We start from the raw sequence: 57,671 nt of genomic DNA, 5'->3' as shown, positions 1-57,671 counted from the left end.
GGATATAACGAATGAAATTGAGAAAAATACAGATTCAGAAGGTAACATCATAGAGAAAGCATTATCGAAAATCAAAGATGGAATTTCAGGATTGTTGGAAAAAGGGGAAGAACTTTTAAATCAATTTATTGAGTTGATCGCGGTGATGTTGGTTACATCTTGTCTTATTCCAATTTTTATATTCTTGTTTATGATCTGGTTTATTCGGATGTTATTTGGAGTACAGATCAATGTGCCGAAAGGGGTATCAAAGCAGATTGCTGCAAAAATGCCAGGGCGTAAAAAAGTAAGAAACGATTTAAATTGAGTGAATAAAGGAAAAGTCGGGAGAGATTCCGACTTTTTATGATGTAGACCCAAGTGATAGAGATGAATATATTGCGTTAGACGACTATTTTTAGTTATTTAAAAATAGCGCGAATAAGAGAATTACAAAAGATTGTGCAGGATCTTGGGGCAAAACATTTTAGAGTAACATACAAAGAAGAAAATGTACCGGAAATACAACGATAGTAAGTGAAGTACACAATGAATTTGCTGTTTTGAGTACTGGAGAAACATGAAAACCATTAAAAATCTTCGAATAGTTTTAAAAATTTGGGTATCATTCTGGGTGTCTGGTGTTATCTTTTATTTATAGCATGAGCCTACGGTTTTTAATTGTTTTTGAGTAACTCAATTCTACCAAACCGGATGGCATCCATACTATTTTTTACGCCCTCAATTATTGGATTTTCAAGGTGTATACGAACTTATTGAAATGCAAAGTTTGAGTAATTAAAAGGGATTCTTTGGAAATTTAATAAATAGTTTATTGCTTTTCATATACTGTCATATTATACTTGAATCATCTAAACTTTCTGATAAATTTCTAAATGATTTCTAGAAGGTCAAGACCGTTCGGTCAGATATTTCAGAAAAAATTTAACTGAACAAAGAGGCAAGTAAATATGATGGAAAAGCAGTTGTACAATAGACAATATTTCTTTATAATGAAAATATCAAAAAAGAACATCATGTATGATTGTGTTTTCCACACCGTGGAAAGGAGCAGTTATATGTGTAAGAAAACGAAAGAACAGAAGTTTATTATGTTACCTAGCGTGGATTTTTGTTTTCAGGAGCTGATGGAAGATGAAGAAGTGCGCCGAGGATTTATAGGTGCGTTTCTTCGGATTCCACCGGAAGAGATTCTGGATATGGAATTACTTCCGAAGAAGCTTCGTAAGAAATATAAGGAAGAGAAGTACGGAATCCTGGATGTGCGAGTTCGTCTAAGAGAGGGAGAGCAGCTAAACATTGAAATGCAGTCTATTGCCTATGATTACTGGCAGGAGCGGTCTTTGTTTTATCTTGGGAAAATGTATGTAGACCAGATCCACGAAGGGGAAGATTATGATAAGTTGAAGAAATGTATCCATGTAGGGATTCTGGATTTTACACTGTTTGAACATGAGAGATATTATTCTTGTTTTCATATCTGGGAGGATACGATACGGGACATGTATTCCGACAAATTCGAGATTCATGTACTTGAGCTGCCAAAGCTTGCGAAGTATGAATATCCACAGACAGAACTCCTTCGATGGGCACAATTTTTCGGTGCAAGGAGCAGGGAGGAAATTGAAGTGTTGGCAGAAAAAGATGAATATATCCATAAAGCATATGATAAATTGGAAGAAATCAGTGCAGACGAGGAAAAACGATTAGAATATGAGGAACGACAAAAGGCAATCCGGGATCATCGCCATATGTTAGCTAGTGGAAGGCGCGAAGGATTACGTGAAGGATTACGTGAAGGAAAACATGAGCACGCAGTGGAAATGGCGCGTAAGATGTTGGAGGATAAGTTGCCGATAGAAAAGATCGCGGAGTATTCCGGATTATCACCGGAAGATGTGCACAGGTTGGAAGAACAATGAATACAAAGCAGAATTTGATTCTTGCACAGTACAGGTATTCATTCACCATCTTGGTAATTAAGTAGACAAGCAAAAATGAGGCTGGTGTAAAGCAAAATAATCTGCGTTCCCGGCCTCATTTTTACATGAAATATTGAAAATGAGTCTGTTATTTTTATTTCAAATTGGAGATGGTGAACGTAACCTCTAACATATTTTCATCTTTATAGTCTGCATTCTGGAAAGAAAAAGATTCTTTTTTCTGCAGACCTTCGATCATCGGCTCTGCTTCGCTCCACTGATTGATCAGATCCATCTGAAGGCTGCCTTTTTCAGAGAAAACCTCATCATTTTTATTTTCTTTTACCGTGTAATCCGTTCCATTAAAAAGAACCTTGTCAATTACAATCTGAGCATTGGTAAAGTCGGATTTTGTCTGATTTCCAAGTTCAACGTCACAGTCTTTTAAAGCAATGGTTGTAATGTTTAAAAGCATATCTTTATCACCTTTCAGTTTCAGAGTATAGGTGCCGCCTTTTTTGGTAATTCTTGCAGTGTTATCACTTTGAATGGTCGTCCAGTATTTACTGTCTGACACATACAGGCGGACGGACATCAGAGTGCTGTTTTGAGATGCTTTCTGACCAAAACCTTCCATAATGGCATCAATAATGACAGGCTGTGTGACTTCACATGTTGTACGATCAAATAAGCCGAATCCGTGGACACCATTGTATCCATTGTCCCAGTACATTGGAATACATCCGTTTTTACGACTCAGCTGGCACAATTTTCGGGCAAAATATGCACGGTAATATTCGTTTTCACTGTCATAGGATGTTTTGTCGATAGAGCCGTATTCACCGATGAAAACAGGGTATCCCTTGTCTGCAAATGTTGTTTTCATCAGATTTAACTGATTTTTCATGTAAGTTTCATCACAGGTTGTACTTGTTTTGGAAGGATCATCCGCTTCGTTGCCTCATTGAGTGATCACACCGTTTTCTCCGCCACAGAAGTCCCAAGGAGAATAATAGTGAACAGAAATCATAATTCGTTGTTCTTCTTTATCGATTGGTTTGTCGCGGTATTGATCCGTAGGAAGTTTAAAACCGTAATCTCCGGCGGTATAGTCAATATTTGTGTTCCAGCCGGGAATAATCAGCCAACGCTTTGTATTGTTATCTCCTGTTTTCCGAACAGTATCAACGAATATCTGGTTGTAGTCATTAATATTTTGATAGTACTCTTTATTCGGTTCAGAATAACTGCCGTCAAATTCTTCATTCATGGACTCGAACAGTAAGTGCTCATCGTAATTTTTAAATCTTTCTGCAATTTGCTTCCATACCTTTTTATATTTTTTCTTAATCTCTGTTTGATTTTTTCCATTGCACAAAAGCCAGCTGCCATCGATGGTATTATAGCCATCTCCGTGAATGTTGATCACTGCATATAAGTCATTTTTAATGCAGTAGTCTACAACTTCCTGTACACGATCCAGCCATTTGCTGTCAATCGTATAATCTTTGTCATCGTCGATTTTGGCAAAATAGGATACAGGGATACGGATCGATTTAAAGCCTGCAGCCTTTACACTTTGAATGAGTTTTTCTGTGATTACAGGATTTCCCCAGTTTGTTTCCTCCGGAACGTTGTCAGTGACACTTTCCAGCTGATTTCCTAAATTCCAGCCAGGTCCCATTGCTTCTACTATTTGAGACTGGTTTAAATCTTCAAAAGATGTGGTGTCCTTTTTCGCTGCCTGAACAGAAAATGGAGCTATGAAGCTTCCTGCGACAACTGTGCCAACCAGTACGGCGGCTATAAACATGGATCGTAAACGATTTTTCATAGTGCCCTCCTACATAAAAAATTTACTCTTCTTGTTATCCTTCAGATCGCGCGTGTTTGAAAAACTGGAAGAATTGTTTTTATAATATCATGGTTTTTTGGCGTGTAATACTATAAAAATTGGTAAAATATTACAATAAAATTTTGAGGTTTTGAAGTGTGGAGAATGGGGAAAAAGTAATGACTGCAGGGGAATTCCGGTCTTTTTGTCACTCATTTTCTTGAGTTACAGATGAAAAGCAGTTAAAATGAAGGATAGGAAGGAGATATAATAGTATGGGAAATTGCAGAAATGTAACAAATACTTTTTCGGAAGAAAGAAGACATTATTCGAATACGTATTTAGAAATATGCGAGGTATATGATGAAGCTGTAGAAGTGAGCGTATTTTCAGCAGTTGCTACAAAAGGATTATGAAGAAAATAAAGAACTATCAGGTGAATTTATAAGAATGTTTGTAGATACATATGGGCTATGCTTATCAAATGATGTACTTTTTGATGAGTCATCGTTGTTTGGTTTGTTTTAAAGATACGAGTAAAGGGAGGATAATAGAATGGCGAAGCAGGAAAAAGATTATCTTGCCATTGCTAAATAATAGGAGGTTTTGGATGAATGAAAAGAAAAAGAAAATTATGAAGTTGAGCATACCTTAGATTTTGGAACAATAATAGAAGACTTAGGGATATTGTGCCGAAAAAAACGGAGGCATGTTATGAGATTATATCATGGAAGTATATTGTAATTGATAGTATAAATCATGTGGTGGAACTTGCCTGAATTATTTACAATCGAATAGATACAGAAAAATGAAACAGGTTCAGATTAGTTGTTGTAGATATCAAAAGAAATATAGACGAATCGGAGTGTACATTCCGCATACTGTCTCTTAGCCCTGCATAGATTGTATAAACAAATTATACAGGGGTTTCCATGAAAGATTATATCGAGGAGAGGGCCGTTGAGATCGCAACTTATATAATAGAAAATAATGCGACAGTGAGGCAGACAGCGAAGCAGTTTGGGATTAGTAAGAGTACGGTGCACAAGGATGTGACAGAAAGATTACTTCAGGTTCGGCCGATACTGGCGGCAAAGGCGCGAAAAGTGTTGGATATGAACAAATCAGAGCGTCACATACGCGGTGGACTGGCTACAAAGGAAAAATATTTACACCAGCATGAGAAGAACAAGAGCTGACATAGGAATGTGTGCTATAATAAGGAAGAAAGTCAGCAGGTATGCTGAGAATAAAAAGTAAGATACAGGAGAAGCTAATTGAGACAAGGAAAAAACGGGCAAATACGAGGCACCCTGAAACGCAGATTAATGACAAATTTTCTTTTGACAGCATTGATTCCGGTTTTGATCTTTGCAATTATCTCGCAGATCAATATACAGCAGCGATTAAAAGAAAATCTATCAGACCGAATAAAGAGTAATCTGGATACGGCAGAGAAAAATCTGGAGATGGTTCTGGATAAGTACGAGACAATCTTATATGATTTCAGCACGGATGAAGATGTTCTGGAAATTGTAAGAGCATTGAACGAGAGCCGGGGGGATCGTGAGAGTAACAGCACCAGTCTCAGGAAAAAACTGAGTCATATTTGCAATCAGTTTACCGGAGTGGAAGGGATCACGATACAGTTAAAGACGGGAGAGATCATATATTATGAGAGTCTTTCGTCATTTTCTGGAAGTGAGACGTGGGCAGATAAGGTTGAGATTCCGAAAATAGAACGGGGGGCTGTTTATTTCGGAGATGGAAAGCCAGTGAAGATTGCTGACAAGAATCATTATATGTTTTATATTGCAAGAAATATTACAGACTATCGTATTATCGAGAATTTTCAGGGAACGGTCGTATTAAGTGTCAATGAGGAGAGAATTCGCAGAGCAATTGCATCGGATATTGGTTCCAGAGAATATCTGCTGAGCGACGATGTGATTGTGAGTGCGCCTGATCCAAAGAAGATCGGGAAGAAGCTCAGTGAGATACAGGATTCCGAAAATTACCAGTATACGACAGCAGATCATGAAATCAGCGGATTTGCAATCTGCAATGAGCAGCCACTTGCGTATTACTGGAAAATGTCCGTCAGTCAATGGATTTATCTGTTTATCATTATCAGCATGACGATCGTGATCATGTTCATATTGCTTCATTTTTTCAGCAGACCATACATTCAGGCGGTAGAATCAATTACCGGCGTAATGAGTTGTGTAGAACAGGGTGAGTTTGATCATCAGGTGAGAGTGAACCCGCATCTGCCTATGGAGATACAACAGATCAGTTCAGGATTTAATGAGATGGTTGCACATCTGGAGATGTTGATTGCAAAAGTAAAACAGGCGGTTCTGGATCAGAAAAATGCAGAATTGTCAGCCCTGGAGGCACAGATCGATCCTCATTTTCTCTATAATACGCTGGATACGATCAACTGGAAGGCGATTGAAAATGAGCAGTATGAGATTAGTGGAATGGTTGGTGCACTTGCGGACATTCTGCGTTATACAGTGAAAAATGCAGGAGGAACAGCGAGTATCAGCGAAGAAATTGCCTGGCTGAAGCAATATATTATGCTGCAGAGTGCAAAATTCGGAAAGCGTCTGGATGTAAAGATTTATATGCCGGAAGATGTGAAGGAATGCAGAATCCACAAATTGCTTTTACAGCCGTTTGTGGAGAATACGATCAAATATGCGTTTGCAGATCAGGAAGAGTGTGCTTTGAATATCCGCATGAAGAAAAGCGGAGAACAGCTGCATATTCTGATCCAGGACAATGGACAGGGAATGGATCCGGACATGGTAGCCAAACTTAATCAGGACGAGTGCGAGATGGAAGGACATCTTGGAATTGCAAATGTAAGAAAGCGCCTGAAATTGTATTATGGGGGACAGGCAGCATTATATTTTGAAAGTGAAGTTGGAAACTATACAAAAGTACACTTATTTATACCGATAGAGGAGGAAACTACATGCGTATTGTAGTGGTTGAGGATGAAGCGCCGATTCGTGAAGGAATGGCAAAGCTTCTAAGCAAGATCAATCCGGAATATGAGCTGGTAGGAAAAGCGGCGGATGGGGAAGCCGGCTATCAGCTGATTCGTGAACTGAATCCGGATCTGGTCATTATGGATATTCGGATGCCCAAAATGGATGGGATTGCCATGATGAAGAAATTGCGGGAGGAAAATATAAAATGTAAAGCCATTATCCTTTCGGCATATTCGGAATTTCAGTATGCCCAAAAGGCGATTGAACTCAAAGCAGACAGCTATCTGCTGAAGCCGATTAAGATTCCGGAATTGAAAAGTGCCTTAAAACAGGCAGAGAGAGAAATCTCAGAGGATCAGGGGACAGAGCAGATTTTTTCCGTGGAAAATATTATGTTGGCCTGTATGCATGGTCAGGTGCGCCAGAATTCACAATTAAATAAAACAATGCAGCAAAAATACGGTGTTTCTCTGGAAGAACCGGCAGAACTTTTTGGTGTGTGGCTAGGGGACAGTTACAGAAAACAGAAGTCGTTGACCAGGCAGATTTTGGAAACGGTGGGGGATCACGCTATACATTATAAGTCCTGCATTTTGGAATCCGACAGCTGGCAGCTGTTGACGATGGTGATTTATCAGGTGAAAGACGGAGCGTCCCAGAAAGAGCGATTTGAAAAGTCCGTTGTCCCAATGGTTTGCAGTCAGCTGGAAACTCCGGTGGTCTGCTTCTGGAAAACGGTAGAACGGCTGTTGGATATGCCGTCTGCATTGCAGGAAATCCGTGTACAGAGAGAATGGAATCTGATGTTTCCGAAAGGAACACTGATCAGCAACGAGTTGATTGAGCAGCAGCATCCGGTACCGTTAAAATATCCTGTGGAATTGGAAGAAAAGGCAAAACAGGCGGTTTTACAGGAGAACAAAAAGGAATTAAAAAAATGTTTCTGGGAACTGGCGAACTGCTATCAAGAAGAGTTTCATACACCGACAGATATCAAACAGGCGATCATTCATTTGAGCCTGGCTGTATTCGGAATCTATAAGGCAAAAGTTTCGGTTGAACTGGATCTGGAAGTGCAGAATATCCTGCAGGAAATTACAGTAGCAGTGAGCTGGAATCAGCTGGAAGCTGCATTGAAAGCCTTTTTCGGTTTGTTTGAGTTTGAGACGGAAGAGGAAGGCGAGGAGACAAGTGTTCTGGTAAAACAGGCGAAAAAGCTGATCCGCAAATATTATGATCAGGGGATTACACTGGAGGAGATTGCGAATAAGCTTTATGTATCGGAAGAATATTTAAGCGCACAGTTTAAAAAAGAAACCGGAAGTACTTTTACCGAGACAATCCGCAAATACAGGATAGAGAAGGTAAAGGAGCTGCTTTTAAATACACATTTGAAACTGAATCAGATTGCGGAGCTTGCCGGATATTCAGATCCGAAATATATGAGTAAGGTATTTAAAGAGGAAGTTGGGATGCTTCCAAATGACTTCAGAAAATCGGTTCATTAAAAAAATCTCCCTTTTTAAGATATTTCACCCTGTTTCTTTTGACAGAATGTGATAACCTCGTAAGAGTGAAACATGGAAGGCATCATAGGAAGACATCAGTATAGATAGAAGAGGAGTATTTATGATGAGCGAAATGTTAGTTAGCTTTAAAAACCCCGAGGAAATTCTAAATTTTGTAAATACAGTGGCAAAGTATCCATATGATATGGATATGAAGAGAGGAAGATTTGTGGTAGATGCAAAATCTATTTTAGGAATCATGAATCTCGGGCTGAACAACGTGATATCACTGCAGGTTTACGGTGATCATTGCGAAGAACTGAAAAAGGAAATCTCCCGTTACGCTGCCTAGCGGCAGCCCTCCTAAATATGATGTTAGATGAAAATCTGACTCCAAATTCCCCAAACTAAGCAAACCTAAGGGAGAGAATTCCAAAGGCCGATGTACGAAAGTGCATTGGCCTTTTCAGTATACAAAGAAATAGAAAATAGAAGAAATGAGGATAGAGAAATATTTTTCAACACTTTTGTCCGGTTATCCGTCTTATAAGTGAAAGGCAAAAGAAAGGATCGCAAGGTATGATAGAGGAACTGTATAAGAAATATTATGAGGAATTGATCAATTGGTGCCATAGTATGACAGGAAACCTGTATACCGCGGAGGAACTGGTGCATGAAGCTTTCTTGCGCGCAATGCTTCATGAGGATACCTTATCCACGCTGAAAGAACAGCAAAGTCGCTCATGGTTATATCGAACTGTTAAAAATTTATATGTAGATCGTCTCAGACATGGCAAGAAGGAAATCATCTTGGATGAGTTTTCGCAGCCACAAATAGATTCTGAAGAACTGGTTCGATTAGAATGGGAGAAGCTGCTGGAAACTTTACCGGATCTGGAAGGAGTAATTTTTTCGTTACGTTACTTGGAAGGGTATAATTCCAAACAAATTGGAGATATCCTTTTGCTTTCACCAGGAACGGTCCGATCCAAACTTTCTTCTGCACGTCAACATTTAAAAAGAATTTTAGGAGGGAACAAATATGTTTGATAAGAAAAACTATGTATTAAATTGTGATATCTGTGATGCCAGAAAAATGAAAGAAGAAGATTACAACAACTATAAAAACATGATAATCAATGCAGATATTGTTATCGTCAGTACTTCCAGTAAAAGTATTTTAAATCGTCTTCCTGTCACGATAAATCAAGATTATACAATAGAAATTGCAGATGATGTTGAGACAGAGTTAAAAGTAATCAATGGATCGTATGAAATAACAGATTCTATGGTTGTTCAGGAACATACATTGTTAATCGTAAATGGAGCCCTCAATATACATTCAGGTACAAAAGAAATTTTAGAGAAATATGAGAAAATTCATGTGAACGGTTCTGTTCGATGTGCGGAAAGTATTTCGGGTTATCTGACAAAATTATCCGCAAGTAATTCCGTTTCGATCTATCCGGATGACTGTATGATATTAAATGACACATTCATTGTAGATAAATATTTCCCTTTGAGAGCAAAAGAAGACAACAAATATTATGTAAAAGACAAAGTAATTATTCAGGATAAATCGGTAGATATGCAAAAGCTAGTCGAAAAAAATGTCCGGTTTGTTACAGAACAGTTGATCATTCCGGAAGAAATGGTGGAATCGTGTATCGAGCTATTTGATGAAAAAGTGAATTTTGTAGTCATCCCTGCAGGAATGGCACTTCATTATGGAGATGCAGTTTTAAATGAAGAATTACTGAAGAAAGAGGGAGACAGCATTTATGTGTACGGAAATCTAAAAGTACCGGAAGATGTCAAATTAGATACATTAGATGAGTGGATTTCAAAACTCATGGTAAAGGAAACGGTAGTTTTGATGAAAAATCAAGAAGCGTCATTTAAAAAGTTAAATGTGGACTATCAGAGACTTGAATTTGAATGGGAGGGCAGAATCATTGAAAATAAGCCTAATATTAGCATAGATAAAATATTGCTTGAAAATTCTTCAGATCAAGTTCTTGTAAGAAATATAGCCACTGTAAAGATTGCACAAGATGTAACGCCGGAATTGATATTAAATTACCTCAGGATTCAAAACTGCGCACAGGTATTGTGTAATGAAGAACAGAAAAGTGTGATTGTAGCCATTTCGCAAAATGTAGCGCAACTTGGAGAAGCTGATGGAGAAGAGCTGCCTGGTAAGAATATCGGAATTCAGGATCTGCTCTTTGCGAAAGTGATCAATGCAGACAGCTATATCCTTTGATCAGACAGATTAGAATTAGAGTATTTGAAAGTAAAACTGGTGAAACTACAAGAAAAGAAACTTGTAAATTCAGAAGTGCTACATTATAATAAAAATACTAGGATAAACATTAGGAGGAAACATTTGTGAAAAACGAATTAGTAATCGTACTCGATTTTGGCGGGCAGTACAATCAGCTGGTTGCAAGACGCGTTCGAGAATGCAATGTATATTGTGAGATTTATTCTTACAAAACAGACCTTCAGAAGATCAAGGATATGAATCCAAAAGGAATCATTCTGACAGGTGGTCCGAACAGTTGCTATGAGGCAGACTCCCCGACCTATACAAAAGAATTGTTTGAACTTGGAATCCCTGTATTGGGACTGTGTTATGGAGCCCAGCTGATGATGCATGTACTTGGTGGTGAAGTAAAACGTGCAGATGTCAGAGAATATGGAAAAACTGAGGTGTTGATCGATAAAGCCTCTTCAAAAGTATTTGAAGGCGTGTCAGCATCTACAATCTGCTGGATGAGTCATTTTGATTATATTGCGCAGATCGCACCGGGATTTGAGATTACAGCACATACGGCAGACTGTCCGGTAGCAGCCGCAGAGAATGCAGAAAAACAGCTGTATGCGATCCAGTTCCATCCGGAAGTACTTCATACAGTACAGGGAAAAGAGATGCTCAGCAATTTCGTGAGAAATGTGTGCGGATGTGCCGGCGACTGGAAGATGGATGAGTTTGTAGAAAACTCAATCAAAGAGATTCGTGCAAAAGTAGGCGACGGAAAAGTATTGTGTGCACTTTCCGGCGGTGTGGATTCTTCCGTGGCAGCAGTTATGCTTTCCAAGGCAATCGGAAACCAGCTTACCTGTGTATTCGTAGACCATGGACTTCTTCGTAAAAACGAGGGAGATGAGGTAGAAGCAATCTTCGGACCGGAAGGTGACTATGACCTGAACTTTATCCGGGTGAACGCACAGCAGAGATTTTATGAGAAACTTGCAGGAGTGACAGAGCCGGAGCAGAAGAGAAAAATCATCGGAGAAGAATTCATCCGTGTATTCGAGGAAGAAGCGAAAAAGATTGGAACGGTTGATTTCCTGGTACAGGGAACCATTTATCCGGACGTAGTAGAAAGTGGTCTCGGCGGTGAATCCGCAGTGATTAAGTCTCACCATAACGTAGGAGGACTCCCGGATTACGTAGATTTCAAAGAAATTATTGAGCCGCTTCGTGATTTGTTCAAGGATGAAGTAAGAAAAGCAGGTCTGGAGCTCGGACTTCCGGAGCGTCTGGTGTTCAGACAGCCGTTCCCGGGACCGGGACTTGGAATTCGTATTATCGGAGAAGTAACAGAAGAAAAAGTAAAAATCGTTCAGGATGCAGATGCTATTTACCGTGAAGAGATGGACGCAGCAGGCATGAACAAGACAGTCGGACAGTATTTTGCTGCATTGACAAACATGAGAAGCGTTGGAGTTATGGGGGATGAAAGAACCTATGATTACGCAGTTGCACTTCGCGCAGTCAATACGATTGACTTTATGACAGCAGAGTCAGCAGAGATTCCATGGGAAGTACTGCATAAAGTGACAAGCAGAATTGTCAATGAAGTAAATCATGTGAATCGCGTAGTGTATGATCTGACGGGAAAACCACCTGGAACGATTGAGTTTGAGTAGTACGCGGTAGGCTAAAAAGCCTTTATTTACGGGCTTTGTCGGCATCGATGACTCTGGATTGCATTATTATTGCATTTTTATATTTTCCTGTGATACGACGCAGTAAACTGGTTATGTGTATAATCAGCGATGCTTTCGGTAGCAGGAGTGAAGTTAATAACTCCGCCTAACAGTTTGGCAACCTCAAAGTTGCTGTTAGGATATAGATGTCCATAGGTCCCTAAAGTTGTCTGGATTTTTTCGTGTCCCAGACGGTCTTTGACGATCAATGGATTCACCCCCATGCTGATTAAAAGTGCTACATGTGAATGTCTTAATGCATGGATTTTAATGCGGTGAACACCGGCAAGCCCTGCCAGCTTTTCCAGGGCTCTTGGCAGGGTATGCTTGCTGGTGGGAATCCCACTATAGCTCAGTACAAAATTACAGTCTTTCAGAACTTTCTTCTGCACTTCCCTCCAATCTTTCAGTTCCCTTATGGTATCTTCATCAAGCACAACGGTCCTGATGCTGGCAGATGTTTTGGGATCTACAAATTTGTATTCATTCATAGATTTGTAATATAACGTTTTTGTCACGCTGAGTAATCCGCTTTCAAAATCGATGTCATCCCACTGTAATGCAGCAGCCTCTCCAATTCGTAATCCTGTTGTGAACAGGAGCCAGAAACAGATAAACAAATAATGTTCGTAGTAATCTCCTTTGTATAAAAGAGAAATTACTTTCTGGAATTCTTCCAATGTCCAAAAATCCACTTTTACTTTCTTATATTTAATATTGCCGACCATACGTGCGGGATTTTTCTTGGCAAGGCCGAGGATGATTGCACGGTCAAATGCCAGAGAAAGCATACCTTGTATAATTCGTACATAATTAGGACTGTAGTCTTTTGCCAGTTTTAGCTGCCAGGTTTGTACATGAATCGGTTCTATTTCGTTTACCTTTTTCCGATAAAAAAATTTAAAGTGTTTTTCGATGGTATTTAAACGGTTTCTATAGGTACTCTCTTTGACTTGTGTTTTATACCATGGAAGATAAATTTCTTCAATAAATTGTTTAAATGAGGGTTGCTTCTTTTCCATTGCCAGTTCATCTTCAGCAGCGATGATGAGTTTGGAATATTCTGCACGGGCCTCTTTTTTTGTAGAGAAACCACTTCGATATTTCTGAATCTGCTTTCCAGTTACAGAATCATAGCCCAGATTTGCTCTGAAATAGTAAGTTCCATTGTTTGCCCTTTTAATTGGATCCTTTGCCATAAAAATTCCTCCTTTGCATAAACACACAAGAAGTACTATTGGTTTTGTTCGTCTGGCAATTTAATCCCCAGAATTTCTTCAACGGCTTCTTTGGGTACCCTGTCTAATTTTCTTGACTGGTAATAAGTATGTCCACGTTCAATCATAAGAATTTTGGCCTGTCTTATAATGTCTGAAGAGAAAGATGGACCATACCCCAGTGCAATCAGATCTTTTTTTGTAACAGTAATCATATACCTCCCTTCTATGAACAGGGTAATCATAATACCTGTTCATTATTATAACAAATTTTGAGTAATTGTGTAGGCAGAATGACTTCTTGCTGAAAAATAAAAGTATCTTATCAGGAAACCGTTTCCTATGCCTTGTTTCAGGCACGTAGAAGGCGTTACTATGTAAACATCAAGCAGCAGGTGTGCAATTATGCGACACTATCTACAACACCTATATACATTTCCAGATAAGGTATGAAGTTATCAAGGTACAAAGGCGTAAGACTTAGTTTTGTCTTAGCAATTTCATTAAGTAATTAACTGAGATTTTTTCAGATTGAACAGATTATGTACTTTTTATTAAAAATTTTTCTATAAACTTGAAAAAAGAGAGGTGGGATACGTGATATTTCAATATTTTAATTGAAGTCATATATGCAAAGCATAGTATTTAAGAACATACAATATATTGTGCATGAAGATTGACATATACTATATCATGTGCTACTATACTGCTATAGTTAATTTTATGCGTACCCATAGGGGGAGTTTTGGATTTGTATAAATCCGAAGACTCAAGGAGAGCAGTAAGGCTGCTTATTCCGCATAAGTTGTTTATGATTGTATAAAGTGTCACTATCTGTCCTTATGGGGCAATAGCGGCACTTTTGTTTTTTCGGTAATATTATCAGGGATATGAGAATGGATAGCGGAGGAATACTTCTCTTTTCATTCTTTTTTTATGCCCAAATGAAAGGCAGGATTGCCACAATCAGCTTTGGCTGTTTATGGATAAATAAATTTAAGAAAGGTGGTACACACATGAAAGAAACAAAGATTTATGCAGATGAGTTTTGCACTACATTTGCAAGCACAACGGAGATGCTGGAATTTCTGGCTGAGAGGGCAAAGCAGTCCAAGTGGATTCGAAAGCCTACCAGGATGCTAAAACTGGTTCCATTGGAAAAGGAGGCAGAAACCATTGAAGAAGCCTGTGAAAAAGAACTGGAAGGAATAGTAGAGGATACAGAAAAGAATACCCAGTTGGTATTAAAAGTGAACAAGGATTTTTATCCGGTTCGTGACTGTGCTATTCATACAATTCTGAAAAGAGCCGGCATTAATGGAACAGGATTAAAGAAACTGGAGAAAGCTACTTATGCAAAGGTAGTAAACTACTGTCTTCAGGTAGCGAAAGGAGATGCCTTAATCAAGGTGGCAGATGGAAAAGTATCTGCAGTACATGGCGGTGATGATCATGATTACTGTGTACTGGATATGCAGACAATCTTCAATATGACAAGTGATTATCTGAAAGCACATTTTAAGGGAAGTACTTATCTGGAGGGATCTGGAAGTTTTGACCATTCCATTGTGTCCGCTATGTGGACTTTAGGAGGAAATCAGGAACTTTTGGATACTTATCACCAGGCTTTGGAGGATCATGGAATTGAGGATAAGAGCCTTGCTCCTGCACTGCGCCTGACTACTTCTGATGTAGCAGTAAGTGGTGTGAATCTGTATCCCATGATGCTCTCACAAACCAGTAACCGTGTCATTAACCTGGGCAGTCCTATCAAACTGTCACATGATAGAGGGGCGACCTTACAGGATTTCCGGAATAATCTGGACAAAATTTTTTCCCGTTATCAGGAAGCAGTTAAAGGAATTGTTGGTTTGATGGATATAGATATCCAAAACCCTGTAAACTGTCTGCATCTGATTATGAAGGAACTCAAAATCAATCAGAAAATTCGAAATGAAGTAGTAGATCTTTTTGTGGGACAATATGGGGAAGAACCATGCACAGCTCATGATCTTTATTTTGCCATGCACGAAGCTGCTTTCTTTGCTGCTTGTGAAGGATTTTCTGCACCACGGATTTTAAAATTGGAAGAAGATATTGCAAAAACACTGGCCTTTGACTGGAAAGGGTTTGATGTATATGGAACGATTAAATTATAAGGAGGAAATGAGATGAATACAGCATTAAATTATCAGCCGGAAGTTCTTGTTGATACAGCAGATTTGAGCCGAGAAGATTGGTTGGATTACCGGCGTCTTGGTATTGGTGGAAGCGATGCAGCGGCAATCATGGGCTTATCCCCATTTGCGACAATCAGGGATTTGTATTTCGATAAAATTGGTGTTACGCCAGTAATCGAAGAAGAGGAAGAAAACTGGGTAGCGAAAGAAGTGGGACACCGCCTGGAAGATTTGGTTGCCATGATTTTTGCCAAGAAGACTGGACTTGAAGTTTTCCCTGTACGAAAAATGTTCCGGCATCCGCTATATCCGTTTATGTTAGCGGATGTGGATTACTTTATCCGTTTTCCAGATGGCAGCATTGGGATTTTGGAATGTAAAACCTGTAATTACAATGCAAAAGACAAATGGGCAGATGATGGGATTCCTGAAAACTATGTTTTGCAGGTTCGTCATTATCTTGCAGTCATGAATATGAATAAGGCATATATTGCTTGCCTTTATGGAAACAATGAAAATGAATTTGTTTACCGGTGTCTGGAACGAGATAGAATGGAGGAAGAAGAACTCATTGACCAGGAGAAATACTTCTGGGAGGAATATGTGGAGAAGAAAATAGAACCACCGTATTCCGGAAAGCCAGATCTCATTTTGGCTAGTATCCGGAAATATAATGGTTACGCAGACAAATCAATTCCTGAAATCAGCATATCTAGCTTGGAATCACGCAGTCTTGAAAAATATCTCAAATTATCTGAAGAAAAATCCCAATTGGAAAAGAGAAAAAAGGAGATTGAAGCGGAACAACGTGCATTGAGTGTACCGTTTGTCGAGCTTCTTGGACAAGGGTGTAAGGCAGTGATCGAGGATGGGAGTTTCCGTTACCGGATTACTTATAATCCTACGATACGCACCCAGATTGGAAAAGAAAATATGGAGAAGCTGAAAAATCAGCATCCGGATATCTACGAAGAATACACAAGCACTACAGAAAGCAGGATTTTCCGGATTAAAAAGGAGGTTGCATAATGTTACAAGGAAAAAAGGCATATATCTGTTCTCCGCTGTCTGCCCGGAATCCAGAGGGAGTGCAGCATAATATGGAATTGGCAAAATACTATCTCATGCAGATGAAACGGCTGTATCATTGCCGTACTTTTGCTTCACATGCTCATCTTCCGTTAATGTTGGATGACCGTATCCCAGAAGAGCGTGAGACTGCAATGCAGATTGGAGCTTTGATGCTGGATTTATGTGAAGTATTAATTATTTGTGGCTCCTGCATTAGCGAAGGAATGAGAAGAGAGATTCAGACAGCATTCGAGAAAGGAAAGGACGTTTATTGGTATGATTCCAAGATGAAACCAGGCGAATTGATGAAAGTAGAGAACTGGAGGAGTATAGACGATGAGGTGCAAATATATACGTAAGATTTTTCAAAATGAGGAAAACGGATATACGGTTGCATTATTTTCCACGCTGGATCATGAGGTTCCTCTTTCTGCCAGAGATAAATTTTGGGCAGACAAAAAAATCATTGCGTTTACTGCAAAAGGATATGACCTGCCTCTTACGGATGAAATCGAAATAGAAATGGAAGGCGAGTGGGAGACAAATTCCCATGGAACACAATACAAGGTAGAAACTTTTTTGGAAGTTGTACCTAGAACAAGGGAAGGTATCTTAGGATACCTTTCTTGTGGTTCTTTAAAGGGAATTGGTCCCAAAACGGCAGAACGGATTGTCGATCGTTTTGGTCTGGATACCTTGGAGGTAATGGAAAAGTATCCACAGGAATTATTAAAGATTCAGGGGATATCTCAGAAAAAACTGGACCGTATTGTGGATTCTTTTGGAAAAAACAAAGTATTCCGGGAATTGATGACTTTTTTATCACCGTTTCATGTTACGCCTAAAAAAGCAAATATGATTCTTCAGAAGTTTCGGGATCAATCCGTAGAAATCATTCGGAAGCAGCCTTATATACTCTGCTCAGTCAAAGGGTTTGGTTTTCTCACTGTGGATGCCATTGCAAGGCAGTGCTGTGCTGCAACAAATGATCCTATGCGTATTTCCGGATGCGTCAGCTATGTGTTGCGGGAAGCCATGAAGCAGAACGGACATTTATATCTGGAGCAGGAAATTCTGGTGAAAGATGCATTGAAGGTTCTGAATAAAGAACCGGATCTTCAGCCGGTGACGGAAACAGAGATTTTAAAAGTGTTATATCGTCTGGTCATGCAGGACAGTATCGTAGTAGAAGAGAATAGGGTTTACATTACCAAACAGCATCAGGAAGAAGAGGATACAGCCTCTATGATTGCAAGAAAATTGCACGAGCAAATTCCAGCTCTTACGATTGAAAAGGAACTGGAGGAAGCACAGGAGGATTTAAACATAACATTATCCGAACAGCAGAAAGAAGCAGTGCGTATGGTTTTTGCAAACCCGATCTGCATTATTACTGGAGGACCTGGAACCGGCAAAACAACGGTTTTGAAGGTCATTTTGTATATCTATCAGAAAAAATGTGGGAATGAAGTCAAACTGATGGCACCGACTGGACGTGCTGCAAGGAGAATGGCAGAGAGTACTGGAAATGGAGATGCAACTACTATGCACATGGCACTGGGGCTTTTTGGTGACGGTGATTATGAAGCACTTACGGATAAACTATCCGCAGATTTTATTAATGCGGATGAGGTATCTATGGTAGATATGCACCTTGCCTATGAATTTTTTTACAAGATAAAGGCAGGGGCAAGGGTGCTTTTGGTCGGGGATGTCCATCAGCTTCCTTCAGTAGGAGCTGGGGATGTGTTCCGGCAGCTTATCTTGTGCGGGAAAATACCGGTTACTGTTTTAAATCTGGTATATCGCCAGGGGAAGGACAGCAACATCCCCATAAATGCTCAACTTATCAATGAAGGAAAGACAAACCTGCAATGGGGGGATGATTTCCAGATGGTCGAATGTTCAGGAGCAGATGCGGCGGCACAAATTGTTAAAAATATCTATCTCAAGGAAATTCAGATGTATGGTATGGAGCAAGTACAGATACTCTCTCCATATAAAGTGAGAAGTGCAGCCGGTGTCTTGGAACTGAACCGCAGTCTGCAGGACGAGGTAAATCCCCCTGTATCCGGAAAAAGGGAGCTTCATCTTGGCGGTGAGATATTTCGGGAAGGTGACAGAATCCTTCAAAACAAGAATACAGAATTTGCCAGTAACGGAGATTTGGGTACATTGGTACAGATTGCTGAAGATGAGGACAATAACCCTCTGGTTCAAATCGTATTTACAGATGGCCGCAGGGTGAAGTATGAGGCAGAGCAGGTGGAAATGATTGAACATGCAAACGCCGTAACCATACACAAAAGCCAAGGAAGCGAGTGCCAGGTGGTCATCATTCCGTGGTTAAAAGCTTTTTATCCCATGCTGAAGCGGAACATCTTTTATACGGGAATCACCAGGGCAAAACAGCGTGTTTATATTGTTGGGGAATGGAAAGCCGTTTGTCAGGCAATCCACACAGATGATACGGGAACCAGAAAGACGATGCTGGCAGTAAAAATACAACAGTATTGTGAAAGGTATCAGAGACAGGAAAACAGACGGATTCCTGCAACAATTTACAACAGGGCTGTGTAAAAAAATAGCAAAATAGTTCAATGTTGGGAATTGGCAGGTTATTACTTTATGAAGGGATGTCCTGCCGGTTCCAAAGAAAGGAGCAGGCAATGAGCGAATTATTATATAACAAGTCAAAAGCAGTAGAAGAACTGAATAAAGTGGAAGGATTTTATCCTCTGGAACTTGCCAGAGTTATTTCTAATGAAGGGCAGGAGGAACAACGGTATCTGGATGTGAAATATCGGAAGCTGTGGTTCCGTCTGGTAAATCCTACAGGCAAGATTATCAGCCGGATTGTTCACTTTACCGAAAATATGGCAGTCGTAGAAGCCAGAATTTATCTGGATAAGTGTGATCAGGAAGATAATTATATTGCCAATTCCTTTTCACAGAAGTTTCGTACAGCAGATACACAGTTTGGGGATAAATTTCTTGAAATGGCAGAAACAGCGGCAATTGGGCGAGCTTTGGCAGATGCGGGGTATGGTCTGCAATTTGCTGATGTAGGGGAAGGAAATGATCCAATGCAGGTAGATGCAGGAATTCCTGTAAATCAGGGAACACAGATGCAGACTGCGATGCCAGCACAAACCCCTGCACCAGGAATGCAGCAGACTCCCAATCAGTCAGCAGGAACCATGCCATCATTTCCGCTTCAAGCAACTCCGGGGCAGCAGATGATGGAACAGTTTTATCAAGAAGCACAAGCCAATGGAAATACGATTGGCGGGGGAACGGGTACAGGACAGATGACAAATCCGGTAATGATTCCGGCAACTGGATCTGTACCAGTTATGCAGCAGATGCCTTCTAAGCCGCAATTTCTGGATCCCAATATGCCAGTGGAAGAACTGGTGAAAAGGATGAGTTATGAGCAGGCAATACAAGTAGCCGTAACAGGACAGGGAAAATTTAGTGGAAAAACCATGGGACAGGTTGCAATAGAAAGTCCTTCCAGCTTGCAATGGTTCGCAGAACAGTATCATGGACAGAACCATTTCATACCGGCGGCAGCCAGAGTAATTCTTGCAAAGGCATAGCAAATAGCCGGCTTAACATTCTTTCCACAGCCAAAAAAGGCTGTGGAAGAAAGGAGGAACCATAGAGTGTATGATATGTCAGGCTTTAGCTACGATATCACAGATGTCGTGCATTTACTGCAACTTAGAGTACGGCATAAAAATTCTTCGTCAATGGATGTGAATTGTCCATTTTGTGGAGAAACAAAAGGGAAAATGAATGTTAATCTTCAGAAAAATGTGTTCCGGTGTAATCGGTGTGATGCTTCAGGTGGAATGCTAGAATTATACGGAAGACTGCATGGTGTTTCCAGTGCAGAGGCAAACCGACAGATCCGGGAAGCTCTGGGAAAGGGGGAATACCGGACGGATTATCAGGTAGTTCATAAAGAAGAGCCTGTAGAAATTTTCAATGCCGAGTTAGCGGATGCAGATGTCATTGACCGAACATATCAAGAAATGTTGTCGTTATTGACCTTAAATGATAAACATCAGGAAGATCTTAAAAAAAGAGGGCTGACGAAAGAACAGATCGAGATACAGAGGTATCGTAGTGTACCGTTGTTTGGAATTAAAAATATGGTACAAAAACTGTTGGAATCCGGACAGACGGTAAAAGGTGTGCCAGGATTTTATGAAGATCAAGATGGGAAATGGACAATTAATTTTACTTCTAAAAATTCTGGGATTTTGATACCGATTCGATCCGTGGAAGGAAAAATACAAGGATTTCAGATACGGTTGGATCAGGTAATGGAGGGACGGAAGTATATCTGGCTTTCCAGTGTGAAATTCCAAAATGGAGTATCATCAGGGAGTCCGGTACATGTCATAGGAAGTCTGGACGCAGAACAGATCTATTTAACAGAAGGTGCATTAAAAGGTACGATAGCCCACTATTTATCTGGAGATACGTTCATTTGCGTTGCAGGTGTCAATCAGTACAGAAATTTAAAGCCAGTTTTGGAAACACTGAAAAGCAGGCATCTGCAGCACCTATATGAAGCTTATGATATGGATAAAAAAATGAAGGTATATTGTGATGGGGATTCTGAGAAATGTGATGCCTGTCAACGTAAACTAGCCACTTTTTATTGTCCGCATAAGATGCAGAAACGGCAGATTCTACAGAACGCTTGTAGAAAGGTGTATGAAATCTGTAGTGGATTGTCTATTTCCATGAGCCGTATGGTTTGGGACATGGATTCTTATGGTGAGTGGAATGGGCAGATCAAAGGAATTGATGATTATTACTATGTATTGAAAAATACGGGGTAAATATGGACCGGGCAAGTTGTCCGGTCTTATGGAAGAGGAGGATTCGATGAAACGAAAGAAAATTTACGGTATATTTATGCTTGTAGCCATTGCTGTTTTTTTATTTGCAGGAGGAAGGATATTGCAAATTTATTTGAATTATCAGGAAAGTCAAAAAGTCTATGAGCAGATGGAAGGGTTTACACAAAAGATAGAGGATCAAAACCTGTCACCAGAAGCGGTTCCAGGGGAAACACCAGAGGAGGTCGCAGAGCAGGGATTCCTACAGGTGGATTTTAACAAGCTGGAAGAAATCAATCCAGATGTCATTGCATGGATTGAGATTCCTGGTTTGGAAATTAGTTATCCGGTAGTCCAGGGGAGGGATAATGACTATTATCTACATCACCTGATTACGGGAGAAAATCATAAAAGTGGCAGTATTTTTATGGACTTTCACAACCAGGAGGATTTATCAGACAGAAATTCCATTATCTATGGGCATAATATGAAGGATGGGAGCATGTTTGGAACCCTAGATCAGTATCAGTCACAGGCACTTTATCGAAACTATCCCTATTTTTATATGTATGTGACAGGATATATTTATGAGTATCAGATTTTTTCCTGTTATGCAGCACCGACGGATCATCCAGCATATACTTATGATTTTCCTACTTCTGAGGACTATGAAGTTTTTCTGGAAACACTACAAAGAAGTGCTGAGTATAACACAGGGATGACAGTTACCAAGGAGGATCAGGTAGTGACCTTATCAACTTGTGTAAATACCCGAAAGGATTATCGCTATTTAGTACATGGAAAACTGAAACAGAAAATAAAAATGGAGGAATAACAGATGTTAGATTTTGAATATGCAAAGGCATTGGTAGAGGTTGTGCTAGATACAACTTGCAGCGAAAAAGAAAGAGAAGTACGGCTGGAGTGTTTAACCCCAATATTTGGCAGAGCAAATGCTTATTTAAAGAAAGGCTTCTTACCCAATGTGGTAGAGGCTTTTTTTGTGCGAAAAATGGAAGGTTTGCCACTGGTATCGACAAAGCAGGATATGCAGGATTTTTTGAAAGTCAGTACACCCCATTATTTCGGCGGGAAATTTACAGTTAGTAATATTCCGTATTATTCAGAGGAAGAAGAACTGCTACTTTGGTCAGAAACATCACTTCGTGGTCCATTGATTACAGCCGGATACGAACGCTATATGGAACTGTTTAAAAAGATTTTGCCTCAAAAGGCAGAACAGATTAATTTTTAAAAAGAGAAATAATTCAAATGAGGACTGGAAATGTATAGTAGGTAAAGATGAATGTTAAAAATCATTGTATAGGAAGAATGCATCTGTCTGTGGCAAAATTCCGCAGACAGAATTTTTTTGAAAAAAAGTTGCTTTGTACGGAAGTTCTGCGTACAAGAGAAGTATAAAGAAAAAAGGAGAGATGATTTTATGATAAAAAAAGTTCGGATTGCGGTAGACCATGGTAATAGAAATATGAAAACCTGTTCCCAGGTATTTACGACAGGGCTTACCATTCAGGATAAAAAGCCTGCCAGAGGGGAAAAGTTCCTGTTCTATGAGGGAAAGTATTATGTGCTGAGTGAAAATAGGATTCCTTATCAAAGAGATAAAACGCAGGATGATCGTTTTTTTATCCTTACTCTATTTGCAATCGTAAAAGAGCTGGAGGAAAACCCTCAAATTCAGCCAGAGGATGTCATTCAAGTGGATCTTCCGATTGGGCTGCCACCCAAGCATTATGCAGAACTTTGTGAACGGTATGAATCATATTTTAAAAGGCAAGGGAAAATCTATGATATCAATTACTGTGGTAGTACATATCATATCACTATTGGAGAGGTAATGGCATTTCCACAGGACTATGCGGCTATGATGACTATGATTGAAAAGCTACAGCAGATTCCCAAAGTAGTAGGAATTGATATAGGAGGATTTACTACAGACTATCTTCTGATGCGGAAAGGTAATCCGGATATGGAAGCCTGTGATTCCATGGAAAAAGGCGTGATTACCATGTATAACAAGATTATTTCCGGGATTAACAGTGAATATGATATTTTGTTAGAGGAAAGTGATATTGACAGTATCCTTCAGGGAAACACAGAGTTTTATGAAGAGGCTGTAGTCCGTATGACAGAAGGCATGGTGCAAGATTTTGTAAAGGATCTGCTGAACAGTATTCGAGAAAGAGGCATAGATACCAAAGCAGCATATACGGTATTTATTGGAGGCGGGGCAAAGCTATTGAGCCATTTCCTAGAACAATCAGACCGTCTGGGGAAATATACCTTTATTGAGGATATTTCTGCCAATGCCAAAGGATATGACAGACTGTTTCAGATTATGTAGAGGAGTGTGATTAATGTGGAGAAAAAGAATCCTTATAAATTCACACTTGGGTTTGATAAAACGAAACCAACTCATGTACGTGCAGTAGAGATTTTAAACGCCGTAAGGGATAAAGCCGACTTAATTGCATCAGCAGTGGTAACTCATATAGATGGCGGCAGAACAGAAGAAGGGGCTGTATTGAACCAAGAAGCTTTGCAGATTATGATGTTGGAATTGGTAAAGCAAGAAGTGGAAAAAGCAATGCAGAACTATTCTTCAAAACAGGAGAATGTTCAAGTGGAAGAAGAAATAGAGAAACAGAAGGTATCTGAATTTGTCCTTGCACCTGAAGTTGCCAAAAGCGTTAGAGATGCAATGAGTGCATTTAGAAATAGATAGAAAAGAAAAAAGAAGCATCGGATTTTGAGTGCTTCTTTTTTGTTGCACATTTATGCCAATTCACAGGAACCCCACAGATTTCGCACAGGTTTCTCACAGATTTCATCCGTATAATCAAAAGTCAGATATTGTCAGAAAAAGGCTTAATTGAGTGGATCCTTTTCTTTCAATGCAGAAAGAAGCCCACGCAAGGTGCGTAGGGCAATTTGCCGCTCATCTTCAGAGCAGTTTTGCAGTTCTTTCATAATCTGATAGGTAGTAGTGTCCGGTTCCTTTCGTTCATCCTGAACAGCTGCATCAATTGAAATATTCAGAAATTGAGCGATTGGGATTAAAGTTGCAAGTTCCGGATTGCCATTACAGGTTTCAATATCAGAAATGGTCCGGGTGGACACACCGGCTTGTTCTGCAAGTCTTGATTGTGACAGACCACGCCTTTCTCTTTCACTTCTTACCATATAGCCTAATTTTTTCTTGACAGTATCCATCAGCATCCGCATCACCTCACTTATTGTTTTATTTTATCGTAGATTGATAGTAAGAGAAACGCATTATAGTGCATGAAGATACGCAATATAATGTGAATTGCGGGGCAGGAGAACCTACAAAGGAGGAGCATCTATGCTGCAAGGAAAGACAAGGCACTTGTGTAATGATTCGTCAAAAAAATCTTGCTTTTGCAGGGGTGCCAAAAGGGTTATTTATATGCAGTATATGCGTTAATATATGAAGTCATCGTGCAGGATGATGCATGGGATAAGAAAGATGTCGAGCCAGAAGAAATGTGGTTCGGCGTTTTCTTTTACCAAAATAAAAATATCCTTCATAGATGCAGATCTCCACCTCTGAAGTTTGGAAACTTATTGATTTCAAATTTCGGAGGTAGAAAATGAAAGAAGAACAAAAATATCACGGATCTAAGACAAGAAATTATTTTACTGCGTACTTGTTGGCATCTATAAGAGGAAAAAGACTTCGGTATCTGGAAAAGCAGCAGAAAATATTATTTGCAGAGGAAAATCTGGAAGATAAAGAATTTACAGATACGGATATTTCGCCAGAGGAAAGGCTGGAATTGGAGCAGAAAGAGCGACTGCTCATGGAAGAAGCACAGGGGATTTATCCAGAATGGAATGGGATGACGGACATAAACCTTATGGAAGCCATGTTTTCTTTGCATGAGGAAGAACGAAAGCTTATCTATCAGCATGTATTTGAGGAACGTACATTTAAAGAAATGAGCATCTTGAATCAGATGCCGGAAGAACGGTGTAAAGGTGCATATTATTGGGCTATCCGGAAAATACGCAAGAGAATGGGAGGAAAGAAATCATGAATTTTAAAGAATTGTTATACCGGGCAAGGCAAGGGAATCAAGAGGCCATACTGGAAATATTTGAAATGTACCGGCCACTTTTAATTAAAAATGCTTTGGTAGAAGGGATTTTTGATGAAGATCTGTATCAGGAATTAACAGCAGAATTGCTGAAGTGCATACGGTATTTTAGAGATGTAGAATAGTATTATAGTAGTATAGGAAGAGGCGTGACTGGTAAGGTACGCCTCTTCCGTATATCATAGAGAGCTGAACGATAATAAAAGAATGTTGTGATTACCAAGTAGGCAATAAAAAAGGCAATCTATACAAGAAAACTAGACTAGTATCAATGAGGACATTTATTATAAAAACTATAAATGAGCAAGTTCGTGATTTTGCATAAAAGAAAGACACCTCGATTCCATGTGTTGTATAATGAAAGTGCCAAAACAAACATTTGCAACATTTACGAAAGAAGGTGTCTCTCGCAAATACTATACATCATTCCTCATTCATATACAACCAGTTTAAAAAATTAAACTTATGCAAATTTTATTCGAACCGAGTAATAAACCATCTTATGAGTATCCTAATCAGTATTTTCATTTTAGGATATCATGGAAAAACTACGGACTTTGCTAAAAACAGTTCCTGCCACAGAACGACGATTGCCCATTTTCTCAATTCCGGAAAATGGGATGATTCATTACTTTCAGATACGTTAAAATGCTCTGTCATTGAGATTATTTATTCAGAAGCAGCACGCACCGGAAAGCCTGTTTTCTGCATTGTGGACGATACGATTGCTTCAAAGACAAAGCCTTCGTCACGGGCTTTACATCCGATTGAAGATGCGTATTTTCACCAATCCCATTTAAAGGGAAAACAGGACTACGGGCATCAGGCAGTTGCTGTTATGCTTTCCTGCAATGGCATTGTTCTGAACTATGCTTTTGTAATGTACAATAAGTCAATTTCCAAGATTGACATTGTACAAAGCATTGCAAAGGAGCTGCCTGTTCCACCGGTAATGTCCTATTTTCTTTGCGACTGCTGGTATGTTTCTGAAAAGATAATCAATACCTTTGCACAGAGAGGGTTCCATACCATCGGTGCTTTGAAAACAAACCGTTTGCTGTATCCATCGGGAATGAAAAAGAAACTTCGTGAACTGGCCGCCGAATTGTCTGTTACACATCGTGAATTTGACCTTGTGACAGTCAAAAAACGAAACTATTATGTGTACCGGTACGAGGGCAACCTCAACGGCATAGAAAATGCGGTAGTTCTTTTGAGTTATCCGGAAAAAGCATTTGGTAATCCCAAAGCATTGCGTGCTTTCATCAGTACAAACGCAGCCCTATCTACACAGGAGATTCTTTCCTGGTATGTGTGTCGATGGCCGATTGAAGTATTTTTCCGCCAGTGTAAGGATAAACTGGCACTGGACAGCTATCAGATACGCTCTGCACAGGGAATCAAAAGGTACTGGCTGCTTATGTCACTGGCACATTTCATGTGTGCAGTGGGTACTGGTAGGTTCTGTTCATTTGAAACTGGATATCACGAAATCTGTGATACCATTCAGCTGGAAAAGTATCGTTATCTTTTTCAATGCGCAAAGGAAAGCAATGATTTTGATTCATTTATGAAATTCGCAGTGTAGTTTTGTGCAATTTTTCAAATTTGCTCATTTATAGATAAAAAGATAAGGAGGATGTATTCATGGGAAGGGAACAGAATAAAAAGGGTTTAGATGAAATAAACAGAAATCATGATGAGAAACAAAATATAACGGAGAAAGAATGGGCATTATTAGAAAAATATAGAAATCTTTGTGAGGAAAATAAATTAACAATAGATATTTTGATTCAACGATTATTGACACATCAGAAAGGCAGGGAATAGGTTGATTAAAGTAGGATTGTGTGATGACATTACAGACTATAACAAAAAAATGGAGAACTATATAATACGTTATGGTAATGAAAACCATATAAAGGTTAAAATTACTGCATACGGAAGTGGTTCACAATTGTTATTAAACTTTCAAAAGAGAAAGTTTGACATAATTTTTTTGGATGTTTCTATGCCGGAATTAGATGGGTTTGAAACAGCAGAACGAATTAGAAGTATAGATGAAAATGTTGTAATAGTATTTTGTACATCCTTTTACACAATATCAAATGCAGGGAAAGGTTTTGAAGTGGATGCAGAGGATTTCTTATCAAAGCCATTATTATATAAAAAGGTAGAACACCTTTTAAATAAAGTATATAAAAAGAAATTGTTGTGTGCAGAGGAAAAATTATTTTTGAAGTGCCAAGATGGATTGATTACGCTACAGCTTTCAGATATAATCTACATACAGGTAAGGAACAAACTATTGATTCTGCATACGAATAAGGGAGAAATACAAAGTAGCCAAAGGATGAGGGAACTGGAGGAAAGATTAAGCCGAAAATTATTCTTCAGATGTCATAACAGCTACATAGTAAATTTTGATTATGTAGAAGGTTTAAAGAATGATAGTGTACTCGTTAAGGATAAGAATCAACAGTTAAAAGAGATTCCGGTGAGTAAATATAAAAAAGAAGAATTTATGAAAGAATTAGCTATTTATGTAGGAAATAGATAGATTGAATATTTTATGCAAAAAAAAAAGTCGATTTAGACATGGAATGTTGATATATAGGAAAAAGCAGAGTATAGTTTGGACATACTTACTGATATTGAAAGGAGAGAAAGGATATGCAGGAAATTAAAACAACAGAGGAATATCAAAAAGAAGTGGAGATAACAGAAGAAGAAATAGAAAGTTATTCCGGCTGTTCAGAAAGAACACAGAGATGTTTAACTGATTGTCCCTGGCCGTTCCCAGGATCTTATATTAATGCAGCAAGCTAAATTAGAGAACCGCATACCTATCTGAAAAATGGATAGGCTGTGCGGTTACTTTTTTGGAGGAAAGAGATGTATACGATTACTTTAGAGGTAAATCAAATTTGTAATTTACGATGCGACTATTGCTATCTTGGAGAGAAAACAAATCAGATAATGCCCGAAGAAATTGCCTGTAAAGGGCTAGAAATAGCTTTTCTAAATGTAGAAAAGCATAAGGATAAAAGATTGTGGGTTGATTTTGTAGGAGGAGAAGCGTTAATTAGTTTTGCACTTTTACAGAAATTGGTCGAATATATTGAAGAGGAGGCTGCGAAACGAACAATTGCGGTTTCTTATTCTATTACCACGAATGGTACAATTATGAATAATGAAGTTTTGGAATGGTTAGTAAATAATAGAGTTCATTTAAAATTGAGCATAGATGGAACAATGGAAACTCATGACAGAAATCGCAAAACAAAACATGGTATAGGAAGTTATAGGAATATAATGCAGAACATAAGTTACTTTAGAGAGTACGAAGAGAGAACAAAACAATATATTCAGGTCGCTCATGTAGTTACTCAGAATAATTACTGGGAAGCTTTTAAGTCTGTTAAACATCTAGTAGAAGATTTACATTTTAGTATCGTAGATTCTTCTATAGATGTTACACATAGGTGGACTGTTGAGCAATTAGATAAATTGGGGCAGGAATGGGAAAATATTTTATGTTATTATATAAAGAAAAAAGAGAACGGACAAGCATTTTTGTGGGCACCAATATTGGATTTAAAAAAATATGGAGAAGAATACGTGAATTCCGGATTCTGTGGAGTGGGGTTAATCCAAATATATGTGAAAACAGATGGTGGGATTTATGGATGTGCAGCTAATTTAGAGTCTAGTGGGTGTTTAGGAGATGTGGAGAAAGGTTTCTCCGTAAGAAAAATAAAAGAATATCGGGAATTAGCAAACCAAAGTAATGCTTGTTTAAAGTGTAATATACATGCCAAATGTCAGAGCTGTAAATGTATTATGAACAATCTATCATACAGTAATCAGATAAATGGATATAATCCAGATATGTGCTATTTTGAAAAGAAAAAAATAACTTTATGGAATAAGTATGATAAAAAAATAGGATAAAATAAACTTGATAAATTAGTAAAAATGCGTTATTTTTATTATGAGACATCATAAATACTTGATATGTTGGTATTTGATTAAAATGATAGTAAAAGTGGTGATGAAAATGAACATAATTAGGAAGAAACGTAAGGAATTAGGAATTTCTCAAAGCGAATTAAGCGAAAAATTGGGAACCAGTCAGCAAACAATCAGTAGGATTGAGAAGGCGGGGATTGAAAACATACCTTGTAATCTTTTGATAAAATTGGCAGATATATTCCATGTTCCTATTGACATTCTTATTTATGAAGAACAGAATAATTTGTTTAGTTCACAGGGAGAAGAATTGTGGGAAATATATAAGCAACTCGATGAGGCAAATAAGACCACTTTGCTAACGCTTGGCAGAAGATTAAGTGAAGCACAAGTAGAAAATATGTTTAAAAGACAAATGGGTGATGAAAGTGATAAAAATAGCGATATGTGATGACGAAAAATGTTTTATAGATACAATAGAAAAAATGTTAAAAGTTTATGAAAAGAAAAATGAGCAGGATTTTATAATAAAAAAATATACTAAGCCATTGCAGTTAATGGAATCTTTAAAAGAAGAATTCCAGATTTTCTTTTTAGATATAGAAATGCCAGCTATGGATGGTATGGAATTAGTGGATATTATAAGAAAGCATGATGAAAAGTCAATTGTTCTTTTTGTGTCTTCGCATAATGAATTCCTGGGAGCTGGTTATAAGTATGACGTGCAAAATTTTATTACGAAGCCGATTACACAAGTCCAAATAAATTGTGAAATGAACCGGGCACTACGAAAACTGAATACATATGAACAGAGATATATTGCAGTAAAAAATGAAAAAGGTTATTTTAAACTATTTCTTTCAGATATCGAATATATTGAAACAATAAATCGGAAAGTACTGTTTCATTTAAGAAGTGGAAAGAAAGAAGCAGGATATTTTAAGATGAAAGATTTGGAAGAACGATTAGAACAGTTCTTCTTTGTTCGTTGCCATAACGGAATTATTGTCAATGTAGATTGCATAGAATCATTACATGATCTCACTGTAACACTTTATTCTGGAAACAAAATATATATTACACGTTCCAGAAAACAGAACCTTATGAAGAAAATGGCGGAACGGGGAGGAGCTGTTTAAGGTGCACGGACAAGTTATATTAAAAAACATATTTTCTGTACTCAATATTTTATTAATATTATATCTCATGCTCGGTGAAAGAAAAAGTAGAAGGTATAATGCTGTAAGGAGTAAGTATTCGTTAATTTTTTGCGTTGTGAGTTTAGTGCTTTTTAGAATGATGGCGAATGGAGCAGAACTACATATTGTATATAATTATGTAAGCATTATCATTATAGTTATGATTATAGGACATTTTCTATTCCAGTATAGTATAAAATATTGTTTATTACTTGGGAGCGTTTTCTTATCAGTTATACTTTTAGGTCAACTGATTAGTTGCATTTTTTTCTATAGATATAGCAGTGATGGAATATTAGCAGATCTGTCTGAAAAATATCAAATCCATATGATTTTGATTGCTGAAATAGTAATTATTATTGGGAATTTAGTAATAAAAAAGATTGTAAATAAAATCCCATTATTACTTTCTGGACTGAACGTTGTTACAATTATTATTCCGTTGTTTATCAATATAGTAGTAATGGCAATATGTGCGGATCAGTTATATAACGACAAAAGGATGATTGTTGACAATGTATGGTCAATAATAACTATTATAGCTGTGTGTATTGTGGTGTTTATGGGGACTGTTTGTAATATTGTTGTTCTTGAAAATTATTTGAATGTTAAAAAGATTGAGAATGAAAAGAACTTGCAGATTAGCGAGATGAGCTTACAATACGATTATTATATGAAACAATCCAATGATATGGAAAACATTAGAAAGATTTCTCATGATATTAAAAATCATTTGGAGGCATTAAGAGGGAATGTGGATTATCAACAGAAGCAAGAATACATAGATGGAATTGAAAGTAAGTTGGACATTTATCAAAGCTATTATAAAACAGGTAATGCATTTCTTAATAACCTATTACATGCAAAAAGACTGGAAGCTCTTGAAAAAAAGATTGAGTTTAAAGTATTTGCAGACTTTACACCATTTAAGCGAGTTAAAAATGAAGATCTATGTGTGATTGTCTCAAATACAATCGACAATGCACTACGAGAATGCCAACTCATGAAAGCGGATAATCCGAAAATAGAATGTTTAGTACAGCTAAAGGCTAGAAAAATAAAAGGATTTCTATCTATTATATGTGAAAACAGTTTGAGAGAAAGCCAGGCAGAAGCTTTACGTGGAAATTTGGTAATGGAAACATCAAAGGAAGATAAAAAAAATCATGGATTTGGAGTGAAGAATATTAAGCGTGTTGTGAGAGAATATGGGGGAGAGGTATCATTTAATGTGGTGGATGATATGTTTTCAGTATCGATTCTTATTCCTATCGAAGTATAGAATAATAAGTGGTATTTACGAAAGTAAGTATCACTTTTTTATATCCAAATACGGTAAAAAAAACGCAATTTAGTCAAATATTGTTTTCTTTTTTACATTAAGATGTAAGATAAAGAAAAAAGAAGAGGAGGCATGGGTATGCGAAAAAAAATGAAACTATTTATTGCCATGGTATCAGTGGGGGCTTTATTGGGAACGATGCCAGTTATGGCAGCGGAACAGCCAGAACTTCCAACAAAAGTGCAGGATATTGCGAATGGTTCTGATGAACTTTACGGGGAAGGAGTTCCGATTGAGCATGGTACAAATCCAGATGAAAGATTTTCGTCTGGTGGTGTAGATCATACACATCAGTATATTGTTGCAAACACACTTAAAATTCTGAGCAATGATAAGGGAAATAGTGCATTCAATGGTGAGCTTAACTCATCTATTCTTATGGAGGCAACCGACTGGCCGGATAAACTTGGAAATGAAACAGATGCAGGAACTTTTGCAGGACACTTTTATGATCCTGATACTGGAAAAAACTGGCTTGGTCAAAAATCTCCGACAGCTAGGACAAGAGCAGAGTCATATTTTCAGGCAGCAGTCAATGCGTATCGTGCAGGGGATGTACAATTGGCTATGTCAAACTTAGGAAAAGGCACCCATTATGTATCGGACTTAAACGAACCGCATCATGCATCGAACTTGACAGCAGTAAACAGCAATCATTCCGCTTTTGAAAAATATGTTGATAAAAACCGTAAATCTTACACAATAGCAGGAAATTCGTTTGGTTCCTCCGTATATACAACTGCATTAAATACATCAACAGGAGATTTGATGTATTCAGCAGCAAAATATGCGAAAGGGCTTGCGGCGGAGGCTCAAAAGGAAAGTTCCTATGATAGTGCAGGTAGAAAATCTGTACAGCATGCTATACAGACAGTAACACAATATATGTATAAATTTGGTAAGGAAGTTGGAATTTATAAATAATGTTAAAAAGATCTTGGTATTGAGAAATCAAATGCCAGGATCTTTTTAGAGTAAGCACTGAAATATATAAAATAAGCAAATTATATGGATAAATGCGAAAAGTTGGTTACAATTATTTTTAAAATACAAGCAAAGGAGAAATATTAATGTTTAGTTTTACGCTTTATATAACGACAGATTGTAACTTAAAATGCCAATATTGCTATGAGGACTATCATAACCACTATCAGTTGAATGAAAAAACACTTGTGGATTCTTTGGAGTTTATTATGAATTATGGGGATAGAGGGAAAGTTTTGATTGATTTTTTAGGCGGTGAGCCTTTGCTGAAGAAAAACTTAATTTACCAAGCAGTATCCTATATCAAAAATAATTATCCGGAAAGGGAAGTAAAGTATTATATTACTACCAATTGTTCCCTAATGGATGATCAGTTCATTGCATTTATGAAAGAATATCATTTTACAGTACGCCTCAGCTTTGATGGGAATAAAGAAACCCATGATTTAAACAGAATTGCAAAAGATGGAGTTTCTTGCTATGGCAAAATTTTTGAGAATATCATGAAGGTAAAGGATAGTGGATTGAATTTTTCTGTAAGAATGACAGTCACAGAAAATACCATTCCGTTTATGTTCGAAAATATCCGTTACTTGCATGAGCATAATCTGGATAACATCTGTATGATTATGGATGTATATTTAAAAATATCTGATGAGCTGAAGGTAAAATTTGAAAAGCAGGTGGGACAAATTTTGCAGTACTATTTGAATGAGGCTGCAGCGGGCAGAGTTTTTACCATTGATCAATTTGATGGAAAAATGTTTAATATGCTGTGTGATTTTGGGAACTGCTTTGGCATGTGCGATGCTGGAATTGGAAACTTTAAGGTATTTCCGAATGGTCAGATATACCCATGCGGATTTCTTACAAGTAATGAAAAATATTGTATAGGAAATATCAAGGAAGGTATCGACATAAGAAGGGCAAAATTAATAGCAATATCTAATTTTGATAAAAACGATCCGAAATGTAAGGGATGCACAATCCGAGATTTTTGTCATGGTATGAAATGTGGGTATATGAATTTTGTCAATACAGGGAAGATTAATGTACCATCGGATGCAGAGTGCATCTTTGAACATATCTTTTATAAGGCAATGGTACAAATTCTTGAATATTATTTACAGCAGCCGATTGAAATAGTTAGAGAAAAATTAGGCATGTATATAGACTATATCCAGGAGGAAAATTTAAAATTCAGTGAGTTTGGTGAGAAGATTGCCCAGAGGTTAAGCAATGAAAAGTAAAAAAAAACGCCCATATCTTGGATTTTTAAAAGAGTATGCTTTTAAGAAAAAGCTACTACCTTATTACATTTTAACGATAGCGATAATTGTGTTAACAGCTGGGGTTTCTTTGGTGCGTCCAGAGCTGCAGGGAAAAGTGATAGATGATTTGGGAAATCCGCATGGTACCAGTTTATCTGCATTTATGCTTCTTCTGGCGGTGTTCCTGGGAATGTTACTTCTAAACTACCTTATGAATTATGTACAGCGTTATGTTGTGGCTGTCATATCGGAAGAGATAGCAGCAGATATGCGACAAAAGGTAGAAGATAAATTATCAACAGTAAGCGTAAATTTTTTTGAGAAGATAAAGCTAAGTGACATTTTGCTAAAAGTGGATAAAGATGTTTCAGCAGTGAAACAATGTGGAATCACAAGCATTATTACACTGATTTCTAACATTGTTATCCTGGTAGTGGTTCCTCCGTATATGTTTTCTATCCATAAGGGAATTGCCGTATCTAATATTATCTTACTTGTCAGCGTTCCTTTTATCAGCAGAATACTAGGAAAATTGATACAGGAAACCAGTAGTCAAGTTCTGGAAGGATACAATAGTATCACCAGTGTGCTGACAAATACCTATGATAATTGGTTTATTACAAGACTCTTTCAATGTGGGCAATATGTGCATGATAGGTACTTTGAGAAAAACCAGAAATATAAAAAAGAGACGAATCGCCAGAATTTATTGTACATATTGAATACATCTACGATACTTGTAATTCAGTTTATTGGAACAGTCATAATTTGGGTAGTAGGTGCACAAGAAGTATTTAAAGGGAATATGACCATAGGTACCATTATGGCATTGATGAATTACCAGACAATTATTATGAATCCTATTATTGGAATTGCACAATTTGCTAACGAGTACCATACAGCCGTAGTTTCCTTAAAGGATATCAATGGTCTGCTTCAGTATCCGGATCAGAAACAAGGAGACAGAAAGAAAATAACAACAGTTAACAACATTTCCTTAGAAGCGATGAGTTTTTCTTATCCAGAGTCAAATAAGAAGGTATTTGACCGCCTCAATTTGAATTTTGAAAAAGGCACTCTTTACGGTGTTCATGGGAAAAGTGGACAGGGTAAAAGCACTTTGTTCAAAATTATAACAGGTGTGTATCAGCCGACAGAGGGAAAAGTAGTTGTAAATAACACAGATTTACAGGAATTAGATATTAACAGCTATTGGGAAAATACAGGATATGTTATGCAGCGTACACAGTTCTTCAATGATACAGTAAGACGGAACATGGGATTACTACATACTGTTTCGGAGGAAGAAATGGATATGGTGGCAAAGTGCTTGGATTTGTATGATGAAATGCATACTTTAGAAATGGTATGGGATACCGAGATAAAGATAGATCCATGCAATTTCTCAGAGGGACAAATGCGACGTTTGGATATTATGAGGAATATTTTGAAAAATTCACAAATTCTGATTTTTGACGAAGCGACAGCAAATATTGATGAAAAGCGAAGAGGGCGTTTTTATCAATTATTGCATGAATTATCAAGGGAGAAAATTATTATTTTTTCTACGCATAATCTGGAAGAATTGCGAGAAGCGGATATTATCGTGGATTTGGAAAAGATGCATATAAGGCAGGTGAGTGAAAAGTGAGGATAGGTGTGTTGGATTCCAATGGATCTTTTGATAATCCTTTTTTTCTGGATAAGAAAATTGTAAAAATAGACTGCAAGTGGAATGGTCAGGAATACAGTAAAGATACCTTTGGATTTACCCATGCGGAATATGTCTGTTCTTTTATTTTAAAGGAAAACCCGGAAGCGGAAATTGTTCTGGTACCCATTGTGAGGAAGAACAAAAAGAGTACGGTTCTGGATATGATAGAAGGTATTGAATTACTGATAGAGGAACAGGTAGATATAATTAATATGAGTATGGGAGATGAGTACAAGTATCACAAAGAAATCGAGGAAGTGTGTAGGGCAGCTATAGAAAAGGGGATTTTGATTGTGGCTGCATATTCCAATCAGAAAGCAGAAGCAACCTATCCAGCTTCATTCCCCTTTGTAATGGGAGTAAGATGCCTGGATATGGAAAAACCGGTACAAGTGCTTCAATATGATGAAAAGAAAAATGATGTAATTTTTTCTTGTGGGCTTTTCTTTTTATATCACTTAGGAATACCGGTTCTACATCCAGGAAATAGCCTTGCCTGTGCTGTGGTAACAGGCTATTTGAGTAACTATGAGAAACAGTATCAACAGGCAATTTTACAGTTTACTCTCAACACTTTGAATCACTATTATCCATATCAAACATTGAAGCAGAAACAATGTTATTTTCTAACGAACCGTATAGAAGAACCTTTAGAGCAGCGTTTCATACGGGAAGTTACGAGAACAGAGAGATGTGATACTTTTGAAAGTGGAATGGAAAAATTGAGAAATAAAAAAACAGCAGAGCAGTATCCGGTGCTATTTATTGATCACAACAATTATCAGGAAATATGTGAGTATAAAGAGAGAATCAGGATATATGCCATGGAACATCCGAAGACAGAAATTGTTTTGCGATATCCCTTATTTAATATGGTGGAAAGATTGGATTTCCAGAAGAAAACAAATAGAAATTTGAACCAATTTACAGTTTAGGAGGCAGGAAAATGTATACATTGTCATTAGAGATTATAAATAAGTGCAATTTGAATTGTACTTACTGCTACCTGGGCGAGAAGAAAAATACATACATGAGTTTAGAAACGGCTCAAAAGGTAATCGATATTGCTGTGCATGAAGCAAATAAGCAGCATGATCGGACACTTATGGTTTACTTTATTGGAGGGGAACCTCTTATGGCATTTAATCTGATAAAAGATGCTGTAGATTATACGAAGAAAAAATGCCAGGAAACAAACTTAATATGCAAGTTCAGTACTACGATAAATGGAACGTTAGTTACAGATGAGATAATTGATTTTTTTGTGGAAAATACATTTGAGGTGAAGGTGAGTTTAGATGGTCCTGAGTATGTTCAGAATTTGAACAGGAGAGACTATGCAGGAAATGGAAGTTTTGAAAAAATCATGAAGAATCTTCCGTTATTGAGAAAATATGAGCAGGAAACAGGAAATCAGATTTCGGTAGCCAGTGTTGTGACAAGTAATAACTATCAATATTATGCAGAAAGTTTCCAGTTTTTGATTGATTTAGGAATTAAAAAATTAGAATCAGGAATTGATTATTATTGCTCCTGGAGTGATGAGCAGATACAGGGATTACGAGAGCAGATAGAGAAAGTATTTGGCTTATATAAAGCATATATACAAAAAAATCAAGAAGTAATCTTCTGGAATCTCTGGGAACAATATCTGAAATCATTCCTGATTCCATGTCCATTTTATGCATGTAAGGCGGGTTTGACAACTTGCTATGTAACAACGGATGGTGGGATTTATACTTGTGCGGAACTTCCAGAATTTAAAATCGGTTCTGTAGAAGTCGGGTTGGATGTTCCGAGGATTCGAGAGATTATTTACCTAGAGGATCAAGAGGATACAATGTGTAAAGAATGTCAATATATTAGACATTGTAAAACAAGAGGCTGTCAGGTGGCAAATTATGAAATTCACCAAAATGTATATCAACCTATAAAAGTGAATTGTGAAGTGACGAAGTGGATGTATCATCTGATTCAAACAAACTTAACTGAAAAACAGCTTGAAAAGCTGAAACAAGAATATGAAAGGAGATATTTACGTCATGGAAAGTAAGATGAATGAGTTTATTAAGATAACTGAGGGAGAAAAAGTGGCTTTAATTGATCCGGTAGGAAAAGTCTGCCTGGGGGTAAGTAAAAGATTTGCAGACAATTTAGATAAACCAGAGTTTCAGGAAAAGTTATTCCCTGTATGGAAGCAGCAAACTGAATTTATAAAGGAAATAGAAAATAATCATGAGAAAATCAATACGGTATATTTGATGGTAACCAGGAAATGTAATATGAATTGTGATTTTTGTGCGATCAGTGCAAACGACAAGCTTCGTCCAGAAAAAGAATTTAAGCTGGAGGATATACAGAATAAGGTGATTCCGTTCTTTCAGAAAAATAAACCACATAAAATGATTCTTACAGGTGGAGAGCCACTGATTAAAGATCAAATTGTGGAAATTGCAAAAGCATTAAGAAATGGTTTGACTTGCCCCATAACACTGCAGAGCAATGGTCTTGCAATCACCAGAGAATTAACAGAACAACTCAAAGGATATATAGACGAAATTGATTTCAGTACCATGCACATGTTTGGAACGCCTGAAAAGGAGCAGCAGCTAATTAATCATATCGAGATGTGTCAGCAAGCTGGAATAAAGGTGGTTCTTAGCTTTATTTATGAGAAAACTAATGAAGTGGATTTGTATCGATTGATTGATATAGCTGTTAAATATGACATTAATGTTCTTTTTAATATTGTTTCATCCGTGGGTAGGGCGAAAGAAAACTCTAAAATTTTATCAGATATGGAACATCTTGATATGAACCTGAAGATAGCAAAATATATATTGAAACAGGGATACGAGAATAAAAAAATAGGAGAAGCCTTTTACCAAAGGATTCAGGTAAGAAATTCTTGTGGGGGTTATGGAAAAGTTATGGCAATTTTCCCGGAAGGCGATATTTATATGTGTCAGTGTATGGAAAAGAATCAGGTTCGAATGGGCAATATACTTACAGATAGTTCTGAAAAGATTTTGAAAACTCAAGACTGTTTGCTGAAGGAAGATGAAATAAAGCAGTTATTTTGTGTGGACTATAAAGAAATATGTAAGGAATGCGATTATCGTTATATATGTGGTGGGAAATGTATGGCTTCGGAAGGAGAATATGACCGTAAATGTATTTTTGCAAAAGCAATGTTTAAATATGTGCTATTTTATTACAAACAGCAGGATAAAAATAGAGAAAAACTTGAAAATTATGTTCAATATCTTGAAAAAATAAAGAAATGTATGGGAGAAAGATAGTGAATCCATGTAGGAAGAAAAAAATGCAAAATAGACATAAGTTGTAGTCGTTAAATTAGAAAAGGGATATATTTAAAATTGTTTTACATACGGAAAATTAAGGAGGTAATAGTATGAATGAAAAGTTGGAACTGACAGAGGAAGAAGTTAATGTGTACAGTGATGATTGCGGAAAAATACAGGTAGATTGTTTAAATGATTGTATTGATGGAAGTGCATGGCTAAGTATCGAATCTTAATAGAGATTTACGATGACATGATGATTAAGGAGATACGGTTTAGGTAACAAGTAACTTTAAAGTTAAAAAATACTATAATTTTATGTAGGCAACAAGGAGGAAGTGTACATGAAATTTTCTAAATTTAATCTGATAATCAAAGAAGGGAATAAAAGAGTTTTATTTAATACGCTTTCAGGAGAGTGTTTTAAAATATCTACAGGTGTTGAAGAAATAATTGATAATAATCTACCAGATCAACTTAATAAAGAATTATATGATGATTTTTTGAAAAAAGGAATTATTGTGGATGATCAGGTTGAAGAAAATAGATATTTTAGCTACATTCAAAACCAAACAAGATTCAATAATAGTGTATTATCGGCAACAGTACTGCTAACTTGGGCATGTAATTTAGCTTGTATATATTGCTATGAGGGGGCAGGATGTAGAACAACAAGAATGAATAAAGCAACCGCAGATAGATTTATAGGGTTTATGATAAACCAAGCAAAAGCAAGAAATTCAAAAAGTATGTATATTAATCTGTTTGGAGGAGAGCCATTACTTAATATAGAATGTGGATTTTATATTTTAGATGCATTAAAGAAATTCTGTGCAGAAAAAAATATAGAGTTTGCATCAGGGATAATAACGAATGGAACTTTATTAACAGCAGAGATAGTAAGCCAATTAATAAATTATAATTGTCAGCAGATACAAATAACTCTTGATGGTATGCCTGATACGCATAATGCAAGAAGAAAATATAAGGATGGAAAAGGTTCATTTGAACAGATTATTTCGGCTTTAGAATTGCTAAACAATAAATGTGCCGATATACATACGGTTATAAGAATCAATGTGGATAAGAATAATTTGGATGAAGTGAGTACACTTTTGGAATATCTTGGAATTAATGGAAAAGGTCTAACAAATTGCAATGTTGACTTTGGAATCGTTAGAGGTTCTACGCAAGCATGTTCTGCATATTCAGGGAATTGTTTAAGTGAAAGTATTGTAGGAGAGGTATTGAGTAAATTATGGAGTAAGGCTGAAATGGAAGGGTTTACTTTATATACAAAACCATTTCATAGATGGATTTATTGTGGATTATATGCTGATAGTCAGTTTACTGTCACTCCCAATGGTGAATTATATAAATGTTGGGAACATGCAGGGGATGAGCAACATTTGATGGGGAATATTAATGAGAACGGTAATATTGATAACATAAAATATTCATTTTATGATTGGATGTCTCATAACCCATTAGAGAATGAAGAATGTAAAGAATGTGTATATTTACCAGCTTGTGGTGGTGGATGTGGGGTGGTTAGTTATAACGAAACTAATAGTTACCACTCGAAAGGGTGCTTTAAAGTAAAAGGCGTACTTGAAAAGCAGGTGTTACGGTATTTTAAGGGGAAAATATAAAACTGGGGGTAATATATATGGAAGCTTGCACTAAAGGAACAGTAATTTCAACTAATAGATTATGGTGGTTGAAAATTAATAAAAAACCTATTCGAACACATTTATTAGATGGAGCTAATTTTCCAACGGTTATTACTGTGCAATATAGTGTTTCTGGTGTTAATTATAAAAAAAGAAAATTTATTGGAGTAGGTACTAGTTGCCCAAAAGAGGGGGAAGAACTATCAGTATTCTATCTTATGGATAATCCTAAAAAAGCAAGAATAAAATTGTGATTAGTAATCTGAGGGAGAAGTTATGGCAAGCATTTTTAAAATGTGTGGAAAGTATCTGATAAAAAATAAGTATAGCGTGATTTGTTATGGGGTGCTGTGTCTTACAAGTAGTATGTTTTCTATGATTTCTCCCTATATAAGCGGCAATTTTATTGATTATCTGATAGTAGCGGATAATATCAGTAAAATTTATAGATATTGCTTTGCCTTTTTCGGGCTTTTTGTTTTTAATCAGTTGATAGGGTATATTGTTAATAGAGTGTATATAAAGATGCAAACTCAAATGGGCTATGACTTGAACAGTGATGTGATACGCCACATACAACATTTGCCAGTTTCATTTTTAAAAAAGCAGAATATGGCTTATTTAAACCAAAGAGTCAACAATGATTCTAATCAGGTTATTACATTTTGCATCAATATTGTACAAGGGATATTAATAAATAGTTTAAAACTTTTACTGTCCATTTTTGTATTGGTTCAATTTAGTTGCAATATTACATTGCTATTTATAGCCATAATATGTGCTTATGCATTATCGTATAAGATATTAAAGAAAATCCTTTTTAAAGCACAATTTATTTTGACAGAAGCACAAGCAAATTATTTTTCAAAATTATTCGAGCAATTTGATAATATTCTCTTTGTAAAAATGCAGGCTATATATGAAGCTTTTTTAAGTCGGTTAAAGAAAGAGTTTCAAAATATTTTGAAAGTAAGTCTTCAATATCAAAAGATTTCGTATCTATTTTCAAGTTTAGATTCTTTGATAATGTCTTTAGCTCAAATAGGAATTTTTATAATGGGTGGGGCATTAGTTATTAGGGGTAAACTTAGTGTAGGTCAATTAACAATTATGCTGAGTTACTTTGGTATAATGATGGAAGCTTCGAGATATTTTTTTTCATTAACAAAGACAATACAGGACAATAAAGTGGCATATACAAGATTAAAGCAGATATTAGATTTAGAAAGTGATGAAAACGCTGGGGTAGAGTTAAAGGATATTAGCCAAATAAGATTAAAGAATATAATGTTCTGTTATGATAAGAAATGTATATTCCGTGATATTAGTTTAGAATTTAAAAAAGGGAAAATATATTCCATCATCGGAAAAAATGGAATAGGGAAAAGCACTTTGGTAGATTTGATTATAGGGTTCTATAATAGAGAATATGCAGGTGAGATATGTTATGATGCTTTATCTTTAGATCAAATTGATATTTATAAAACAAGAAAAATGTGTTTTGGAATATGTGAACAGGAACCGGTGTTATTAGCGGATACGGTAAGATATAATGTATCAATGGATAGTGAAGACAGCATAGATTTAAAGCGATTGTTTTATATAGCAAAAAAGATAAATTTGTATTCATTCATAGAAAGTCTGCCAAAGAAATTAGAGACCATTATTGGAGAAAAAAATTCAAATTTGTCTGGAGGAGAAAAACAAAAACTTTCTATATTAAGGGTATTATATAAAAATCCACCGGTAATTATTTTAGATGAGCCGACATCTGCATTAGATGAAGAGAGCATAAGATGTTTACAAGTCTACTTAAATCAAATAAAAAGAGATAAAATAATTATTTTAATATCGCATAATTCAGATTTTATATCTATATCAGACGAAATCGTAGATTTGGATAAATTAGATATGGACGTATAGTATAAGTTATGAAAGTTAAAACGGTATATTAAAGGTTGGCATATGTTATTACATATTGTGACTAATATATTATTTACATAACGAAGAGCATACTTATTCAAGAAAGGAGAAATGCTATGGGTAGCGAATACATAGGAAATGGATATGGTCAGTCTAGAGCTGGCGGATGTGTTGGAGGCGTTGGATGTTTAGCTGATGTAGGGTGTGGTGGAAATGCCTGCGGAGCAGCAGTATGTGGAGCTAATGTTTGTGGAGTAGATGGTTGCGGAGCAGCAGCATGTGGAATTAATGCTTGCCCACTTAATGGATGCGTGGGCGATGCATGTGCAGCAAACCTTACTCCGTTGCCAGGACCGTTTTCAAATAATGATAACTAATAAATAGAAAATAATGATATATTAGTAAAAAAGTATGCGATTCGTACTGAGCCTTGAAAGGGTGCAATTCTACAGCAACCTTTCAAGGCTTAATTTTTTTATCACTGCAAAAAGATTTTAGAAACCTCGATGTTGAAATGAGAGCACGCAGGAAAAACTACAACATTATTTAGAAGAGTCAAAAATCCTATACTGTAATTGAATAATCTAGTATCGAAGTTCATACTGTCCAGTGATCAGGAAAACGATTGGCATTATGCAGGATACAAGAATTTTCAACAATATAGAGTCAGCTTACGCTTCGCAAAGCGGCTTTGGGTTTGACATTTGTTCGATTTCTTCTGAATTGTAATTAAGCCAATCAATGGCGGGTTCCACTGCGGAATACCGGTTTACATATTACCAGAATCATGATTTAAAGCAAGAATATTCAGTAATGATATAGTTTTGAATGTTCTAGTAATAATCTATTTCCACTGAAAAATGAATATTTCGCTTGTTCATAGTGCTTCTGTATTTCTACGTTTGGGATTGAATACGAATGCCAGAACCAAAGATGGATATTGGATTTTTGTATTTTAAGTTTTATAAAATACGGAATTTTATGGAAGAACACAGGGAAAAGAATATTCAAAAATCTGTTAACGATTACTGAATTATAGTAATACCATAGTATACCACTATATATAGTAGTAAAACAACTAATAAGAGTAAAACGAGGCGTATTAAAGTGTAAAATGGATGCATGGAGGTGTATACTTGTGAATCGAATTGCTGAATTAAGGAAAAAATTAGGTTTGACACAGACAAGGCTTGGTGAAGAAATAGGAGTTAGTCAGCAGACAATTAGTAAATATGAAAATGGAGATGAGAATATTCCGGGAGATATGCTACTTGCATTATCTAAATTTTTTAGAGTTCCAATTGATTATATATTGAGAAAAGAGGAAGAACAACAGCAGCGGGAGCAAAATGATAGAAAAGAAATTATGGAATTGTATAGGGATATGGATCAATATAACAGAGACACCTGGATTATTATTGGGAAAAGATTATTGGGCGGTCAATTACATAAGTATAATGAGAACCATATTGTTTAAACGTATAGGGGTATTAATTTGATGAATAGCAGTGAATTGAAGGTTGATTTAAAGAAGCAGTGTACTTATGGCACTGCTTTTTTACTTTTTATTATAAATTGGAAGTGCCAATCAGGCAAAGAAAATGTCAATATAGACAAAAAGTATAGTAATCATGGCAAAGATATTTTATGTTATTGATAAATATGAAATATTGATACAAAGGAGAATTCACTATGGAGAAAAGATTATTTACCTCGGAATCGGTAACAGAAGGGCATCCGGACAAAATGTGTGATGCCATATCAGATGCCATATTAGATGCTCTTATGGAGAAGGATCCGATGAGCAGAGTAGCCTGTGAGACTGCGATTACAACGGGTATGGTATTGGTGATGGGAGAAATCACGACCAATGCATATATAGATATGCAGCAGGTGGTCAGAGAAACAATCAAAGAAATTGGTTATGACAATGGAGATTATGGATTTGATGCACATACCTGTGCCGTCTTAACGGCAATTGATGAGCAGTCAGCAGATATTGCTTTGGGCGTGAATAAGGCATTGGAAGCAAAAGAACACAAAATGTCAGAAGAAGAGCTTGATGCAATTGGTGCTGGGGATCAGGGTATGATGTTTGGTTACGCATGTGACGAAACGAATGAATTTATGCCATATCCAATTTCACTGGCACACAAATTGACTCGGCAGCTTACCAAAATTCGCAAAGATGGTGTATTGCCATATTTAAGACCGGACGGTAAGAGTCAGGTTACTATAGAATATGACGAAGCAGGTATTCCGCACCGGCTTGATGCAGTGGTTCTGTCAACACAGCATGATCCAGATGTGACACAGGAGCAGATCCATGATGATATAAAAAAATATGTATTGGAACCGATTATTCCAACAGAACTGGTAGATGAGAATACAAAATTTTTCATCAATCCAACAGGGCGTTTTGTCATCGGTGGTCCTCACGGAGATAGTGGTGTAACAGGACGCAAGATTATTGTAGATACATACGGTGGTATGGCACGGCATGGCGGCGGAGCTTTTTCTGGAAAAGACTGTACGAAAGTAGATCGTTCTGCATCTTATGCTGCTCGTTATGTTGCGAAGAATATTGTGGCCGCAGGTCTGGCAAAAAAATGTGAAATTCAGTTGTCTTACGCAATTGGGGTAGCACATCCGACCTCTATTATGGTAGACACTTTTGGAACCGGAAAAATTTCAGATGAGAGTCTGGTAGAGATCATAAGAAGAGAATTCGATCTGCGACCAGCAGGAATCATTCAGATGTTGGATCTTCGCCGTCCAATTTATAAACAGACGGCAGCCTATGGACATTTTGGGAGAGATGATATTAACCTTCCATGGGAAAGATTAGATAGGGTAGAAGAACTGAAAAAATATTTGGAATAATTTACTTAGGGGGAAGCGTATGAGAAGATACAAAAAGAGAATCTCAAGAATTGTGGCGGTTGCGATGCTGTTTGTATTTCTGATAGGAAATTCTAATATGGTACATGCTATGGAAAAGACACAAGTTGGGTATGCGAGTAAATATATCACAGTGAAAGGTAATAATATGCATCTTGCTTTGTATGGAAAATTGGATGCAAATGGTGAAAAATATGCAGATGAAGGAAAAACCACATTGGTGATGATGCCGGCACTGGGAGTTCCATCACCGCATATCTACTTCAAACCTCTGGCACAATCTTTAGATGAGAGTTTTAACATAGTGATTGTAGAGCCGTTTGGATATGGACTTAGTGATGGTGCATCGACTAACCGAACTGTAGATAATATCAATAGTGAATTGAATGCTGCACTGGACACCATGGGAATTAAGCAGTGTGTATTGCTGGTACATTCGATTTCTGGAGTATATGGACTCAACTTTGTACAGAATTATCCGGAAAAAGTAAAAGGTTTCATTGCTGTTGATAATACAGTATATGATGAAGAACTGGCAGAGGCTATGGAAATGGAAAAGAAATATATGCTGCAGGGAATTGATGAATTTCAGAAAATCAAGAATTCCTTTTCTTCTTTGGAAGAATTCCAGACGGCACTGAAAACAGATCCAGAGAAATATGGGGCAGCATTACCACAGGTTTCCGGGTACACTTATACGGAGAGTGATGGGGAGGAATACATTCAGGCATATTCTTTAAGCAGCAACGATACGATTAGAAATGAAGTGAACGGGATGGATCAGTCATTACTCTCTATAAAAAATAAAAAATTCCCATCGGCACTTCCTGTATTAACTATGATTTCTTCAGAGAATGTACAAAATGTTCCGGCATGGGAGACTGCTCATAGAAATCAATTGGATTTAGAATCTGGTAATCACCAGTTATATATTGTAAATGGAGGACATTATATCTGGTATACCAATTTGAACCAGGTTGTGCAGCTTATTAATGAATGGAGAATGGAGAATCATTTTTAAAAGGAATTTGTGTCATGAGATTTCCAAATAAGAGAAAACAGAAGGGAAGTGTAGCTTGGGGAAAGTAACTATTTCAACTGTATTGGGATACAAAGAATTTGTGGCGGAAAATATAAAAAGCATTCTGGGAGAGGATGAAGAAAATTCCGATTTTAGGATTTATCCGGATTATCATAAGATTTATAGAGGGCAGACGGAGATCGTCTTAACGAAAGCAGAATATGAATTGTTTATGCTTTTGTCAGGGAGACCAGGTGTGATATTTACTAAAGAAAAAATTTTTGAGATTCTTTATAACGAGGAGCTACCGGAAAGCATTGATAATATTGTGTACTGTCTGGTATCCAGTATGAGAAAGAAAATTGAACCGGAGCTAAAGCGATGCCGCTATATTAAAACAGTGAGAGGTGTAGGATATAAGTTTGAAGGAAAAAAGATGGACATCTTTCCAGAATAGTTGATCTGAAGACAGAGGAAATTTTTTAAAACCTCTGTCTTTTTTTGTTGCTTTTTTATGCCATCTTGCGTACAGAAGTAGTGAAAGTCACCTCCCAAAAAGTATGCTTTTTGATGGGAGATGTAATAGGCTATTTTTTTATTTCCCAAAAGTATATAAGAAGGTTTTGAGATATGCCAAAATATTTTAAGACTTTTTGGGAATGTATTAAGGGGGATACGTATGGCATATTATGGGTATCACAGAATCAGTACTAAGGAACAACACTTGGACCGAGGTATTATAGAAATAAAGAGGTTCTGTGAAAATCAGAAAATTAAACTGGAAAGTATTTTTACAGATAAGATAACCGGTAAAAATTTTGACAGACCACGTTATACCGTTCTTGTGGAAGATGTTTTACGGGTAGGGGATACCCTGATTATTACAGAGCTGGACAGACTTGGCAGGAACAAGCAGGAGATTTTAAAGCAGCTACGTTTTTTAGAAGAAAAAGGGGTTCGGGTAATGGTATTGGAACTTCCTACCACGTTGTTTGACCTGTCTCAGATGGAAAATAATCTGGCAAAGATGATGATAGAAACAATCAATAATATGATGATTGAACTCTATGCATCCATGGCACAGGCAGAGATGGAGAAAAAGGAGAAGCGACAAAAGGAAGGTATGGAGGCAAAAAGGCTTCGGGGTGAATGGGATGAAGTAGGAAGACCACGGGCTATAGAACAGGAAAAGTTTAACCAGGAATTTATGAGGGTGGTACAAAAGAAGGTAACACCAACACAACTGCAGCGGGAGTTGGGGTTAACTTCTTCTACCTATTATCGGTATCGGAAAAACTTTTATGAAAATTTTCCGGAATTTCTTCAATCTGTATAGGTATGAGGTAATTACTAAGTAAAAGAAAAATTTAAGGAGGCAGATGTTATGAGTGAACACAGAGAAGGAACATTGTTTTATGATACTGAAACAGGGAGGTATGATATACGTTTTGATTTGGAATCTTTTTATGGAGGACTACATTGCGGAGAATGTTTCGATGTAAAGGTGAAAGATGTTTGGGTTCCGGTCCGAATTGAAATGGGAGATGACTGGTATCTGGTTGGACTGAACGTGTCGAGATTAGATGGACTGAGAGTACGTATGTAAATAGGAGGATAAGCCTGATGAGGGGAAGCGCAATGAGAGAAAGTGTTACGGATGTTCGCATTATACTGGAATGCTTACAGGAAGCATATCAAATGGAAGGAGATATGGTACGGTCCGGGAAAAATATTCATGCGACTATGATATATCCATTTGTCCGTATGCTGCAAGAAAAGTGTAGGGATTTAACAGAGGAACAGATACATAAGACACTTTGGAAAGAATATGAGATTTCAGGGGCAGACAGGATGTTTGTGGAGAGGGCTTCAAAGATTTTAGAGCCATACGAAGGAGAATCTGAAGATGAGAAATAGTACAATGGAATATAAAGTAAATCAAGCCTATGAAGAACTAAAGCGTTTAATACAGTGGAATCCGGATAGTGAAGAAAAATTTTTACAGAAAATGGTATGTTTATTGTTACCTGGACAAAGAAAATGTTGGCCAGAGGCTATCCGTGATTTGAGGCAATCTTTTGAAGCTGAGCAGGGGATGATATTTGTTGAAAAATACAGAGGAAAACTGGAATGGCTGAATAGCATATCTTTGGCAGAACTACAAAGAAAGATAGGAGAAATTTATTTTGTTGATCATTACAAGATGATAGCAGATCAATTCCTATATAAAAAGGATTTTGAAACTTCCTTATTTTTGAGAATTGCAATGGAAACAGGGATAAGAAGTGCAGATATTCCATGTATAGAATGGTCCTGTATGCATGGAAAAACTATTATTTTGGAAGAAACCAAAAGAGGAGATTTGTACAAAAAACTTAATGGAACGTTCCCTAAGATTTCGGCTCAGTCGTTGCGGATTATGAAATTATTATATAGGAAGCAAGGAAAAATATTTACAAAATCAAAAGAGTACTATGTTCGCAAACTTTCATGTGCATGGGGAATTCTTGGGTTTCATATCCATAGCTTTCGGAATTATAGGAGAAAGATAGAGAGGGGAATTTCAGCAGGAGTACAAGTTCCAAGGATAATCCCATTATAAAGAACGTGTTAGATAAGAAAAATTTATAGGATGTTATTGGAGCTGATTATGTAGATGGTAAATAAAGGTAGCATTTCGGCAGTAAATTGCGATTATTGCCGAAACGCTACGATAAGGTGGTGAAAAATATGGGGTGAATAAATTGTTGGATGAAGGAAGAATTGCTCATGTAGGAAGAAACGCATACTGTAGCTTTCAGTAGTATTGCATTTCGTGGAAAGGCAGGTGTGAAGGAATATCCGCTTTATGTAAAAGCGATTTGTGATCTATGGGGGCACATTTATGCAGAAAATCACAGCACGGTAATTGCTGCTGTGAGAGTCGTAAGGGTCATGGTTGCCAGAATGTAAAGGGCGTTATATGGACATAAAAAGAGCCGTCCAAAACTGGGCGGCTCGAAGTATTTGTAGTTGTTTATGCTTTCTTAGGCATAGGGATGTCAACATTTCTTAGTGTTTCAATTAAGGATAGGATTGCATCTGAGTTTTTCTGAAATTGTGTTTGAAAATTTTCTGTAATATCATAGTTCAGATACAGAGTTATCAAAATAGCATTCCATATTGAAATCATGGTCTTTTCCGATAGGTGCTCCTCCAGAAAGCGTAAATGCTTGCGGAGTGTTGCCTGTGTTTTAGTCCAGGTAAAGAAATAGTCATCTTTTAATGGAATGTTGAAATCATGAAACCATTCTCGAACTGTATGCATTTCTGATCCGTCTCCGCATTCCGGATTATTAAAGATGTATCCAACGGACATTTTTTCCGGATTTTCCGGAAAATCATCATCAGCAGAAAGGGGGAGATAACGGCCAATCGGAAACATGGCACAGACTGTCGGCTTTACATCGTGTACCAAACATTTCTGGTTTTTTAATAGCGGGCAGCGTTTGACACTTCCTTGTGGTTTTAGGCGTACTACGGGGGAACGGGAGTTACATCCAATGTAAGTCTCACAATATTGTTCCAAGGCATTCTCTGGTGTAATCTGAAATTTTTTTGCTATGTTAAACAAATCTTTCGGGGACAAGAGAATATCCTCCCGGTGGATGCAGCACTTTCCGCATTGGGTACAGTGGAATGTAAATGTATCATCGGGACCGAGTTCTGTGTATCCTAATTGTTCTTTTAGTTCTTTTATTGAATTCATAATCATTCTCCTTCTAAATAAAAAAGAGACCACTTGAAAAGCAGTCTCTTCGTAAACATAAATTTAATTAAATTTGTATTGCTCCAGTAAATAAATAGGCAATGTTTCTGTTTTACCGTCTATACCACCTTTGGTTGCTCCCTTTAAATAAAGAAGCTTATCTGCTTTTCCTTGAGCCAGAGCTTTCTGGGCAGTAGAAGCAGTACCTTTTCCAGCTTTCACTTCTATCAAATATCGGGTGGAAGAAGATAGGCTTTGTGCCACAAAGTCAATTTCTCCGCCACGGTAGGTAGCAAAAGCAGGGGTTTCAAAGGAAATTTCCTGTGGAAAATCCTGGCGTTTCTTCAGATTGATATAGACATAATTTTCATTTAATGTGCCTGCAAGTACACGGGAATCGGTACCGGTACGTGTCAGATAATAGTTTGCCAGTCCCATATCCATGAAGTAGCAGCGGCTTGCGGACTTAAAATCCAGAATATCCATTTCTGTTATTTTGGCACAGAATCCGATGATTCCGGAAAAGTACAGCCAGCTAATGGCACGGTTGCAGGTAGCCTTTGAAATATTGCTGGAGTAGTCTTTGGTTACCAGTTTTTGCAATTCTTCGCTGATGCTGTCTTCTGAAAATCCTTTCTTTTCACGGTTTAAAATACGGCAGATGGAAAAGAAAATATGGGTAAACACTTTGGTATCCAAAATATCCGTAAAATAGCGAATGGATTCATTGGTAAAGGTATCAATGATTTTTACAAGTTCGCCTTGTGCTTTTACGATGCTTTGGTTCTCCAAATAGTTTTCTACTACTTTGGGATAGCCACCAATTTGGCAGTACAGCTCATAGGTTTCTTTTAAGTGATCATAGACCTCGGCTTTAGATGAATGGAGAGGTATTTTTTTATAATCGTCATATAGGCTTTGGTCATAGGCCATCAAAAATTCTTCAAAAGAAAGTGTGTAGATAGTAAGCTTTGTGACATCACCGCTGGAATAACGGAATTCTGGATCATAAATCCGTCCAAGGTAGCTTCCTGTGATGATGAAATGGGCTTTAAAGTGACGTGTAAACTCCCGGATACGGTTATAAATTTCGGAAGACTCCTGGATTTCGTCAATAATGATGACGGTATCTTCAGAATCAATAAAGTCCGGTTCATATAACTGGAAGGCATCGTGGAGAGGATGCTCCCGCCGTTTTGTTCCAGGTGTCCAGTCGGTTGCCTGTTTATAACATTCCATAAACTGTTTGCCGCTTAATTCAAACAGGTTAATATAAATTTTGTGTTTGTAGTTTTCGTCAGCGAATTTCTGTATCAGGTAGGTTTTTCCAACCTGACGGGCTCCACCGACTTCCAGGGTACTATGACCTCCTTCATTTTTCCAATCCAGAAGACGGTCATAGACAAAACGCTTCAGATACATAAGCACAAATCCTTTCTTTAAAATCTATCTTTCATTATAGCAAAATATTTGCAGTTCATACAGTGCAAAATTGGATAAATTATGTTTTAACATTCAAATTGAAGCTTTGCACGTATATCCATAAGAATTTTGCCCAGATGATTTTCGCCATGACCATTTACAGAACCCCAAAAATAATCTCCCCAGTTGTTTCCTTCAACAAGGTGACAATTCCCAGTAGCAAGTAATGCTTTACATAGGGTAGGATTCTGCATGAATTTGCACATACAAATTTCATACATGTACATAAGCTTTACACTTTCCCAGTCTGAACGGAGCTGCACTTCTCTTCCCAGTTTTTTTGCATCTTTTGGATTCCTTAATTTGGTAAATTGAAGCTGTTCTTTAGGGGAAATGGTCTTTTGTGCCTGGAAAGCAGCCTCATTATTTGCATACCAGTAGCCCCGGTAATATATCCGGGAAGGATAGAAGTTACTAAGAAAAGCGTATGCTCCATGAAAGTGGTCAATTGTTTGCTGGTAATGATTCGAATAGGTATTAATATACATGTAATCCCTTCTTTCTTATACAAAAAAGGAACCGCTTATGGTAAGCAGTTCCTTCTTAAACATATTTTTTTGTTTGTTATTTGTTTATTTGTGCTTCTTCTTGTTCTTCGTAATAGCGGTCTGCAATATAGCCGGCAGATTCCGCCCAAAGAGTATTTTCTGTATTTTGTAGGGCCTTGTAAGTTTTTGAATGATAAAATTTGCCCATGGCATCCGGAAAGGAAAGATTACTCTTTTCCATAATAATATCGATAACATCCCGGATTTGAATATACAGATTCATTGAAATATCTTTTCCGTTAAAAAAATATTTACCTTCCATGTTTTACACATCCTTTCGAGATTCCAATACCAGATGTTCAAGAGCAAGTGGGGTGTGAAAGGAAACCTGATTATTAACCTTATTATACCGAAGCCTTGTAACCGCTTCATCCACGCTCAAGATACCGGACAAATAAAGTTGTACAGTTTCCATGGTATTATCATCCGCAACAGGCCCAATTACAACATCATAGTGATGCTGGATATCGCCGACAGTACGGTTGAGTTTGACAAACTCCAACCATTCCTTGTCCAAGGTGGCAAAATGTTTGATTTTTAGTTCCTCGGATTGCTGGAAGATATACCGATACACATATTTGCCGCCAGTATGAGTACGCAAGTACAGGCGGTTCGCCCATTCATTTGCCTGCTGTTCGAGAACTGTGCAATAAAATCCACGACCAAAATCACGACGGTTATGTGATTTGTTCAAATCGATTTTATCAAATGCAATATTGGAGCCATGGAAAAGAACAAGCGTGGGCGTATCTTCTTCTATAATATCTTCTACGTATTGAAAAGTATCATGAATATCTAATTGGTGCAACGTTTCGTGTTGTACCAGTATTTTTTCAAATACTTGATGTTTGTAGAAAATATTAAAGGCATCGTCTTCTGATATTTGGTGCTTTTTAGCATAATATTCCAGTGCTTCAATTGATAGCATCTCTATATCTGATTGAATACTCATATACGTTATCCCTCCATTTGCTTTCATTATATCAAAAAAGAAGGTGCTTTCCAACGGTAAAATAATTATAAATGTAAAGTTGCAAAAGATGTTTGAAATGGGGCGTCACCCCATTTCACTATCCCCAAACTTCGCCCATGATTTCCACAAGAAAATCATCTAATGGAAAATCGGGAGGAAGTAATTCACCAAACGTTTCTTGAATTTCTTGGATAACTTCCGTATAAGAAGAATACGCCTGTGAAAATAAGTGGGAAGAATTTTTAAGTTCAATGATATAAAATTCTTCTCCTGGATTTAAGTCCAGTTCTTCCTGATCTTTGATCCTCCATACCGTCATAGACTCAGCAGTGCCATAACGACAGCCATCAAGTTTCTCACAAAGATATTCCTGAAAGGCTAAGAGTGATTCTGGATCAGAGAACTCTTTGTATAAATCAGGAAAAACTTCCTCTGTATATCGAAGGATAAGATTAGCAGCCTCTTCTGTAATAAGAAATCCATAGATATGAAAAACGGATGTAATGATACTCATAGATTTCTCCTTACGCAATCATTTCAAGAAACTCATCTTCAGATAAAATCTTAATGCCGAGAGACTGGGCTTTTGCTAATTTACTGCCGGCTTTTTCCCCACAAATTAGATAATCTGTCTTTTTTGTGACAGAACTGCCGGCTTTTGCTCCAAGCTCTAAAATCTTCGAGTTGATTTCATCCCTTGTAAAATGAGCAAGTTTTCCTGTTGCAACGATAGTACATCCTGTAAATACATTTTCTTTCATCATAGTATTCATTTCCTTTCTTTCTTCAAATATAAGTTCTTTTTGGAGTTCGTGCCAGAGAATTAAATTGTTTTCATCAGAAAACCAGTCATGGATATTCTGATTCAGAGTATCACCAAAGTCATCTAACTGGGTGAAATCATAGTCACCAGAGGCAGCGTCAAAAAATTCCTGTAGACTGCCGTGGAATACTGTATCCAAAATCCTGCTTTTGGTTCGTCCGACCATAGGAATGTCCATGGAAACCAGGAATCGAACAAAGGTAGTATTCCGGCTGGAAGTAATGGAATTCCATAATCTTTCAAAGGATTTTTTACCGAAACCTTCCAACTGTAAGATTTCTTCCTGATGTTCATTTAGATGGTAAATATCCGGAAATGTCTGGAGATAACCCAAAGTCAGGAATTTTTCCAAGGTAGTTTCGGAGAGTCCCTCGATGTTCATTGCTTTTTTTCCAACGAAATGTGTAAAGCGTTTTCGGATCTGGCTATCACAGTTGGGATTGTCACAATGCACCGTTTCAATGAGACGCCCATCATTTCCTTTTCTTTGATAGATACGAGTCTGAGAACCACAGCATGGACATACAGGAGGAACTGCATCTACGTAATGACCACGTTCCAGATTTTCTTCAATATGAGGAATGATCATATTACGTTTTGATACAGAAATTCTACAACCTGGCACCAATTCTAATTCTTTGATAAAGGTCAGATTGTGAAGGGTTGCTCTGGAAACAGAGCATCCGTCAATTTCCACAGGGTCAAAAACTCCCACAGGTGCAATTTCTCCGAAACGGGTGGGTGTCCATTCTATATTGCGAAGAGTGGTTTCGTAAGTTTCGTCTTCAAACTTAAAAGCCAGTCCATCTTTATAATGATGTCCGGTACGCCCGCAGTTTTTGGAATAGTCCAGACTGTCGAAAATCATTACAATTCCGTCAATAGGCAGATGTTTTTTGCCTGCCAGATCAGTCAGCCTTTCAATATACTGATTTACAAGTTCCGAGGTTAAGGGATGGTTTGCAGCAATATAAGGACAAGGCTGAAAACCATAGTCAAACAGGCTGGAAATTTTCATAGCTCTGCTGTCTGGAAAGAGAAATGGAGAGTCCAGACCTTCCAGAACATTAAAAGGCATAAAGTGCAGACAGCGTCCTGCACAATTTGCCGGATCAAGACTTCGCACAGAGCCAGAAGCCAGATTTCGCCCATTTTTGTAAGGTTCTCCTTTTCCATCTCGGAGAGTTTCTTTTAAACGCTCAAAGTCATGGGTTGGGATGAAGGATTCTCCAACAATCACTAGCCGGCCTTTATATGGAATTGAAAGAGGGACATCAACGTATGCAGGGATGTTATGGGTGATAAGTTCCCCAATTTCTCCGTCGCCACGCGTAGAAGCCTCTACAAGTGTTCCATTTTCGTAGACCAATTTAGTCGTTAATCCGTCCAACTTCAGCATAAACAGAACCGGCTGCTTACCGGCAAAGCTTATCAAGTCCTGTACCTGCTTTGTCTTATCTAAAGAGAGCAAAGGGACTGGATGCTTTACTTTGGGAAGTTCACTGATGGGAGTATAGCCTACGGTTTGTGTCGGTGAATTGGATAAGATAAAGCCTGTCTGCTTTTCTAATTCCACTAATTCATCGAAGATTCGGTCATATTCCGCATCACTGATATTCGGACTGTTCTCATTATAATAAGCGTTACGCTGTAAATTCAGATAGTCCACCAGTTGTTTGATTTTTTCCACGTTTGATAATTCATTGGGATGGTTCATTTTATTCTTGTCTCCTTTTCTATGGTATAGTTGTAATTCTTATTTGTTCCGGTTTTTCTTCCTCCTTTCTTTGCGTTTAGGCATAAAAAAAGAGAATGACACGGATGTTCATTCTCTAATGCGTGCAGTTTCCTGCAAAATAAAAAAAGCCAGAAGTCCCTGCTGGTAGCGTGGTATACTTCTGACACTTTTACAAACCTAAACTGCGTGCGTATATCCTTTCCGGATGACACAAATAATAATTACATAGTAAGTGTAACACTATATGTAGTATGTGTCAATATAAAAACACTATATATCGTTTAGTCTGAGAGGAGAATTACTATATATAGAGGAAGCATGGATATGGAAAATATTATCTCTTGATTTCAGAACGTATGTTCTGTATAATGAGATGTAAAGGAGGGGAACGTGAGTTTGGGAAAAGTGATTTTTCATATAGATGTAAATTCTGCCTTTTTGTCCTGGGAAGCGGTATATCGGCTGCATCATTTGGGATGGAAAGGCGATTTAAGAGAACAGGTGTCGGCGGTAGGAGGGGATATGGCGATGCGTCATGGAATCATTTTGGCAAAATCCATTCCAGCAAAGAAATATCGGATACAGACAGGTGAATCAATCTTGGAAGCAAAACAGAAATGTCCCAATCTTATTTTAGTGCCTCCAAATTATGGATTGTATGAGAGGTGTTCCAAAGCTTTTATGGGAATTTTGCAAGAGTATTCTCCCGTAGTGGAACAATACTCGATAGATGAGGCGTTTGTAGATATGACTGGAACGGAATTGCTTTGGGGGACGCCAGTGGAAGTAGCGGAGAAGATGCGGAGACAGATTAAGGAACGGCTTGGATTTACAGTGAATATCGGTATTTCAGAGAATAAACTGTTAGCTAAGATGGCAAGTGATTTTCAGAAGCCAGACAGAGTGCACACATTATGGAAGTCTGAGATACGGAATAAGATGTGGCCATTACCGGTAAGCGACTTGTTTTTTGTAGGACGGGCAACAACAAAGACACTTTTCAAGTTGGGAATCCGAACAATAGGAGATTTGGCAAAGAGCGATCCTGGCTACTTAAAACAACAGTTAAAGAAACATGGGGAAGTAATCTGGGGATTTGCAAATGGGATTGATGTATCTGCAGTCCAGTCTGCCCCACCTGCCAATAAGGGATATGGTAATTCCACAACGATTCCTTTTGATGTGACAGATGCATCTACAGCAAAATTGGTGCTGTTGGCTTTGGCAGAGACAGTAGGAAGCAGACTTCGTGGAGCAGGAGCTAGGGCAGAAGTGATTGCAGTAGGGATCAAGAACTATGATCTCAGTTATGCCAGTCAC

60 protein-coding genes and 1 pseudogene (2 of these 61 running past the window's edge) are annotated in these 57,671 nt (G+C 37.4%); 50 read left to right on the top strand and 11 right to left on the bottom strand.

Annotated elements, in window-relative coordinates; genetic code table 11:
* Together FXV78_RS04495 and FXV78_RS04490 are read left to right on the top strand one after the other, a co-directional pair.
* On the top strand, positions 1–307 hold the final stretch of the coding sequence (locus FXV78_RS04495) for a hypothetical protein (protein ID WP_004842117.1). Its footprint begins 524 nt before the window's first position; only the last 307 of its 831 coding nucleotides appear in the window; its start codon lies beyond the left edge, outside the window; its stop codon occupies positions 305–307.
* Positions 308–1,058: 751 nt separating this feature from the next.
* Positions 1,059–1,922, top strand: a complete 864-nt coding sequence (locus FXV78_RS04490; RefSeq protein ID WP_225084598.1) for an Rpn family recombination-promoting nuclease/putative transposase — start codon at positions 1,059–1,061, stop codon at positions 1,920–1,922.
* A gap of 154 nt (positions 1,923–2,076) precedes the next feature.
* Here FXV78_RS04490 and FXV78_RS18160 read toward each other — a convergent pair.
* A pseudogene (locus FXV78_RS18160) lies at positions 2,077–3,606 on the bottom strand (cellulase family glycosylhydrolase).
* A 425-nt stretch (positions 3,607–4,031) separates the two neighbouring features.
* Here FXV78_RS18160 and FXV78_RS17810 point away from each other — a divergent pair.
* The 8 genes from FXV78_RS17810 (at position 4,032) to guaA (ending at position 12,205) form a co-directional block, all read left to right on the top strand.
* Complete coding sequence (locus FXV78_RS17810) at positions 4,032–4,172, top strand: hypothetical protein (RefSeq protein WP_004842126.1); 141 nt, start codon at positions 4,032–4,034, stop codon at positions 4,170–4,172.
* A 516-nt stretch (positions 4,173–4,688) separates the two neighbouring features.
* On the top strand, positions 4,689–4,955 hold the full coding sequence (gene spoIIID / locus FXV78_RS04470; RefSeq protein ID WP_004842130.1) for a sporulation transcriptional regulator SpoIIID: 267 nt from the start codon (positions 4,689–4,691) through the stop codon (positions 4,953–4,955).
* 78 nt (positions 4,956–5,033) lie between these two features.
* Complete coding sequence (locus FXV78_RS04465; RefSeq protein ID WP_009244016.1) at positions 5,034–6,752, top strand: sensor histidine kinase; 1,719 nt, start codon at positions 5,034–5,036, stop codon at positions 6,750–6,752.
* A complete protein-coding gene (locus tag FXV78_RS04460) occupies positions 6,740–8,266 on the top strand; it encodes a response regulator transcription factor (RefSeq protein ID WP_004842133.1) in 1,527 nt (508 codons plus the stop codon). The genes FXV78_RS04465 and FXV78_RS04460 overlap by 13 nt, the downstream gene beginning before the upstream one ends.
* Positions 8,267–8,390: 124 nt before the next feature.
* Positions 8,391–8,618 carry an HPr family phosphocarrier protein gene (locus tag FXV78_RS04455; protein WP_024853995.1) on the top strand — a complete coding sequence of 76 codons (228 nt, stop codon included), beginning with the start codon at positions 8,391–8,393 and terminating at the stop codon, positions 8,616–8,618.
* A 227-nt stretch (positions 8,619–8,845) separates the two neighbouring features.
* Positions 8,846–9,316, top strand: a complete 471-nt coding sequence (locus FXV78_RS04450; protein ID WP_004842139.1) for an RNA polymerase sigma factor — start codon at positions 8,846–8,848, stop codon at positions 9,314–9,316.
* The gene (locus tag FXV78_RS04445; protein ID WP_004842140.1) at positions 9,309–10,532 is read left to right on the top strand and encodes a hypothetical protein; all 1,224 of its coding nucleotides are present in this window, start codon (positions 9,309–9,311) and stop codon (positions 10,530–10,532) included. Before FXV78_RS04450 ends, FXV78_RS04445 begins: the two co-directional genes overlap by 8 nt.
* 125 nt (positions 10,533–10,657) lie before the next feature.
* Positions 10,658–12,205, top strand: a complete 1,548-nt coding sequence (gene guaA, locus FXV78_RS04440) for a glutamine-hydrolyzing GMP synthase (protein WP_004842142.1) — start codon at positions 10,658–10,660, stop codon at positions 12,203–12,205.
* A gap of 77 nt (positions 12,206–12,282) precedes the next feature.
* Here the strand turns inward: guaA and FXV78_RS04435 are convergent, their stop codons facing one another.
* Positions 12,283–13,464, bottom strand: a complete 1,182-nt coding sequence (locus tag FXV78_RS04435) for a site-specific integrase (RefSeq protein ID WP_004223860.1) — start codon at positions 13,462–13,464, stop codon at positions 12,283–12,285.
* A 35-nt stretch (positions 13,465–13,499) separates the two neighbouring features.
* The gene (locus FXV78_RS04430; protein ID WP_005342226.1) at positions 13,500–13,697 is read right to left on the bottom strand and encodes a DUF3173 domain-containing protein; all 198 of its coding nucleotides are present in this window, start codon (positions 13,695–13,697) and stop codon (positions 13,500–13,502) included.
* An 801-nt stretch (positions 13,698–14,498) separates the two neighbouring features.
* Between FXV78_RS04430 and FXV78_RS04425 the strand changes: the two genes are divergently transcribed.
* The 10 genes from FXV78_RS04425 to FXV78_RS04380 all read left to right on the top strand — a co-directional run bounded on the left by FXV78_RS04425 (position 14,499) and on the right by FXV78_RS04380 (position 24,338).
* On the top strand, positions 14,499–15,641 hold the full coding sequence (locus FXV78_RS04425) for a hypothetical protein (RefSeq protein WP_005342227.1): 1,143 nt from the start codon (positions 14,499–14,501) through the stop codon (positions 15,639–15,641).
* 12 nt (positions 15,642–15,653) lie between these two features.
* Positions 15,654–16,691, top strand: a complete 1,038-nt coding sequence (locus tag FXV78_RS04420) for a YqaJ viral recombinase family nuclease (RefSeq protein ID WP_004223854.1) — start codon at positions 15,654–15,656, stop codon at positions 16,689–16,691.
* Positions 16,691–17,092, top strand: a complete 402-nt coding sequence (locus tag FXV78_RS04415; RefSeq protein ID WP_004223852.1) for a DUF7768 domain-containing protein — start codon at positions 16,691–16,693, stop codon at positions 17,090–17,092. The genes FXV78_RS04420 and FXV78_RS04415 overlap by 1 nt, the downstream gene beginning before the upstream one ends.
* The gene (gene recD2, locus FXV78_RS04410; protein ID WP_004223849.1) at positions 17,070–19,313 is read left to right on the top strand and encodes an SF1B family DNA helicase RecD2; all 2,244 of its coding nucleotides are present in this window, start codon (positions 17,070–17,072) and stop codon (positions 19,311–19,313) included. Before FXV78_RS04415 ends, recD2 begins: the two co-directional genes overlap by 23 nt.
* Before the next feature lie 89 nt (positions 19,314–19,402).
* Positions 19,403–20,335 (top strand): hypothetical protein, encoded by a 933-nt coding sequence (locus tag FXV78_RS04405; protein WP_172620975.1) that lies wholly within the window; start codon positions 19,403–19,405, stop codon positions 20,333–20,335.
* A gap of 75 nt (positions 20,336–20,410) precedes the next feature.
* The gene (locus FXV78_RS04400; protein ID WP_330368584.1) at positions 20,411–21,592 is read left to right on the top strand and encodes a CHC2 zinc finger domain-containing protein; all 1,182 of its coding nucleotides are present in this window, start codon (positions 20,411–20,413) and stop codon (positions 21,590–21,592) included.
* 46 nt (positions 21,593–21,638) lie between these two features.
* Positions 21,639–22,427: a class B sortase gene (srtB, locus tag FXV78_RS04395; RefSeq protein WP_233447356.1), complete on the top strand. Its 789-nt coding sequence runs from the start codon at positions 21,639–21,641 to the stop codon at positions 22,425–22,427.
* Positions 22,428–22,430: 3 nt separating this feature from the next.
* Positions 22,431–22,847: a hypothetical protein gene (locus FXV78_RS04390; RefSeq protein ID WP_004223840.1), complete on the top strand. Its 417-nt coding sequence runs from the start codon at positions 22,431–22,433 to the stop codon at positions 22,845–22,847.
* A 189-nt stretch (positions 22,848–23,036) separates the two neighbouring features.
* Positions 23,037–23,957, top strand: coding sequence for a ParM/StbA family protein (locus FXV78_RS04385; protein ID WP_233447355.1), 921 nt, complete (start codon positions 23,037–23,039; stop codon positions 23,955–23,957).
* 15 nt (positions 23,958–23,972) lie between these two features.
* Entirely contained in the window at positions 23,973–24,338 is a 366-nt protein-coding gene (locus tag FXV78_RS04380; RefSeq protein ID WP_227219350.1) for a stage III sporulation protein AF, read from the top strand.
* Positions 24,339–24,481: 143 nt separating this feature from the next.
* On the opposite strand, the gene FXV78_RS04375 is transcribed toward FXV78_RS04380, so the two are convergent.
* The gene (locus FXV78_RS04375) at positions 24,482–24,832 is read right to left on the bottom strand and encodes a helix-turn-helix domain-containing protein (protein ID WP_004223831.1); all 351 of its coding nucleotides are present in this window, start codon (positions 24,830–24,832) and stop codon (positions 24,482–24,484) included.
* Positions 24,833–25,227: 395 nt separating this feature from the next.
* On the opposite strand from FXV78_RS04375, the gene FXV78_RS04365 reads away from it, so the two are divergent.
* The 29 genes from FXV78_RS04365 (at position 25,228) to FXV78_RS04230 (ending at position 49,641) form a co-directional block, all read left to right on the top strand.
* Entirely contained in the window at positions 25,228–25,674 is a 447-nt protein-coding gene (locus FXV78_RS04365) for a sigma-70 RNA polymerase sigma factor region 4 domain-containing protein (RefSeq protein ID WP_004223827.1), read from the top strand.
* Positions 25,671–25,859, top strand: coding sequence for a helix-turn-helix domain-containing protein (locus tag FXV78_RS04360; RefSeq protein WP_004223825.1), 189 nt, complete (start codon positions 25,671–25,673; stop codon positions 25,857–25,859). The genes FXV78_RS04365 and FXV78_RS04360 overlap by 4 nt, the downstream gene beginning before the upstream one ends.
* A 377-nt stretch (positions 25,860–26,236) precedes the next feature.
* Positions 26,237–27,322 carry an IS701 family transposase gene (locus FXV78_RS04355; protein WP_004842162.1) on the top strand — a complete coding sequence of 362 codons (1,086 nt, stop codon included), beginning with the start codon at positions 26,237–26,239 and terminating at the stop codon, positions 27,320–27,322.
* A gap of 59 nt (positions 27,323–27,381) precedes the next feature.
* Positions 27,382–27,564 (top strand): hypothetical protein, encoded by a 183-nt coding sequence (locus tag FXV78_RS04350; protein ID WP_004223822.1) that lies wholly within the window; start codon positions 27,382–27,384, stop codon positions 27,562–27,564.
* Position 27,565: 1 nt separating this feature from the next.
* Positions 27,566–28,294 (top strand): LytR/AlgR family response regulator transcription factor, encoded by a 729-nt coding sequence (locus FXV78_RS04345; protein WP_004842163.1) that lies wholly within the window; start codon positions 27,566–27,568, stop codon positions 28,292–28,294.
* A 113-nt stretch (positions 28,295–28,407) separates the two neighbouring features.
* Complete coding sequence (locus tag FXV78_RS04340) at positions 28,408–28,563, top strand: hypothetical protein (protein WP_004223818.1); 156 nt, start codon at positions 28,408–28,410, stop codon at positions 28,561–28,563.
* A 66-nt stretch (positions 28,564–28,629) separates the two neighbouring features.
* Positions 28,630–29,688, top strand: a complete 1,059-nt coding sequence (locus tag FXV78_RS04335; protein ID WP_004223812.1) for a radical SAM protein — start codon at positions 28,630–28,632, stop codon at positions 29,686–29,688.
* An 82-nt stretch (positions 29,689–29,770) separates the two neighbouring features.
* Entirely contained in the window at positions 29,771–30,157 is a 387-nt protein-coding gene (locus tag FXV78_RS04330) for a helix-turn-helix domain-containing protein (protein WP_004223811.1), read from the top strand.
* The gene (locus tag FXV78_RS04325; protein WP_004223809.1) at positions 30,129–30,845 is read left to right on the top strand and encodes a LytR/AlgR family response regulator transcription factor; all 717 of its coding nucleotides are present in this window, start codon (positions 30,129–30,131) and stop codon (positions 30,843–30,845) included. The genes FXV78_RS04330 and FXV78_RS04325 overlap by 29 nt, the downstream gene beginning before the upstream one ends.
* A gap of 1 nt (position 30,846) precedes the next feature.
* Positions 30,847–32,187: a sensor histidine kinase gene (locus FXV78_RS04320; protein ID WP_233447354.1), complete on the top strand. Its 1,341-nt coding sequence runs from the start codon at positions 30,847–30,849 to the stop codon at positions 32,185–32,187.
* Between the two features lie 138 nt (positions 32,188–32,325).
* Positions 32,326–33,171, top strand: coding sequence for a zinc dependent phospholipase C family protein (locus tag FXV78_RS04315; RefSeq protein ID WP_227218293.1), 846 nt, complete (start codon positions 32,326–32,328; stop codon positions 33,169–33,171).
* Between the two features lie 146 nt (positions 33,172–33,317).
* A complete protein-coding gene (locus FXV78_RS04310; protein WP_004223800.1) occupies positions 33,318–34,481 on the top strand; it encodes a radical SAM/SPASM domain-containing protein in 1,164 nt (387 codons plus the stop codon).
* Complete coding sequence (locus FXV78_RS04305) at positions 34,471–36,153, top strand: ABC transporter ATP-binding protein (RefSeq protein ID WP_004223797.1); 1,683 nt, start codon at positions 34,471–34,473, stop codon at positions 36,151–36,153. The genes FXV78_RS04310 and FXV78_RS04305 overlap by 11 nt, the downstream gene beginning before the upstream one ends.
* Positions 36,150–37,151 carry a S8 family serine peptidase gene (locus FXV78_RS04300; protein WP_004223795.1) on the top strand — a complete coding sequence of 334 codons (1,002 nt, stop codon included), beginning with the start codon at positions 36,150–36,152 and terminating at the stop codon, positions 37,149–37,151. The genes FXV78_RS04305 and FXV78_RS04300 overlap by 4 nt, the downstream gene beginning before the upstream one ends.
* Before the next feature lie 11 nt (positions 37,152–37,162).
* Positions 37,163–38,269: a radical SAM/SPASM domain-containing protein gene (locus FXV78_RS04295; protein WP_081445610.1), complete on the top strand. Its 1,107-nt coding sequence runs from the start codon at positions 37,163–37,165 to the stop codon at positions 38,267–38,269.
* Positions 38,259–39,518: a radical SAM/SPASM domain-containing protein gene (locus tag FXV78_RS04290; protein WP_233447353.1), complete on the top strand. Its 1,260-nt coding sequence runs from the start codon at positions 38,259–38,261 to the stop codon at positions 39,516–39,518. The genes FXV78_RS04295 and FXV78_RS04290 overlap by 11 nt, the downstream gene beginning before the upstream one ends.
* A gap of 113 nt (positions 39,519–39,631) precedes the next feature.
* Entirely contained in the window at positions 39,632–39,757 is a 126-nt protein-coding gene (locus FXV78_RS18435; RefSeq protein ID WP_004223787.1) for a hypothetical protein, read from the top strand.
* Positions 39,758–39,865: 108 nt separating this feature from the next.
* The gene (locus FXV78_RS04285; RefSeq protein WP_004223784.1) at positions 39,866–41,173 is read left to right on the top strand and encodes a Cys-every-fifth radical SAM/SPASM peptide maturase CefB; all 1,308 of its coding nucleotides are present in this window, start codon (positions 39,866–39,868) and stop codon (positions 41,171–41,173) included.
* Positions 41,174–41,190: 17 nt separating this feature from the next.
* Positions 41,191–41,448: a hypothetical protein gene (locus FXV78_RS04280; RefSeq protein ID WP_004223781.1), complete on the top strand. Its 258-nt coding sequence runs from the start codon at positions 41,191–41,193 to the stop codon at positions 41,446–41,448.
* A 22-nt stretch (positions 41,449–41,470) separates the two neighbouring features.
* On the top strand, positions 41,471–43,117 hold the full coding sequence (locus FXV78_RS04275) for an ABC transporter ATP-binding protein (protein ID WP_004223778.1): 1,647 nt from the start codon (positions 41,471–41,473) through the stop codon (positions 43,115–43,117).
* 116 nt (positions 43,118–43,233) lie between these two features.
* A complete protein-coding gene (locus FXV78_RS04270) occupies positions 43,234–43,494 on the top strand; it encodes a Cys-every-fifth RiPP peptide CefA (RefSeq protein WP_004223774.1) in 261 nt (86 codons plus the stop codon).
* 761 nt (positions 43,495–44,255) lie between these two features.
* Positions 44,256–44,594, top strand: coding sequence for a helix-turn-helix domain-containing protein (locus tag FXV78_RS04265; protein WP_227218296.1), 339 nt, complete (start codon positions 44,256–44,258; stop codon positions 44,592–44,594).
* A gap of 215 nt (positions 44,595–44,809) precedes the next feature.
* Positions 44,810–46,000, top strand: coding sequence for a methionine adenosyltransferase (metK, locus tag FXV78_RS04260; protein ID WP_004842184.1), 1,191 nt, complete (start codon positions 44,810–44,812; stop codon positions 45,998–46,000).
* A gap of 19 nt (positions 46,001–46,019) precedes the next feature.
* Positions 46,020–47,039, top strand: coding sequence for an alpha/beta fold hydrolase (locus FXV78_RS04255; protein WP_004842186.1), 1,020 nt, complete (start codon positions 46,020–46,022; stop codon positions 47,037–47,039).
* 55 nt (positions 47,040–47,094) lie between these two features.
* The gene (locus FXV78_RS04250; protein ID WP_004842187.1) at positions 47,095–47,496 is read left to right on the top strand and encodes a winged helix-turn-helix domain-containing protein; all 402 of its coding nucleotides are present in this window, start codon (positions 47,095–47,097) and stop codon (positions 47,494–47,496) included.
* A gap of 222 nt (positions 47,497–47,718) precedes the next feature.
* The gene (locus FXV78_RS04245; RefSeq protein WP_004842188.1) at positions 47,719–48,375 is read left to right on the top strand and encodes a recombinase family protein; all 657 of its coding nucleotides are present in this window, start codon (positions 47,719–47,721) and stop codon (positions 48,373–48,375) included.
* A gap of 48 nt (positions 48,376–48,423) precedes the next feature.
* Entirely contained in the window at positions 48,424–48,645 is a 222-nt protein-coding gene (locus FXV78_RS04240; protein ID WP_004842190.1) for a DUF5348 domain-containing protein, read from the top strand.
* 17 nt (positions 48,646–48,662) lie between these two features.
* Positions 48,663–48,956, top strand: a complete 294-nt coding sequence (locus FXV78_RS04235; RefSeq protein WP_004842192.1) for a hypothetical protein — start codon at positions 48,663–48,665, stop codon at positions 48,954–48,956.
* Positions 48,946–49,641, top strand: a complete 696-nt coding sequence (locus FXV78_RS04230) for a hypothetical protein (RefSeq protein ID WP_004842193.1) — start codon at positions 48,946–48,948, stop codon at positions 49,639–49,641. Before FXV78_RS04235 ends, FXV78_RS04230 begins: the two co-directional genes overlap by 11 nt.
* A gap of 414 nt (positions 49,642–50,055) precedes the next feature.
* Here the strand turns inward: FXV78_RS04230 and FXV78_RS04225 are convergent, their stop codons facing one another.
* The 7 genes from FXV78_RS04225 to ligA form a co-directional block, all read right to left on the bottom strand.
* Positions 50,056–50,787 (bottom strand): YkgJ family cysteine cluster protein, encoded by a 732-nt coding sequence (locus FXV78_RS04225; RefSeq protein ID WP_039959572.1) that lies wholly within the window; start codon positions 50,785–50,787, stop codon positions 50,056–50,058.
* Positions 50,788–50,850: 63 nt separating this feature from the next.
* Entirely contained in the window at positions 50,851–52,209 is a 1,359-nt protein-coding gene (locus FXV78_RS04220) for an ATP-binding protein (RefSeq protein ID WP_004842198.1), read from the bottom strand.
* Positions 52,210–52,295: 86 nt separating this feature from the next.
* Entirely contained in the window at positions 52,296–52,757 is a 462-nt protein-coding gene (locus tag FXV78_RS04215) for an NADAR family protein (protein WP_004223769.1), read from the bottom strand.
* Positions 52,758–52,833: 76 nt separating this feature from the next.
* On the bottom strand, positions 52,834–53,079 hold the full coding sequence (locus FXV78_RS04210; protein ID WP_004223767.1) for a hypothetical protein: 246 nt from the start codon (positions 53,077–53,079) through the stop codon (positions 52,834–52,836).
* Positions 53,080–53,082: 3 nt separating this feature from the next.
* Positions 53,083–53,769, bottom strand: a complete 687-nt coding sequence (locus tag FXV78_RS04205; RefSeq protein ID WP_015526830.1) for a DUF3990 domain-containing protein — start codon at positions 53,767–53,769, stop codon at positions 53,083–53,085.
* 118 nt (positions 53,770–53,887) lie between these two features.
* Positions 53,888–54,304, bottom strand: a complete 417-nt coding sequence (locus tag FXV78_RS04200; RefSeq protein ID WP_004223763.1) for a hypothetical protein — start codon at positions 54,302–54,304, stop codon at positions 53,888–53,890.
* A gap of 10 nt (positions 54,305–54,314) precedes the next feature.
* Positions 54,315–56,330, bottom strand: coding sequence for an NAD-dependent DNA ligase LigA (ligA, locus tag FXV78_RS04195; protein ID WP_004223761.1), 2,016 nt, complete (start codon positions 56,328–56,330; stop codon positions 54,315–54,317).
* A 411-nt stretch (positions 56,331–56,741) separates the two neighbouring features.
* Between ligA and FXV78_RS04185 the strand changes: the two genes are divergently transcribed.
* Positions 56,742–57,671, top strand: the 5' portion of a protein-coding gene (locus FXV78_RS04185; protein ID WP_004223756.1) for a Y-family DNA polymerase. 339 nt of this gene lie beyond the right edge of the window; only the first 930 of its 1,269 coding nucleotides appear in the window; the start codon lies at positions 56,742–56,744; its stop codon lies beyond the right edge, outside the window.

Origin of the sequence: Mediterraneibacter gnavus ATCC 29149 (assembly GCF_008121495.1) — a bacterium.
Classification (GTDB): Bacteria; Bacillota; Clostridia; order Lachnospirales; family Lachnospiraceae; genus Mediterraneibacter; species Mediterraneibacter gnavus.
Note: the sequence above shows the minus strand (reverse complement) of the source record. Positions and strands in the feature narration are given on the sequence as shown.

What these genes read in the sequence shown, in the direction of transcription:
- ligA (WP_004223761.1), bottom strand. Translation starts at nt 56,330, where the DNA reads ATGAACCATCCCAATGAATTATCAAACGTGGAAAAAATCAAACAACTG.
- FXV78_RS04215 (WP_004223769.1), bottom strand. Translation starts at nt 52,757, where the DNA reads ATGTATATTAATACCTATTCGAATCATTACCAGCAAACAATTGACCAC.
- FXV78_RS04220 (WP_004842198.1), bottom strand. Translation starts at nt 52,209, where the DNA reads ATGTATCTGAAGCGTTTTGTCTATGACCGTCTTCTGGATTGGAAAAAT.
- FXV78_RS04365 (WP_004223827.1), top strand. Translation starts at nt 25,228, where the DNA reads ATGAAAGAAGAACAAAAATATCACGGATCTAAGACAAGAAATTATTTT.
- FXV78_RS04450 (WP_004842139.1), top strand. Translation starts at nt 8,846, where the DNA reads ATGATAGAGGAACTGTATAAGAAATATTATGAGGAATTGATCAATTGG.
- FXV78_RS04445 (WP_004842140.1), top strand. Translation starts at nt 9,309, where the DNA reads ATGTTTGATAAGAAAAACTATGTATTAAATTGTGATATCTGTGATGCC.
- FXV78_RS04375 (WP_004223831.1), bottom strand. Translation starts at nt 24,832, where the DNA reads ATGCTGATGGATACTGTCAAGAAAAAATTAGGCTATATGGTAAGAAGT.
- FXV78_RS04290 (WP_233447353.1), top strand. Translation starts at nt 38,259, where the DNA reads ATGGAAAGTAAGATGAATGAGTTTATTAAGATAACTGAGGGAGAAAAA.
- FXV78_RS04275 (WP_004223778.1), top strand. Translation starts at nt 41,471, where the DNA reads ATGGCAAGCATTTTTAAAATGTGTGGAAAGTATCTGATAAAAAATAAG.
- spoIIID (WP_004842130.1), top strand. Translation starts at nt 4,689, where the DNA reads ATGAAAGATTATATCGAGGAGAGGGCCGTTGAGATCGCAACTTATATA.
- FXV78_RS04270 (WP_004223774.1), top strand. Translation starts at nt 43,234, where the DNA reads ATGGGTAGCGAATACATAGGAAATGGATATGGTCAGTCTAGAGCTGGC.
- FXV78_RS04350 (WP_004223822.1), top strand. Translation starts at nt 27,382, where the DNA reads ATGGGAAGGGAACAGAATAAAAAGGGTTTAGATGAAATAAACAGAAAT.
- FXV78_RS04385 (WP_233447355.1), top strand. Translation starts at nt 23,037, where the DNA reads ATGATAAAAAAAGTTCGGATTGCGGTAGACCATGGTAATAGAAATATG.
- FXV78_RS04205 (WP_015526830.1), bottom strand. Translation starts at nt 53,769, where the DNA reads ATGAGTATTCAATCAGATATAGAGATGCTATCAATTGAAGCACTGGAA.
- FXV78_RS04245 (WP_004842188.1), top strand. Translation starts at nt 47,719, where the DNA reads ATGGCATATTATGGGTATCACAGAATCAGTACTAAGGAACAACACTTG.
- FXV78_RS04230 (WP_004842193.1), top strand. Translation starts at nt 48,946, where the DNA reads ATGAGAAATAGTACAATGGAATATAAAGTAAATCAAGCCTATGAAGAA.
- metK (WP_004842184.1), top strand. Translation starts at nt 44,810, where the DNA reads ATGGAGAAAAGATTATTTACCTCGGAATCGGTAACAGAAGGGCATCCG.
- FXV78_RS04235 (WP_004842192.1), top strand. Translation starts at nt 48,663, where the DNA reads ATGAGGGGAAGCGCAATGAGAGAAAGTGTTACGGATGTTCGCATTATA.
- FXV78_RS04285 (WP_004223784.1), top strand. Translation starts at nt 39,866, where the DNA reads ATGAAATTTTCTAAATTTAATCTGATAATCAAAGAAGGGAATAAAAGA.
- FXV78_RS04430 (WP_005342226.1), bottom strand. Translation starts at nt 13,697, where the DNA reads ATGATTACTGTTACAAAAAAAGATCTGATTGCACTGGGGTATGGTCCA.
- recD2 (WP_004223849.1), top strand. Translation starts at nt 17,070, where the DNA reads ATGAGGTGCAAATATATACGTAAGATTTTTCAAAATGAGGAAAACGGA.
- FXV78_RS04390 (WP_004223840.1), top strand. Translation starts at nt 22,431, where the DNA reads ATGTTAGATTTTGAATATGCAAAGGCATTGGTAGAGGTTGTGCTAGAT.
- FXV78_RS04420 (WP_004223854.1), top strand. Translation starts at nt 15,654, where the DNA reads ATGAATACAGCATTAAATTATCAGCCGGAAGTTCTTGTTGATACAGCA.
- FXV78_RS04210 (WP_004223767.1), bottom strand. Translation starts at nt 53,079, where the DNA reads ATGGAAGGTAAATATTTTTTTAACGGAAAAGATATTTCAATGAATCTG.
- FXV78_RS18435 (WP_004223787.1), top strand. Translation starts at nt 39,632, where the DNA reads ATGAATGAAAAGTTGGAACTGACAGAGGAAGAAGTTAATGTGTACAGT.
- FXV78_RS04200 (WP_004223763.1), bottom strand. Translation starts at nt 54,304, where the DNA reads ATGAGTATCATTACATCCGTTTTTCATATCTATGGATTTCTTATTACA.
- FXV78_RS04335 (WP_004223812.1), top strand. Translation starts at nt 28,630, where the DNA reads ATGTATACGATTACTTTAGAGGTAAATCAAATTTGTAATTTACGATGC.
- FXV78_RS04400 (WP_330368584.1), top strand. Translation starts at nt 20,411, where the DNA reads ATGTCAGGCTTTAGCTACGATATCACAGATGTCGTGCATTTACTGCAA.
- FXV78_RS04240 (WP_004842190.1), top strand. Translation starts at nt 48,424, where the DNA reads ATGAGTGAACACAGAGAAGGAACATTGTTTTATGATACTGAAACAGGG.
- FXV78_RS04325 (WP_004223809.1), top strand. Translation starts at nt 30,129, where the DNA reads ATGAAAGTGATAAAAATAGCGATATGTGATGACGAAAAATGTTTTATA.
- FXV78_RS04310 (WP_004223800.1), top strand. Translation starts at nt 33,318, where the DNA reads ATGTTTAGTTTTACGCTTTATATAACGACAGATTGTAACTTAAAATGC.
- FXV78_RS04360 (WP_004223825.1), top strand. Translation starts at nt 25,671, where the DNA reads ATGAATTTTAAAGAATTGTTATACCGGGCAAGGCAAGGGAATCAAGAG.
- FXV78_RS04315 (WP_227218293.1), top strand. Translation starts at nt 32,326, where the DNA reads ATGCGAAAAAAAATGAAACTATTTATTGCCATGGTATCAGTGGGGGCT.
- FXV78_RS04460 (WP_004842133.1), top strand. Translation starts at nt 6,740, where the DNA reads ATGCGTATTGTAGTGGTTGAGGATGAAGCGCCGATTCGTGAAGGAATG.
- FXV78_RS04305 (WP_004223797.1), top strand. Translation starts at nt 34,471, where the DNA reads ATGAAAAGTAAAAAAAAACGCCCATATCTTGGATTTTTAAAAGAGTAT.
- FXV78_RS04490 (WP_225084598.1), top strand. Translation starts at nt 1,059, where the DNA reads ATGTGTAAGAAAACGAAAGAACAGAAGTTTATTATGTTACCTAGCGTG.
- FXV78_RS04280 (WP_004223781.1), top strand. Translation starts at nt 41,191, where the DNA reads ATGGAAGCTTGCACTAAAGGAACAGTAATTTCAACTAATAGATTATGG.
- FXV78_RS04435 (WP_004223860.1), bottom strand. Translation starts at nt 13,464, where the DNA reads ATGGCAAAGGATCCAATTAAAAGGGCAAACAATGGAACTTACTATTTC.
- FXV78_RS04355 (WP_004842162.1), top strand. Translation starts at nt 26,237, where the DNA reads ATGAGTATCCTAATCAGTATTTTCATTTTAGGATATCATGGAAAAACT.
- FXV78_RS04295 (WP_081445610.1), top strand. Translation starts at nt 37,163, where the DNA reads ATGTATACATTGTCATTAGAGATTATAAATAAGTGCAATTTGAATTGT.
- FXV78_RS04225 (WP_039959572.1), bottom strand. Translation starts at nt 50,787, where the DNA reads ATGAATTCAATAAAAGAACTAAAAGAACAATTAGGATACACAGAACTC.
- FXV78_RS04340 (WP_004223818.1), top strand. Translation starts at nt 28,408, where the DNA reads ATGCAGGAAATTAAAACAACAGAGGAATATCAAAAAGAAGTGGAGATA.
- srtB (WP_233447356.1), top strand. Translation starts at nt 21,639, where the DNA reads ATGAAACGAAAGAAAATTTACGGTATATTTATGCTTGTAGCCATTGCT.
- FXV78_RS04255 (WP_004842186.1), top strand. Translation starts at nt 46,020, where the DNA reads ATGAGAAGATACAAAAAGAGAATCTCAAGAATTGTGGCGGTTGCGATG.
- FXV78_RS04330 (WP_004223811.1), top strand. Translation starts at nt 29,771, where the DNA reads ATGATAGTAAAAGTGGTGATGAAAATGAACATAATTAGGAAGAAACGT.
- FXV78_RS04425 (WP_005342227.1), top strand. Translation starts at nt 14,499, where the DNA reads ATGAAAGAAACAAAGATTTATGCAGATGAGTTTTGCACTACATTTGCA.
- FXV78_RS04405 (WP_172620975.1), top strand. Translation starts at nt 19,403, where the DNA reads ATGAGCGAATTATTATATAACAAGTCAAAAGCAGTAGAAGAACTGAAT.
- FXV78_RS04415 (WP_004223852.1), top strand. Translation starts at nt 16,691, where the DNA reads ATGTTACAAGGAAAAAAGGCATATATCTGTTCTCCGCTGTCTGCCCGG.
- FXV78_RS04455 (WP_024853995.1), top strand. Translation starts at nt 8,391, where the DNA reads ATGAGCGAAATGTTAGTTAGCTTTAAAAACCCCGAGGAAATTCTAAAT.
- FXV78_RS17810 (WP_004842126.1), top strand. Translation starts at nt 4,032, where the DNA reads ATGGGAAATTGCAGAAATGTAACAAATACTTTTTCGGAAGAAAGAAGA.